Origin of the sequence: Acidovorax sp. DW039, from assembly GCF_037101375.1 — a bacterium.
GTDB lineage: Bacteria > Pseudomonadota > Gammaproteobacteria > Burkholderiales > Burkholderiaceae_C > Acidovorax.
The window spans coordinates 2,895,001-2,951,394 of record NZ_AP029019.1 but is presented as its reverse complement, the minus strand read 5'-3'; the positions used below and the strand labels follow the sequence as shown (position 1 = coordinate 2,951,394).

At 60.3% G+C, this 56,394-nt stretch carries 52 protein-coding genes, 2 tRNA genes and 1 pseudogene (2 of these 55 cut by a window edge); 28 read left to right on the top strand and 27 right to left on the bottom strand.

Going from position 1 to position 56,394, the window contains the following annotated elements; translation table 11 throughout:
• Window positions 1–535, bottom strand: partial view of a transcription-repair coupling factor gene (gene mfd / locus AACH87_RS13135; protein WP_338794905.1) — the 5' portion only. 2,951 nt of this gene lie to the left of the window's left edge; only the first 535 of its 3,486 coding nucleotides appear in the window; it begins with the start codon at window positions 533–535; its stop codon lies off the left edge, out of view.
• Window positions 536–631: 96 nt separating this feature from the next.
• Here mfd and AACH87_RS13130 point away from each other — a divergent pair, with 96 nt between their 5' ends.
• Entirely contained in the window at window positions 632–1,450 is an 819-nt protein-coding gene (locus tag AACH87_RS13130; RefSeq protein WP_338794904.1) for a 2-C-methyl-D-erythritol 4-phosphate cytidylyltransferase, read from the top strand.
• 96 nt (window positions 1,451–1,546) lie between these two features.
• The gene (ispF, locus tag AACH87_RS13125; protein WP_338794902.1) at window positions 1,547–2,026 is read left to right on the top strand and encodes a 2-C-methyl-D-erythritol 2,4-cyclodiphosphate synthase; all 480 of its coding nucleotides are present in this window, start codon (window positions 1,547–1,549) and stop codon (window positions 2,024–2,026) included.
• A gap of 48 nt (window positions 2,027–2,074) precedes the next feature.
• On the opposite strand, the gene AACH87_RS13120 is transcribed toward ispF, so the two are convergent.
• Together AACH87_RS13120 and ompR are read right to left on the bottom strand one after the other, a co-directional pair.
• Window positions 2,075–3,604 carry an ATP-binding protein gene (locus AACH87_RS13120; protein ID WP_338794901.1) on the bottom strand — a complete coding sequence of 510 codons (1,530 nt, stop codon included), beginning with the start codon at window positions 3,602–3,604 and terminating at the stop codon, window positions 2,075–2,077.
• Between the two features lie 6 nt (window positions 3,605–3,610).
• A complete protein-coding gene (ompR, locus tag AACH87_RS13115) occupies window positions 3,611–4,342 on the bottom strand; it encodes a two-component system response regulator OmpR (RefSeq protein ID WP_015014739.1) in 732 nt (243 codons plus the stop codon).
• A 228-nt stretch (window positions 4,343–4,570) separates the two neighbouring features.
• Between ompR and AACH87_RS13110 the strand changes: the two genes are divergently transcribed.
• On the top strand, window positions 4,571–5,299 hold the full coding sequence (locus AACH87_RS13110; protein ID WP_338794899.1) for an SIMPL domain-containing protein: 729 nt from the start codon (window positions 4,571–4,573) through the stop codon (window positions 5,297–5,299).
• Between the two features lie 54 nt (window positions 5,300–5,353).
• Here the strand turns inward: AACH87_RS13110 and AACH87_RS13105 are convergent, their stop codons facing one another.
• The 4 genes from AACH87_RS13105 to moaA form a co-directional block, all read right to left on the bottom strand.
• The gene (locus AACH87_RS13105) at window positions 5,354–5,680 is read right to left on the bottom strand and encodes a thioredoxin family protein (RefSeq protein ID WP_338794898.1); all 327 of its coding nucleotides are present in this window, start codon (window positions 5,678–5,680) and stop codon (window positions 5,354–5,356) included.
• Window positions 5,681–5,793: 113 nt separating this feature from the next.
• Window positions 5,794–7,143, bottom strand: coding sequence for a gephyrin-like molybdotransferase Glp (gene glp / locus AACH87_RS13100; protein WP_338794897.1), 1,350 nt, complete (start codon window positions 7,141–7,143; stop codon window positions 5,794–5,796).
• A 55-nt stretch (window positions 7,144–7,198) separates the two neighbouring features.
• Window positions 7,199–7,825, bottom strand: a complete 627-nt coding sequence (gene mobA / locus AACH87_RS13095) for a molybdenum cofactor guanylyltransferase MobA (protein WP_338794896.1) — start codon at window positions 7,823–7,825, stop codon at window positions 7,199–7,201.
• A 64-nt stretch (window positions 7,826–7,889) separates the two neighbouring features.
• Window positions 7,890–9,026: a GTP 3',8-cyclase MoaA gene (gene moaA / locus AACH87_RS13090; RefSeq protein WP_338794895.1), complete on the bottom strand. Its 1,137-nt coding sequence runs from the start codon at window positions 9,024–9,026 to the stop codon at window positions 7,890–7,892.
• A 243-nt stretch (window positions 9,027–9,269) separates the two neighbouring features.
• Between moaA and AACH87_RS13085 the strand changes: the two genes are divergently transcribed.
• The 12 genes from AACH87_RS13085 (at window position 9,270) to AACH87_RS13030 (ending at window position 22,841) form a co-directional block, all read left to right on the top strand.
• Window positions 9,270–10,124 carry a type IV pili methyl-accepting chemotaxis transducer N-terminal domain-containing protein gene (locus tag AACH87_RS13085; protein WP_338794894.1) on the top strand — a complete coding sequence of 285 codons (855 nt, stop codon included), beginning with the start codon at window positions 9,270–9,272 and terminating at the stop codon, window positions 10,122–10,124.
• Window positions 10,125–10,321: 197 nt separating this feature from the next.
• A complete protein-coding gene (locus AACH87_RS13080) occupies window positions 10,322–12,244 on the top strand; it encodes a methyl-accepting chemotaxis protein (RefSeq protein ID WP_338794893.1) in 1,923 nt (640 codons plus the stop codon).
• A gap of 33 nt (window positions 12,245–12,277) precedes the next feature.
• The gene (locus tag AACH87_RS13075; RefSeq protein ID WP_338794892.1) at window positions 12,278–13,906 is read left to right on the top strand and encodes a chemotaxis protein CheW; all 1,629 of its coding nucleotides are present in this window, start codon (window positions 12,278–12,280) and stop codon (window positions 13,904–13,906) included.
• Window positions 13,907–13,944: 38 nt separating this feature from the next.
• Window positions 13,945–15,075 carry a chemotaxis-specific protein-glutamate methyltransferase CheB gene (gene cheB / locus AACH87_RS13070; RefSeq protein ID WP_338794891.1) on the top strand — a complete coding sequence of 377 codons (1,131 nt, stop codon included), beginning with the start codon at window positions 13,945–13,947 and terminating at the stop codon, window positions 15,073–15,075.
• Between the two features lies 1 nt (window position 15,076).
• Window positions 15,077–15,718, top strand: a complete 642-nt coding sequence (locus AACH87_RS13065; protein WP_338794889.1) for a HEAT repeat domain-containing protein — start codon at window positions 15,077–15,079, stop codon at window positions 15,716–15,718.
• Complete coding sequence (locus AACH87_RS13060) at window positions 15,715–16,590, top strand: protein-glutamate O-methyltransferase CheR (protein WP_338794888.1); 876 nt, start codon at window positions 15,715–15,717, stop codon at window positions 16,588–16,590. Before AACH87_RS13065 ends, AACH87_RS13060 begins: the two co-directional genes overlap by 4 nt.
• A complete protein-coding gene (locus AACH87_RS13055; protein WP_338794886.1) occupies window positions 16,587–17,102 on the top strand; it encodes a response regulator in 516 nt (171 codons plus the stop codon). The genes AACH87_RS13060 and AACH87_RS13055 overlap by 4 nt, the downstream gene beginning before the upstream one ends.
• The gene (locus tag AACH87_RS13050; protein WP_338794885.1) at window positions 17,099–19,564 is read left to right on the top strand and encodes a chemotaxis protein CheA; all 2,466 of its coding nucleotides are present in this window, start codon (window positions 17,099–17,101) and stop codon (window positions 19,562–19,564) included. Before AACH87_RS13055 ends, AACH87_RS13050 begins: the two co-directional genes overlap by 4 nt.
• Window positions 19,564–19,872, top strand: a complete 309-nt coding sequence (locus tag AACH87_RS13045; protein ID WP_338794884.1) for a hypothetical protein — start codon at window positions 19,564–19,566, stop codon at window positions 19,870–19,872. Before AACH87_RS13050 ends, AACH87_RS13045 begins: the two co-directional genes overlap by 1 nt.
• Entirely contained in the window at window positions 19,869–20,234 is a 366-nt protein-coding gene (locus AACH87_RS13040) for a response regulator (RefSeq protein ID WP_338794883.1), read from the top strand. The genes AACH87_RS13045 and AACH87_RS13040 overlap by 4 nt, the downstream gene beginning before the upstream one ends.
• Before the next feature lie 7 nt (window positions 20,235–20,241).
• The gene (locus AACH87_RS13035) at window positions 20,242–21,540 is read left to right on the top strand and encodes a methyl-accepting chemotaxis protein (RefSeq protein ID WP_338794882.1); all 1,299 of its coding nucleotides are present in this window, start codon (window positions 20,242–20,244) and stop codon (window positions 21,538–21,540) included.
• Between the two features lie 11 nt (window positions 21,541–21,551).
• Window positions 21,552–22,841, top strand: a complete 1,290-nt coding sequence (locus AACH87_RS13030) for a patatin-like phospholipase family protein (RefSeq protein ID WP_338794881.1) — start codon at window positions 21,552–21,554, stop codon at window positions 22,839–22,841.
• An 11-nt stretch (window positions 22,842–22,852) separates the two neighbouring features.
• On the opposite strand, the gene AACH87_RS13025 is transcribed toward AACH87_RS13030, so the two are convergent.
• The 5 genes from AACH87_RS13025 to AACH87_RS13005 form a co-directional block, all read right to left on the bottom strand.
• Window positions 22,853–23,500 (bottom strand): class I SAM-dependent methyltransferase, encoded by a 648-nt coding sequence (locus AACH87_RS13025; protein WP_338794880.1) that lies wholly within the window; start codon window positions 23,498–23,500, stop codon window positions 22,853–22,855.
• Between the two features lie 13 nt (window positions 23,501–23,513).
• Window positions 23,514–24,275, bottom strand: coding sequence for an SDR family oxidoreductase (locus AACH87_RS13020; protein WP_338794879.1), 762 nt, complete (start codon window positions 24,273–24,275; stop codon window positions 23,514–23,516).
• A 66-nt stretch (window positions 24,276–24,341) separates the two neighbouring features.
• Window positions 24,342–24,935, bottom strand: a complete 594-nt coding sequence (locus AACH87_RS13015) for a DUF2889 domain-containing protein (protein WP_338794878.1) — start codon at window positions 24,933–24,935, stop codon at window positions 24,342–24,344.
• A 3-nt stretch (window positions 24,936–24,938) separates the two neighbouring features.
• Entirely contained in the window at window positions 24,939–26,372 is a 1,434-nt protein-coding gene (locus tag AACH87_RS13010) for an aldehyde dehydrogenase family protein (protein WP_338794877.1), read from the bottom strand.
• 127 nt (window positions 26,373–26,499) lie between these two features.
• Window positions 26,500–27,207, bottom strand: a complete 708-nt coding sequence (locus AACH87_RS13005) for a Crp/Fnr family transcriptional regulator (protein WP_338794875.1) — start codon at window positions 27,205–27,207, stop codon at window positions 26,500–26,502.
• A 256-nt stretch (window positions 27,208–27,463) separates the two neighbouring features.
• Between AACH87_RS13005 and AACH87_RS13000 the strand changes: the two genes are divergently transcribed.
• Window positions 27,464–27,988 carry an Mpo1-like protein gene (locus AACH87_RS13000; protein ID WP_338794874.1) on the top strand — a complete coding sequence of 175 codons (525 nt, stop codon included), beginning with the start codon at window positions 27,464–27,466 and terminating at the stop codon, window positions 27,986–27,988.
• Between the two features lie 126 nt (window positions 27,989–28,114).
• On the opposite strand, the gene AACH87_RS12995 is transcribed toward AACH87_RS13000, so the two are convergent.
• Together AACH87_RS12995 and AACH87_RS12990 are read right to left on the bottom strand one after the other, a co-directional pair.
• Window positions 28,115–28,939 (bottom strand): metal-dependent hydrolase, encoded by an 825-nt coding sequence (locus tag AACH87_RS12995; RefSeq protein ID WP_338794873.1) that lies wholly within the window; start codon window positions 28,937–28,939, stop codon window positions 28,115–28,117.
• Between the two features lie 206 nt (window positions 28,940–29,145).
• Window positions 29,146–31,227 carry a sodium-translocating pyrophosphatase gene (locus AACH87_RS12990; RefSeq protein ID WP_338794872.1) on the bottom strand — a complete coding sequence of 694 codons (2,082 nt, stop codon included), beginning with the start codon at window positions 31,225–31,227 and terminating at the stop codon, window positions 29,146–29,148.
• 242 nt (window positions 31,228–31,469) lie between these two features.
• Between AACH87_RS12990 and ppa the strand changes: the two genes are divergently transcribed.
• Complete coding sequence (gene ppa, locus AACH87_RS12985; RefSeq protein ID WP_338794871.1) at window positions 31,470–32,006, top strand: inorganic diphosphatase; 537 nt, start codon at window positions 31,470–31,472, stop codon at window positions 32,004–32,006.
• Window positions 32,007–32,396: 390 nt separating this feature from the next.
• The gene (locus AACH87_RS12980; protein ID WP_338794870.1) at window positions 32,397–34,535 is read left to right on the top strand and encodes a methyl-accepting chemotaxis protein; all 2,139 of its coding nucleotides are present in this window, start codon (window positions 32,397–32,399) and stop codon (window positions 34,533–34,535) included.
• Window positions 34,536–34,625: 90 nt separating this feature from the next.
• On the opposite strand, the gene AACH87_RS12975 is transcribed toward AACH87_RS12980, so the two are convergent.
• A complete protein-coding gene (locus AACH87_RS12975) occupies window positions 34,626–35,909 on the bottom strand; it encodes a GNAT family N-acetyltransferase (protein WP_338794869.1) in 1,284 nt (427 codons plus the stop codon).
• A 104-nt stretch (window positions 35,910–36,013) separates the two neighbouring features.
• On the opposite strand from AACH87_RS12975, the gene AACH87_RS12970 reads away from it, so the two are divergent.
• The gene (locus tag AACH87_RS12970) at window positions 36,014–37,672 is read left to right on the top strand and encodes an NAD+ synthase (RefSeq protein WP_338794868.1); all 1,659 of its coding nucleotides are present in this window, start codon (window positions 36,014–36,016) and stop codon (window positions 37,670–37,672) included.
• Between the two features lie 60 nt (window positions 37,673–37,732).
• Window positions 37,733–38,071 (top strand): P-II family nitrogen regulator, encoded by a 339-nt coding sequence (locus AACH87_RS12965; RefSeq protein ID WP_099655750.1) that lies wholly within the window; start codon window positions 37,733–37,735, stop codon window positions 38,069–38,071.
• Window positions 38,072–38,176: 105 nt separating this feature from the next.
• Here the strand turns inward: AACH87_RS12965 and AACH87_RS12960 are convergent, their stop codons facing one another.
• The 6 genes from AACH87_RS12960 to AACH87_RS12935 form a co-directional block, all read right to left on the bottom strand.
• Complete coding sequence (locus AACH87_RS12960) at window positions 38,177–38,770, bottom strand: TIGR00730 family Rossman fold protein (RefSeq protein ID WP_338794866.1); 594 nt, start codon at window positions 38,768–38,770, stop codon at window positions 38,177–38,179.
• Entirely contained in the window at window positions 38,763–39,170 is a 408-nt protein-coding gene (locus AACH87_RS12955) for a diacylglycerol kinase (protein WP_338794864.1), read from the bottom strand. The genes AACH87_RS12960 and AACH87_RS12955 overlap by 8 nt, the downstream gene beginning before the upstream one ends.
• A 36-nt stretch (window positions 39,171–39,206) precedes the next feature.
• A complete protein-coding gene (locus tag AACH87_RS12950; protein WP_338794863.1) occupies window positions 39,207–39,749 on the bottom strand; it encodes an RDD family protein in 543 nt (180 codons plus the stop codon).
• Between the two features lie 12 nt (window positions 39,750–39,761).
• The gene (locus AACH87_RS12945) at window positions 39,762–40,475 is read right to left on the bottom strand and encodes a DUF3106 domain-containing protein (protein ID WP_338794861.1); all 714 of its coding nucleotides are present in this window, start codon (window positions 40,473–40,475) and stop codon (window positions 39,762–39,764) included.
• A 194-nt stretch (window positions 40,476–40,669) separates the two neighbouring features.
• Window positions 40,670–41,110: a DUF3619 family protein gene (locus tag AACH87_RS12940; protein ID WP_338794860.1), complete on the bottom strand. Its 441-nt coding sequence runs from the start codon at window positions 41,108–41,110 to the stop codon at window positions 40,670–40,672.
• A complete protein-coding gene (locus AACH87_RS12935; protein ID WP_338798948.1) occupies window positions 41,107–41,676 on the bottom strand; it encodes an RNA polymerase sigma factor in 570 nt (189 codons plus the stop codon). The genes AACH87_RS12940 and AACH87_RS12935 overlap by 4 nt, the downstream gene beginning before the upstream one ends.
• A gap of 282 nt (window positions 41,677–41,958) precedes the next feature.
• On the opposite strand from AACH87_RS12935, the gene AACH87_RS12930 reads away from it, so the two are divergent.
• The 6 genes from AACH87_RS12930 to pbpG all read left to right on the top strand — a co-directional run bounded on the left by AACH87_RS12930 (window position 41,959) and on the right by pbpG (window position 49,455).
• Window positions 41,959–43,737: an acetolactate synthase 3 catalytic subunit gene (locus tag AACH87_RS12930; RefSeq protein WP_338794859.1), complete on the top strand. Its 1,779-nt coding sequence runs from the start codon at window positions 41,959–41,961 to the stop codon at window positions 43,735–43,737.
• Between the two features lie 140 nt (window positions 43,738–43,877).
• On the top strand, window positions 43,878–44,369 hold the full coding sequence (ilvN, locus tag AACH87_RS12925; protein ID WP_338794858.1) for an acetolactate synthase small subunit: 492 nt from the start codon (window positions 43,878–43,880) through the stop codon (window positions 44,367–44,369).
• Window positions 44,370–44,425: 56 nt separating this feature from the next.
• Window positions 44,426–45,442: a ketol-acid reductoisomerase gene (ilvC, locus tag AACH87_RS12920; protein ID WP_338794857.1), complete on the top strand. Its 1,017-nt coding sequence runs from the start codon at window positions 44,426–44,428 to the stop codon at window positions 45,440–45,442.
• 187 nt (window positions 45,443–45,629) lie between these two features.
• Window positions 45,630–46,463 carry a CDP-diacylglycerol--serine O-phosphatidyltransferase gene (gene pssA, locus AACH87_RS12915; RefSeq protein ID WP_338794856.1) on the top strand — a complete coding sequence of 278 codons (834 nt, stop codon included), beginning with the start codon at window positions 45,630–45,632 and terminating at the stop codon, window positions 46,461–46,463.
• A gap of 207 nt (window positions 46,464–46,670) precedes the next feature.
• Window positions 46,671–48,209 (top strand): 2-isopropylmalate synthase, encoded by a 1,539-nt coding sequence (locus tag AACH87_RS12910; protein WP_338794855.1) that lies wholly within the window; start codon window positions 46,671–46,673, stop codon window positions 48,207–48,209.
• A gap of 115 nt (window positions 48,210–48,324) precedes the next feature.
• Entirely contained in the window at window positions 48,325–49,455 is a 1,131-nt protein-coding gene (gene pbpG, locus AACH87_RS12905) for a D-alanyl-D-alanine endopeptidase (RefSeq protein ID WP_338794854.1), read from the top strand.
• A 99-nt stretch (window positions 49,456–49,554) separates the two neighbouring features.
• On the opposite strand, the gene AACH87_RS12900 is transcribed toward pbpG, so the two are convergent.
• From AACH87_RS12900 to AACH87_RS12875, 6 genes are all read right to left on the bottom strand, one after another.
• Window positions 49,555–50,382: an IclR family transcriptional regulator gene (locus AACH87_RS12900; protein WP_338794853.1), complete on the bottom strand. Its 828-nt coding sequence runs from the start codon at window positions 50,380–50,382 to the stop codon at window positions 49,555–49,557.
• Between the two features lie 55 nt (window positions 50,383–50,437).
• Complete coding sequence (locus AACH87_RS12895) at window positions 50,438–51,181, bottom strand: arginyltransferase (protein WP_338794852.1); 744 nt, start codon at window positions 51,179–51,181, stop codon at window positions 50,438–50,440.
• The gene (gene aat, locus AACH87_RS12890) at window positions 51,178–51,951 is read right to left on the bottom strand and encodes a leucyl/phenylalanyl-tRNA--protein transferase (RefSeq protein ID WP_338794851.1); all 774 of its coding nucleotides are present in this window, start codon (window positions 51,949–51,951) and stop codon (window positions 51,178–51,180) included. The genes AACH87_RS12895 and aat overlap by 4 nt, the downstream gene beginning before the upstream one ends.
• Window positions 51,952–52,119: 168 nt before the next feature.
• Window positions 52,120–52,195: transfer RNA gene (locus tag AACH87_RS12885), tRNA-Asn, on the bottom strand.
• Between the two features lie 49 nt (window positions 52,196–52,244).
• Window positions 52,245–52,320, bottom strand: a tRNA-Asn gene (locus tag AACH87_RS12880).
• Between the two features lie 101 nt (window positions 52,321–52,421).
• Window positions 52,422–54,431, bottom strand: coding sequence for a U32 family peptidase (locus AACH87_RS12875; RefSeq protein WP_338794850.1), 2,010 nt, complete (start codon window positions 54,429–54,431; stop codon window positions 52,422–52,424).
• 97 nt (window positions 54,432–54,528) lie between these two features.
• On the opposite strand from AACH87_RS12875, the pseudogene AACH87_RS12870 reads away from it, so the two are divergent.
• Window positions 54,529–55,666, top strand: a pseudogene (locus tag AACH87_RS12870) (IS3 family transposase).
• Between the two features lie 200 nt (window positions 55,667–55,866).
• Window positions 55,867–56,394, top strand: the 5' portion of a protein-coding gene (locus AACH87_RS12865) for a branched-chain amino acid ABC transporter substrate-binding protein (protein ID WP_338798946.1). The gene runs 588 nt beyond the window's last position; the window shows 528 of its 1,116 coding nt (coding positions 1–528); it begins with the start codon at window positions 55,867–55,869; the stop codon falls past the right edge of the window.

The window sequence follows — 56,394 nt, the reverse complement described above, 5'->3', positions numbered from 1 at the left end:
AACCCATCGGAAACAGGTCAATCAACCCACCGCGCACCGCGTATTCGCCAGGGCTGACCACCTGCGATACGTGAGCGTAGCCCGCCAGAGTGAGCTGGGCCTTGAACTTGGCTTCGTCCAGCTTTTGCTTGACCTTGAAATGAAAGGTGTAGCCCGCCAGGAACGAGGGAGGTGCCAGCCGGTAGAGCGCTGTGGTGGCAGGGACCACCACCACGTCTGCCCCCGTGTCCTTGTCTTTCTGGCTGATGCGCCACAAAGTGGCCAGGCGTTCGCTGATCAGGTCCTGGTGGGGCGAGAACGTGTCGTAGGGCAATGTCTCCCAATCAGGGAACAGTGCGCAGCGCAGGCCCGGTGCAAAAAAGGCCATCTCTTCGATCAGGCGCTGCGCATCCGTCGCGTCTGCCGTGACGATGGCTGTGGTGCGACCACCGGCCTTGTCGCGTTCGGCCAGGCGGGCCAGAAGCAGGGCATCTGCGCTGCCCACAGGGCGGGGCAGGGTGAAACGTTTACCGGGATTGAGTTTGGGGAGTTCCATGCGGGACAGTGTCTGCAGCCCCGGGGCACCCCCTGGGGCGCGGTGCGCGCACGGGCCGGGTGCAGCGGGGAAAGGAGATTCTAGAATGAGCCCCTCATGACTGCACCGCTCTTGCCCACAGCCCCTCTTCCCCTGTCAGCCCAAGGTCGTTTTTGGGCTCTGATTCCTTGTGCGGGCGTGGGGCTGCGTGCGGTGGCTGCCCCTGCGGCAGCTTCGGCGGCTGGTGCCCTCCCCAAGCAATACCACCTGGTGGCAGGGCAACCCATGGTGTTGCACACCCTGGCGGCTTTTGCAGGGGTCAGCCGCTTGCTGGGTACGTTGGTGGCGGTGGCTGCGGGTGATCAATTTCTGGATGCGTATCCCCATCCGTCTTTCTTTACGGTGCCCTGCGGTGGTCCCACGCGTGCCGATACGGTGCTGGGGGGGCTCAAAGCCTTGCTTGCAAGGGGGGCGCAGCCACAGGACTGGGTGCTAGTGCATGATGCAGCGCGTTGCCTCATCACATCCACGCTGATCGACAGCCTGATTGACACCTGTGCCAACGATGGTGTGGGAGGGCTGCTTGCGCATAAGTTGCCTGATACGCTCAAAACCTCCATCGACGGGCCTGGTGGAGTGCGTGTGGCCAGTACCGTGGATCGGAGCGACAAGTGGCTGGCGCAGACCCCGCAGATGTTTCGCATCGGCCCATTGATGGACGCCATCGAACGCATTGGCCCCGCTGTGACGGATGAAGCGAGCGCCATGGAAGCCGTGGGGCTGCATCCGCGGCTGGTACCCGGCGGGGCGCAGAACTTCAAGGTTACCTACCCGGATGATTTTGCTCTGGCCAGTGCGGTGTTGGCACAACGGGGCCATGGCACGACGCTGGAGCGCTTTGGCGGTGCATGGGGCGCGGCTGCACCCCGCTCCTGATTGCGACGTGGTAGGCGGTGGGTCGCCGCAGGTGAGCGGTAAGATTTTCAAGCGTAGAACACGCGCGTTGAGGCCCTAAGGGCAGGAAGTGGATCAATGAATTTCAGGATTGGCGAAGGCTGGGATGTGCACGCTTTGGTGCCTGGGCGTCCTTTGGTGATTGGTGGTGTGACGATTCCTCACGCCATGGGGCTGCTGGGGCATTCAGACGCAGATGTATTGCTGCATGCCATCACCGACGCCATCCTGGGAGCCGCTGCGTTAGGCGATATCGGAACCCATTTTCCTGACACCGATGCGAAATTCCGCGGTGCAGATTCAGCCGTCTTGCTGACCGAGGCGGCCCGCCGGGTGCGCGCTGCCGGTTTTGAAATTGGTAATGTTGACAGCACGGTGGTGGCCCAGGCTCCCCGCCTCGCTACCCATATCCCCGCCATGCGCACCTGCATTGCACAGGCACTGGGTATTGAGGTGGACCGGGTGAACGTCAAAGCCAAAACAGCAGAGCGCCTCGGGCCGGTGGGGCAGCAGCTGGCCATGGAGGCGCGGGCGGCTGCGCTCATTTACCGGCCCTGAACATCTCTTCGTCCCCTGGCCCCGAGGGAGCACAGAGGATGGATCGGTTCAGGCCTGCTCTTGAGCGCGCTTTCGTGGCAAATGCCGTTTGACCGCTGGGCGCTGGAGGCGCTGCTTGGGGTCTACCCCCGCAGGTAGCTCAGTGGCGCGCTGCAACTGGATATGTGCAACCAACCCACCTGTACTGGAGTTGGCCAACGCAAAAATGCCGCCCATGCGCTGAACGGTCTTGTCAACAATCGACAGTCCCAGTCCAGCACCCGCGGCTGCCGTGCGGGCGGAGTCGCCACGGAAGAAGGGCTTGGTGAGATTGGACAGTTGCTCGGGCGGTACCCCTTCGCCATGGTCGCGCAGCTTGAGTAAAACCCAGCTCTCCCGCCCCTTGGCTGCAATGTCCACGCTGGTCACGCCTGTCACCGGATTCTTGCCATAGCGGCGTGCGTTCTCCAGCAGGTTGGAGATCACCCGCGCCAGTTCCACCTCATCCGCCAGCACGTTCAGGTCTTCGGGCACCTGCATCGTGATCTGTAGTTCCCGATGGTCCTGTACGGCATACACGCAGGACGACACCACGGCGTGCAGGTTCACGGGTGTGAGGGTGACGTGGTCAGGGCGCGCGTAGTCCAGAAACTTGTCGATGGTGGCGTCCAGCTGAACAATATCGGCCACCATGTGTTCGCGGGCGATGTCATCGGTCACGCTCATTTCGGTTTCGAGCCGCAGGCGTGCCAGGGGTGTGCGCAGGTCGTGTGAGATACCCGCCAGCATCACAGCCCGGTCTTGCTCGAGCTTGGCAAGCTTTTGTGCCATGCGGTTGAAGCCAATATTGACCTCGCGGATCTCGCTGGTGACCACCTCTTCATCCAGATGGCTGGCTGCAAAGTCCCCATCGCGCACGCGATTGGCGGCATAGGAGAGCTGCTTGAGCGGCCGATTGATCAGGCGGGCAATAGCTGCTGCACCGGCTAGAGACAACGCCCCCGCCGTAATCAGCCAGATGAGCCAAGTGCGCCCTCCCGCAGGACTGAAGCGGGAGCGGTCCATCAACAGCCAGTTGGGGTCTCCGTTGATGTTGAAGCCCACCCACAGCCCGTTTTCGCCGTTCACGTTCTGCGCCACGATGGTGTCTGGGCCAAGCCGTGTGGTGAGTTCTTCCGTGAGGCGATTCCCCAGCGCACTGCCATCCAGCAGGGTGTACTTGTCATTGGGCTCGCGGGGCAGGATGCGCACGCCTTCCTGGTCGGCCATCGTTTTGATCAGAGAGACCCGAGCGATGGCGTCGGAGTGCACCAGCGCCGCGCGGCTGAGATTGACCAGCGAGGCGATCTGCTGCGCAGTCTGCAGGGTGCGGGGCTCGAACTCAAGCGCCCGCAGCGTCTGCAGCCACGCCAGAATGCTGCCCACCAGCAGCAGAGCCAGCAAGAAGAAGGTGCGCCAGAAGAGGTTCAGACCCACGCGGGCACGTTGCTCGCGGGAAATGCGCAGAGACGACTCCAGCGGTGCGGGGCTGGTGGCGTCTGCTGGCGATCCTTCCGATGTGCGCCTGCGTGGCCGGGTATTGCCGTCAGGCTTGTTCATTGTGAATTAGCTCGTTCCGTCCGGTACAAACACATAGCCCACACCCCACACGGTCTGGATGTAGCGGGGCGCTGCTGCGTCCACTTCTACCAGCTTGCGCAGGCGCGAAACCTGGACATCCAGGCTGCGGTCAAAGGGCTCGAATTCGCGGCCACGCGCCAGCAGGGCCAGCTTCTCACGCGACAGCGGCTGGCGCGGGTGGCGCACCAGAGCCTTGAGCATAGCGAATTCGCCGGTGGTCAAAGGCAACTCTTCACCGTTGCGCTGCAGGGCGCGGGTACCCAGGTCAAAGGTGAAGGGGCCGAAGGTGACCACTTCGTTGTCGCCGGAGGGTGCGCCGGGCGCCTCTTGGGCTGGGCGGCGGCGCAGCACGGCGTGGATACGGGCCAGGAGTTCTCGGGGATTGAAAGGCTTGCCCAGGTAGTCGTCGGCACCTACTTCCAGGCCCACGATGCGGTCTACATCCTCACCCTTGGCGGTGAGCATGATGATGGGAGTGCGGTCATTGGCAGCGCGCAGGCGGCGGCAGATCGACAGGCCATCTTCGCCGGGCATCATCAGGTCCAGCACGATGATGTCCACAGTTTCGCGCAGCAGCAGCCGGTTGAGGGCTTTGCCGTCTTCCGCCACCATGACTTCGAAGCCTTCCTGGGTCAGATAGCGGCGCAGCAAGTCGCGGATGCGGGCGTCGTCATCCACCACAAGAACTTTGTCGGTACGGTTGGGTGTTGTGGCCATATTGATCTCAGTCCAATTTGTAACAGAGCGGATTCTGACCAAGTTGGACGCCAAAGTTCGTGTTTTGCCCTCGGGTTTGACCAACTGTTACAAGTTTTGCCCAACAGTCTGCCTTGTCCGACTCGGCTTTGCGGCCAGCGCCTACACACTGCACTGTATGGGTCGGATATGAATGGTTGGGAAGGGTGCCTGACTGTGGAGTCTTGCCCAATTCAAAGGAACTGATGGATGAAAAATGCTATTTATTTGGTAGCTGCCTGCGCTTTTTTGGCGGGCGGTAATGCCGCTTTTGCGCAATCAGCCGTTGCACCGGTATCGGTGGCGGCCGAGCCGCGCAATGTGATGCAGTTGTCTGCCACAGGCATGGTGGAAGTGCAGCAGGACTTGCTGGTCATCACCCTGACGGCGACCAAGGATGCCAACACACTGGCTGCGGCACAGACCCAGCTCAAGCAGATTCTGGATGCCGCTCTGGCAGAGGCCAAGGCATCTGCCCAGCCAGGGCAGATGGATGTGTCTACCGGCAATTTCAGCCTGTCGCCCCGCTATGGCAAAGACGAGAAGGTGATGGGTTGGCATGGTCAGGCCGAGTTGCGTCTACAGGGGAGGGACTTTGCCCGCATCACCGCGATGGCGGGAAAGCTTTCGTCCATGGCGGTCAGCGATGTGACTTTTGCCCTGTCGCGCGAGGCCAGGGCCAAAGCTGAAAGCGAGGCCCAGGTGCAGGCGATTGAGCAGTTCAAGGTGCGCGCTGCCGAGCTGACCCAAGCCTTTGGCTTTGGCGGCTATGGGTTGCGGGAAGTGAGTGTCTCGGGCTCCGGCATGAGCACGGTCACGCTGATGGGCGCTGCACCCATGCGCGAGAAGATGGCTTCCTTTGCGGCAGCGCCCGTGCCTGTGCAGCCTGGACGTGAACAGGTGCAGATCAGCGTGTCTGGCTCGGTGCAGATGCGCTGATGGCGGGTCCGCTGCGCAATTCTTGAAGCTGGCGGGAGCTGTCGTTCGCGACGTCTATCCCGCCAGACTTGCTAGAGCCTCGTCGACCTCAGCCTGCGTGGTGGGGCGCACCACGCGGGCTATCTCCAGCCCATCCTTCAGCACCACCAGCGTGGGCCACAGCTTGACCTTAAAGCTGCGCCCCAGCCTTTTGCCGGGCCCGTCTTCCACTTTGATGTGCTGCATTTGGGGCAGGCGCAGCAAGGCCTGCTCGATGAACGGCTGGGCCCGCAGGCAGTGCGGACACCAAGGCGTGCCAAATTCAATGACGGCCGTTCCCTGCAAGGCGTCTACCGCTTCGCGTGTGGGTGGCTCTGCGAGGTGCTGCGATGTATAGGGCATGAGGCTTCCTTGATGAGGCGAATCTCTTATTCATACCGCTGAACGACACTGTGCGGTGTCGGATGCCGCCTCACGACAAGACGGAACAAGAAACCTAAGGGCCGTTGGCGGGTCTAGATCACGCCATCAAAAAGCATCACGTCCACCGTATCCCCCGCGGCCACATTGCCCTGGTGGTGGTGCAACACGATCAGACCATTGGCCTGCACCATGGAGCTGAGCACGCCCGAGCCCTGGTTGCCGGTGGTGCGAACCTGCAGGCTGCCATCTGCCGCGGTGGTGACGGTGCCACGCTGGTATTCGGTGCGTCCCGGCTTTTTGCGCATGGCTTCGGTACTGGCGGCCCGCAGCAGCGGTGGGGCCGGGCGTGTGCTGCCCATCATGCGCAGCAGGGCGGGGCGCACAAAGGCCAGGAAGGTCACCATCACCGCCACCGGGTTTCCAGGCAAGCCGAACAGGATGGCTTCCGCGGTTTGGTTGTTATCATTTTGATAGCTGCCTGCGCTTGATTTATCAGCGCTGGAGGCCGTTTTTGCCTGCGCTGGCGCTGCAGCAATCTGCCCCACCGCCATGGGGCGACCGGGCCGCATGGCGATGCGCCAGAAGGCCACGTCGCCCAGCTTTTTCATCATCGCGCGGGTGTGGTCTGCTTCGCCCACACTCACCCCGCCGCTGGTGATGATGGCGTCGGCGCATTGCGCTGCGGTGGTGAAGGCGGTTTCCAACAGGGCAGGGTCGTCGCGCACCACGCCCATGTCGATCACCTCCACTCCTAGCCGGGTGAGCAGGCCAAACACGGTGTAGCGGTTGCTGTCGTACACCGCGCCTTCGCGCGGGGGCTCGCCCAGGCTCAGGATTTCGTCACCGGTAGAAAAATAGGCCACCCGCAAGCGGCGTGATACGCGCACCGTTTTGAGGCCCAGGCTGGCGATGAGGCCGAGGGCCGCTGGGGTCAGCAGCTCCCCACGGGCCAGTGCCACGCTGCCTTCCATCAGGTCTTCGCCCTTGAAGCGGCGGTTGTCGCCCAGGCGCAATATGTCAGGGGCGATGGTGATCTGGTCACCCTGTGCGGTGGTGAACTCCTGGGGGACCACGGTGTCCAGACCGGTGGGCATGATGGCTCCGGTCATGATCTTCACGCACTCACCGGGTTGCAGGCTGCCCACCCACGCCTTGCCTGCCAGCGCAGTGCCCACGCTGCGCAGCGTGAGCGGCTGGCCCGCCACCAGCTGGCTGCCCGCAAACGCATAGCCATCCATGGCCGAGTTGTCGTGTGGGGGCACGCTGATGGGGGAGATCACATCTTGCGCCAGCACCCGGCCCAGGGCTTCAAAAACGCCCACTTCCTCGGCTTCAGCCACCGGCTGAACCAGCTTGTGCAAGAAGGCGTTGACTTGATCGGCATGCAAAGCCTGGGGGTCATAGCCTTCCAGTTCAGCGGCAATCTGGGCAATGGTTTTCATGGAAATGCAGGAATGCAGTCAGTGCGTAGGGCTCTGGAGGTGGGGCGGGGCGGGGTCAGGCGTCCTTTTCCAGCGCCTGCAGCTCGGCCAGGGTGTTGGCATTGAAAAACGCCTTGGGGTCGTCGCCGGGCTGATCGAACGGCACGGTCACGCAATGGTGCTGGGCCGTCCATGCATCAATCTTGCGCCCACCGGCCTGGGTAAAGCGCACCAGACTATCCAGCAGATTCACCCGCAGCAGGCAGAACACGGGCTGTGTGCGTACCGTGGTGTGGCCGCTGCCATCGTCTTCTGGCGCTGCGGCCATGGCAATGTCGGCCTGCTGCTCGTCTGCCGCCTGCGCCATGCGGGTGGCCAGGTCCAGTGGGAATAGCGGGGTATCACAGGGCACCGTCAGCAGCCACGGCGTCTCGCAACGTTCCAGCCCGGTCAGAAAGCCCGCCAGCGGGCCTGCGTAATCGCTGGTGGCATCTGGCCACACCGGGGCGCCAAACGATTCATATGCAGCCAGATTGCGGTTGGCATTGATCAGCGTCGCGCCCACCTGCAGTTGCAGCCGCATCAGCGTGTGCAAAGCCAGTGGCAAGCCCCGAAAGGTCTGCAGGCCTTTGTCCACGCCCCCCATGCGGGAGCCACGGCCTCCGGCGAGAACCAGGCCGGTGATGTCTTGGGTATCAATCATGCAGGGAGTGCTTTTTAAATCTTCAAAAGAAAACTGGGCGGGCGGTGCCCACGGATCGGGCGCATCATCCACCGATGTAGCTCATTTCCACACGCCGACCACCCGATGACATTTCAGGCGGCAGGGTGCCACGCAGCTCAGAGTAGCGGTCCTTGCGCTGCTGCCAGATGGGGGCAAGTGCTGCGGCAATCTCTGCGTCGTTGGCACCGCCGCGCAGCAGGCTGCGCAGGTCGTAGCCCTGTGACGCGAACAGGCACAAGTAGAGCTTGCCTTCGGTGGAGAGGCGGGCGCGATTGCAGTCGCGGCAGAAAGCCTGGGTCACGCTGCTGATGACGCCCACCTCGCCCAGCGCCGGGTCATGCTGGCCTGCCGCATCGGCATAGCCCCAGCGTTCCGCGGTTTCTCCTGCGCTGCTGGGGGCCAGGGGGATCAGGGGCAGTTCGGCTTGCAGGCGTTGGATGAGTTCAACCGAGGGCAGGACTTCGTCCATGCGCCAGCCGTTGGTTGCGCCTACGTCCATGTACTCGATGAACCGCAGGGTCGTGCCCGTGCCACGAAAATGCCGGGCCATGGGCAGGATTTCGTGGTCGTTGGTGCCGCGCTTGACCACCATGTTGACCTTGATGTGCGACAGGCCTGCAGCGTGCGCGGCCTCAATGCCTTCCAGCACGTCTGCCACCGGAAAGTCCACGTCGTTCATGCGGCGGAACACCGCGTCGTCCAGTCCGTCCAGGCTCACCGTCACCCGGTTCAGGCCCGCTTCCTTCAGAGCGCGTGCCTTGCGCGCCAGCAGCGATCCGTTGGTCGTCAGTGTGAGGTCCGGGGGCTTGCCGTCCACCGTGCGCAACTGGGCCAGCTGGGTGATCAACGCCTCCACGTTTTTGCGCAGCAGGGGCTCGCCGCCGGTCAGGCGGATTTTTCGCACGCCGTGGGCAAGGAACAGGCTGGCCAGGCGGGTGATTTCCTCAAAGCTCAGCAGCGCGCTGTGTGGAAGGTAGGGGTAGTCCTTGTCAAAAACTTCCTTGGGCATGCAGTAGTTGCAGCGGAAGTTGCAGCGGTCCGTCACGCTGATGCGCAGGTCACGCAGCGGGCGCCCCAGCGTGTCCACCAGCAGACCGGTGGCCTGTGAGGGATGCAAAGGAACCTGGGCTGGCAAGTCAGCGCGGCGCAGGTCCACCAGGGGAATGACACGTTCAGCCATGCCCGAATTGTGCCCGAAGGCCTGTTTCCGACGCGCCGCAAGTTCTTCATTGTCTTGATGCGCGTCAAGGTTTCAGGCCTGCATCCATTCCGGAGTCATCTTCGCTGCCAGCTGCGATGTGCGCATTGATCTGGCGCAAGGCCGGGTGTTCGCCTTGTTTACACAATTTATGCATCTGGGATGAATGTTTTTTGCCTTTCATCCTGTCTTTTCACCTGTTTACCCGAAAGGCTGAGTCTGGCCATGGCATGTCACAACACACACTCCACGCACACCGCAGTTTCCTGGTCTCGCCAACGTCGCCGCATGGTGCAATGGGTCACTGCGGGGGTTGTGCTTCCCAGCTGGGCCGTCACGGTGCAGGCACAGATGGCCCTTTCGGCGGCGATCAATGTGTCGGGTTCTTTTCGGGCGCTGTCGCAACGGATGGCCAAAGCCTATTGCCAGCAGCATTTGCAGGTCATGCCTGAAGTGGCGCAGGACGTTCTGGCCAAGGTGCGCAAGCAGGCGCAGGCTGGTGCTGCGGACCTGGGCAAGGGATCGCAGGCCGGGGCATGGCCTGCCGAGCTGAACCGCCAGCTGGAGGAAATCCAGAAGCAATACGCCATTCTGAACACCCTGACGGCGGTGGCCCCTTCCAAGGCTGCAGCCGCTGCCGTAGGGGAACAGGCAGACCGCATGATGGCCGCAGCACAGACTGCAACCGAATCACTGGAGAAACTGGCCCGTGCACCCAGCGCCAAGCTGGTGAACATGGCGGGCCGCCAGCGCATGCTGTCGCAGCGCATGGCCAAGAACTATTTCATGCTGGCTGCAGGCATGGATGCAAAGGCCCAGGCCCAGGCGCAGATCACCGCAGACGCCCAGGAGTTCAAGCAGGCACTGCAGGTGTTGGCATCGGCTCCCGTGTCCACCCCCGCCATTCGTACAGAGCTGGAGCTGGGGCAATCGCAATGGCTGTTCTTTGAACCTGCGATACGCCGCAACCCCGACGCGCAGGGCCTGGCCGCCGTGGCCACCACCAGCGAGCGCCTGCTGGAAGTGATGGACCGCCTGACGACGTTGTACGACGCGGCACTCAGGGAGGTGCTGGGCTGATCCTCCCTCGTGGATCAAGGTGCCAAGACAAATGGTTAACAAATTTATCAAATTAAGAAAATCTATGCAGCTTTAAAACCGCGTGAATTTAATTTTTGCTCCTTTGTTTGTTATCAGATTGACCATATTATTCAAATATGGCAAATTTGCGTTGCAATTTGAAACCTATCGCGCAACGCGAACCAAAGGAGCTACTCATGTCACTGGTCATGCGCCAAACCGATGCCAAGGCCGTCGTGCCCGGGCAGGGCAGTCACGGAATCGGTCGGCAGGTCAGCAAGGATGCTGAACTGCAACGCAAGCGGGCGCGAACGCTGGCCAAGCAGCAGCAGGCTTCCGAGCGCGTTGCCAGTGCCGCCACGCAACTTGCGTCGGGTGTGAATGAGGCGGCTTCTGCTGCCGAGGAACTCAAGCGCGCCAGCGACCAGATTGCCAGCGGCGCTGAAGAGGCCTCCGGTGCGGCGCAGCAGTCATTGGCTGCCATCACCCAGATCGGCGATGCCATTACGCGGCAGCTCGATGCGGCTCAGCTGGCCCAGAAGCGTGCCGAAGGCATGCAGAAGCTGGTGACTGGCATGAATGACGATGTGCGCGCCACCATCTCCAATGTGAACGTAGCCGCCCAGCGGCAGGCAGAGTCCGTGAAGATGGTGGGCGAGCTGGAGCGCCAGGCGTCGAGCATCGGCGACATCGTGAAGGCGGTGGCGCGCATTGCCGACCAGACCAATCTGCTCGCACTCAACGCTGCCATCGAGGCAGCCCGCGCCGGGCAGCACGGCAAAGGTTTTGCCGTGGTGGCCGATGAGGTGCGCACCCTGGCCGAAACCAGCGAAAAAAGTGCCAAGCAGATCCAGGAACTGGTGGCGCAGATCCAGTCGGATGTGAACGACATCTCCCAGGGCATCAACTCGGCCGCCGTGGCAGTGCAGGCCGAAGTGGACAAGAGTGGTGCGATCCTCGACCAGCTCCAGCGCATCGGCACCGATGCCGCGCAGATCGTGGCAGGGGCGACGGAGATTGCTACATCGGCTTCGCAGTCAGATGTCGCTTCCAAGGAAGCGCTCAGAGGGGCCGAGACCATTGCCGCTGCAGCCACCGAGCAAAGCTCCGCCTGCGAAGAGGCCGCCAAGACCGTGCAGGAGCAAAGCGCCGCGCTGTCCGAGTGTGAGCAAACCGCTCAAAACCTGTCTGAGCTGGCCGACGAACTCAAGACCAGCACCGATATTGGCAAGAGCGCGGAAGAGGTCGCTTCTGCCGCCGAAGAGCTGGCCAGCGTGGTGCAGGAAATCAACCGCTCTGCCTCGCAAATCATGGTGGCGCTGGACCAGATTCGCAAAGGGGCCCAGGCCCAATCGCTAGCTACTTCCCGATCCGCTGCATCCATCACCCAGATCGAAAAGGGCGCTCAGCTGGCATCCTCTCGCGCAGGGGTAGGCCGTGAGCGGGCCGAGACCATCCAGACCCTGATGGGCGAGAGCAAGTCGTTGATTGATGGCTTGATTGCCAGCATCTCTGCGGGCGTCGAGTCCACCCGGGCCAGCACGCAGCAGGTCAAGGCGCTGGAGCTGGTGAGCCGCAAGATCGACAAGATCGTGGACGCCATCACCCAGGTGTCGATCCAGACCAACATGCTGGCTGTGAACGGCAGCATTGAAGCAGCCCGCGCGGGAGAGTACGGCAAGGGCTTTGTGGTGGTGGCCACCGATATACGCAACCTCGCCCATGACTCGGCAGAGAACGCCGACCGCATCAAGGACTTGGTCAAGAGCATCCAGGACCAGATTTCTCTCGTGGGCCGTGATCTGTCCGAAATCATGGGCGCGGCGCAGGTAGAAGCGGAAAAAGCGCGTGGCATCACCACCGGCCTGCAGACGATGGAAGGCGATGTGGCCGCGCTCGTCTCTGGTAACGAGGCGGCGGTGCAGGCTTCCGACGAAATCCTGACCGCCCTCACACAGGTCAAGGTGGGAGTGGACCAGGTCTCTGCCGCTGCCGCGCAGGCAGAAAAGGCCGCAGAGCAGGCCGCCGCAGCGGCCAAACAGCAGTCGCAAGGGGCGGAAGAGCTTTCTGCCGCGATTGAGGAGATCGCTTCGTTGGCCGATGAGCTGCAAAGCTCCTGAAGGCTGCCTGTTCCCTAGCGCGAGGAAGCTGCCATGCGCCCCAGCGACGAAACCGTGACCGATACGGGCTGTGCTGAAGGTCAGTTTGTGACCTTCAGCGTGGCTGAAGAAGTGTTTGCCGTGCCCTTGGCACCCGTGCAGGAGATCATCCGTGCGCCCGATGTGGCGCGCCTGCCCTTGGCCCCCCGCGCCCTGGATGGCCTGGCCAACCTGCGCGGGCGCATCCTGCCCGTGCTCAACCTACGGCTGATTTTTGGGCTGGAAGAGCGCGAAAGCGACGATGCCACCCGCGCTGTGGTGATCGAAAGCGGGCAGTTGTTCGGCTTTCTGGTGGACCAGGTTCGCAGCGTGATCCATGTCCAGCCCCACGAGGTGGTGCCCGCCCGGCAGTTTCGTTCGCTGGCCCATGGCGACTACCTCACCGGCGTGATCCAGCGCCAGGGCGCGCAGGGGACCGAGCTGGTGCTGGTGCTCGATTTGGCCAAGGTGGTGCAAGACCAGTTTGCTCGGCTCAACCAGACGCTGGCGGCGGCTGCAGCCCATGGCGCTGCAGCCGGAGCTGCGCCCGCGGTGGGTGGGCTACCCGATGCAGCGGCCTCGCAGGATGGTCTGGACGGCGAACAGCGTCTGGTGAGCTTTACGGTGGCAGGGCAGGAATACGGCGTGGATATCGCCGATGTGCGTGAAATCGTCCAGTGCCCCACTGCCATCACCGAATTGCCGCATGCGGCGCCCCATGTGCTGGGCCTGATCTCGCTGCGCCAGCGTCTGCTGCCGTTGGTGGGGTTGCGGCGCCTGTTTGGCTTGCCAGAAGTGGACCATGACGAGCGCCAGCGCGTGGTGGTGGTGGGGCTGTCAGACGGCGCGGCCATCGGGCTGGTGACTGATACGGTCAAGGAAGTCATCACCGTACCTGCAGATGCCTCTGAGCCCTTGCCGTCCCTGCTGGCGCAAGACGGCTCCATGCAGGAGTTTTCTTCCATCTGCCGCCTGGACGATGGCCGCCGCCTGGTGTCTGTGCTGTCCATCGCCAGCCTGCCCGGCGTGCAGGAGCTGCTGCTGGGCGACGAAGTGAATGCGCAGCTGCTCGATCAAGGCAATGCCAGCCCCCATTCAGAGGAGATACACATGACCGGTTTCAGCATCACGGATTCGGCCACAGCCAGTAGTGCCGGGGCCGATGAAGACCTGCAGGTGGTGGTGTTCCGGCTCGCGGGCGAGGAATACGGCGTGCCCATCATGAGCGTGCAGGAGATCGTGCGCGTTCCCGAAACCCTGACCCGCGTGCCCCGCACGCCCGTCTATGCCGAAGGCGTCATCAACCTGCGCGGCACGGTGCTTCCGGTCATTGACCAGCGCAGCCGCATGGGCCTCTCGCGCTGTGATCGCAATGATCGCCAGCGCATCATGGTCTACCACATTGGCCAGCGGCGCACCGGCTTCATCGTGGACTCCGTAGCCGAGGTGCTGCGCATTGCTGCCAGTGCCATCGAGCCAGCCCCCGAGCTGTCGGAAGAACAGTCACGGCTGATCCGCCGGGTCGCCAAGCTGGACGGGGATCGCCGCCTGGTGATGCTGGTTGAGCCTGAGCAGCTCATGGCAGGCCTCGCCCCGGCTTCTTCTGCCCACAGCACGCCCCAACCCGTGGCCCTGGCGGCCTGAGCGGGTGGAATGACAGAGATGAGCGAGGAGAGGGCGCCATGACCAAAGTGCTTGTAGTGGATGACTCCGCACTCATGCGCCGCACCCTGGGCCAGCTGCTGCAGGGTGCAGGCATGGCGGTAGAGACCGCACGCAATGGCCGCGAGGCCGTAGAGCGGTTGGTGGAATGCGAGCCCGACGTGGTGACGCTGGATGTGAACATGCCCGACATGGACGGCCTGACTTCGTTGTCGCTCATGATGCAGGTGCGCCCCACGCCCGTGGTCATGGTCAGCTCGCTGACCGAGCAAGGCGCTTTGGCCACACTGGAGGCCATGGCCTTGGGCGCGGTGGATTGTGTGGCCAAGCCTGGCGGCACCATCTCGCTCAATCTCGAGCAGGTGGCCCATGAACTGATTGCCAAGGTGTGCGCCGCTGCAGGCGCTCGTGTGGGCCGGGCCGCGCGGTCTTGTCGAGAGCGCACTTCCTCTGCGCGCAGTGCTCAGACCCGGCAGCGCAGCGAAGCCTTGGGAGCCCATGCACGCGCCCCGGCTGCCAAAGTCCATACGCTGGCACCGCAGAGCCATAAAGGCCTGCCCGAGGGCCTGGTGGTCATCGGCGTATCCACGGGCGGCCCCCGCACGCTGGAAGATGTTTTGCCCCAGCTTCCAGCGCACTTCCCGTGGCCGGTTTTGCTGGCCCAGCACATGCCCGCCAACTTCACGGGGGTGCTGGCGCGCCGCATGGACGCCATGTGCCCACTGAATGTAGTGGAGGTTGACCGCCCCATGCGCGTGCAGGCGGGCACCGTGTACGTGGCCCGTGGAGGCTCCGACATGGTGGTCGCACCGCTGGGCGCTGAGCTGTGCGTGCGCCCAACGCCTGAATCGGGAACATACCCGTGGCACCCATCTGTGTCGCGGCTGATGGAGTCCGCCCTGCAGCACATGGATGCCACCCGCCTGGTGGGGGTGCTGCTCACCGGCATGGGGGACGACGGTGCCAAGCCAATGGCCGATTTGCGCCGCAAGGGTGGGCGCACCATTGCCGAATCGGCCGATACCGCCGTGGTGTTTGGCATGCCCCACGAACTGATCGCGCAAGGCGGTGCATCCGCCGTGCTTCCCTGTCAGCAGGTCGCCGCGCAGCTGCGCGACTGGCTGCTGGCCGACCGTCTTCAAGGAGCCTGAGATGGCCTTGCAACGTGCCACCCAGCGCAGTCCTGACCACGGCTTTGCGCACATTCCCGGGCCAGGTGTCTCGGCGCCTCCCACACCTGCGGCACTGGCCAGCCAGCTCACCCAGCCCGACGCACAGGCTCGGCGCTGGGCCGCCATTGGCTTGCGGGGGCACCTGCAGCGTGCTCCCGATCTGTTGCGCGCCTTGCAGGTCGAGACCGATGCAATGGTGCGTTCAGCCCTGCTGGCGTCTTTGTCCACCATGCCGTGTGATGCGGTGGTGCACGGGCTGATGCCTTTGCTGCAAAGCGATGACGCGAGTTTGCGCAACGGTGCCATGGACGTGCTGGCCCAAATGCCGCAGGTGCTGGCCCCCTATGTGCAAGGCCTGCTGGCTGACCCTGACCCTGATGTGCGGTTGCTGACCCTGCAGTTGCTGTCAGAACTGGCGCACCCCGAGGTGCGCGACTGGCTGTGCCGTGTGCTGGAGCGGGACCACAACCTCAATGTAGTGGCCTCTGCGGTGGAGGTCATGGCCGAGGTGGGGCAGGCGCAAGACGTGCCCTTGCTGGAGGCAACGCTGGCGCGGTTTGGGGGGGATTCCTTCCTGGCGTTCACCATCGACATCGCCATCTCCCGCATGGAGGCCACATGAGAGCGCCCGTGCGTGCACCGCAGGCGTCGGTGTCCATCACCGATGCAGACTTTCTGAAGTTCCGCGAGTTCTTCTATCGCAAGACGGGCATCCACTTTGACGAGAGCAAGCGCTACTTTGTGGACAAGCGCCTGGTGGAGCGTATCCAGGTCACCGGTGCAGACGACTTTCGCAGCTACTTCATTGCCCTGAGGTTTGAGCGCTCCAGCGACGAACTGCAGCATTTGGTCAACGCCATGACCGTGAACGAAACCTACTTCTTTCGCGAGTCGTACCAGTTTGACTGCATGGTCAACCACATGCTGGACGAGTGCGCCCGCCGCAAGCCTGCGGGCGAGCGGCTGCGCATCTGGTCCATCCCGTCTTCCACCGGCGAAGAGCCGTACTCGATTGCCATCTACCTGCTCGAGCGCTGGCCCGGTATTCATGAGCACGATGTGGAGATTTTTTCCTCGGACATCGACACCTCGGTGCTGGAGGCTGCGCAGCGCGGCGTGTATTCGCCCCGCTCGGTGTCCAACCTGCCTGCCCAGTACCTGGACCGGTACTTCAGCAAGCGCCCGGACGGCACCTACGCCATTTCCCGTGATCTGGTGTCTGCGGTGGAGTTCTCGCGCCTGAACCTGTCCGACGCTGCGGACTGCCGCCGTTTTCGTGACATTGACATCATCTTCTGCCGCAACCTCCTCATCTATTTCGACGACGTATCGCGGCGGCTGGCTGCCGAGAACCTGTTTGAAAGCTTGCGGCCCGGCGGCTTTCTGTGCCTGGGGCATTCCGAATCCATGAGCCGTATCTCCACCCTCTACACCGTGCGCCGCTTTCCGGATGCGCTGGTGTACCAGCGCCCCGTGCAGGGAGGCAAACCATGAGTACCCTGAACCTTCGTACCAAGCACATTCTGGTGGTGGACGATGCAGCCACCGTGCGCATGTACCACCGCAAGATGCTGGGCGATGCTGGCTGGCAGATCGAGGAGGCCGTCAACGGCATGGAGGCGCTGGAGAAGATTGCCCAGCGCGGCACCAAGCCCAGCTTTGATCTGTTTGTGAGCGACATCAACATGCCGCGCATGGATGGCTACGCGTTTGTGCGGGCTTTGCGGGCCTTAGGCTCGCAAAGCAGTGCTGCGGGGCGGGATGACACCGTGCTGCAGGCCCCGGTACTCATGGTCTCCACCGAGGCGCAGGCCCACGATGCCGATGCAGCGTTTGCCGCAGGGGCCAATGCCTACCTGGTCAAGCCTGCCCGCCCGGCCGAGCTGGTGCTGACGGTGGCCCTGATGCTGGGCGACCACGAGGCCGCCCTGCGCGCTGCGCGTGACATGGCCAAGGGTGGCAACCGCCGTATTTCCGCACCAACCCCTGGCGGGAGGCAGCAATGAGCGTGAATCCGAACGAGCTGATCGAGCAGTTTGCGCAAGAAGCGCGTGATCTGCTGGAGACCATTGGCGAGCGGCTGATGGCGATTGAACGTGCCCCGCAGGACCAGGAGTTGCTCAACGATCTGTTCCGGCAGGTGCACACCTTCAAGGGCAACTGCGGCCTGTTTGAGTTCCAGGCTCTGGAGCGGGTTGTGCATGCCGCTGAAGATGTGCTGGACCGCGTGCGCAGCCAGAAGCTGAACTACAGCACCGAACTGGCCGACGCCATTCTGGACGCCATGGACTATGCCGGCAGCCTGGTGGACGTGATTGCCGCCACGGGTACTCTGGGTGCGCAGGACGGGGCCGGAGGGCAGCCGCACGTGGATGCATTGCGCGCCTTTTTGGCGCAGCACACGGAGGCTGATGAAACGCCTGCGGCTGCTGCGGTGGCGGTGGTCGCCCCTGCCGCTCCATTGCCAGAGTGGGTAGAGGATGCGCAAGCAGAGCTGGGCGCAGGGGAGGGCGGCTCAAGCGCCACTGTGCTGACGGTGGTGGAGTACCGCCCTGAAGAGGGTTGCTTCTTCAAAGGTGAAGACCCCTGGCGCATGGCCCGCGCCGTGCCGGGCCTGGTGTGGCTGGATGTGGCCCCGGTGACCCGTCCGGCAGTGAATGCCGGGTGGGACTGCTATGTGTGCACGCTGGTGTTTCGCATACTCACCACGGCCCCCAAGGCTTACGTGGAAGAGCACTTTCGCTTTGTGCCCGAGCAGATGACTGCATGGAGCCTGGACGATGAAGCGCCTGTGCTTGGGGCCTCACCAGCGGCTTCCGAGCCCGCCGTGGCGGCCGGTGTAAGCGTGGCGAGCCAAGGCGTGGTGCCTTCATCTGCGCCTGCCCCAGCGCCAGTTTCTTTGACGGCAGAGGACGCCCAGGCCTACGGCGTGCTCACCCGCCGCATCGTGCAACTCTGGGCGGACCAACTGGCGCTGCTGGGCCGTGCCGATCTGGCCGATGGCAGCCTGCAGGCGGTGCGCAACACCTTGGCGGCCCTGCATGCGGGCAGCACCCTGTGTGCGACGGGCGTGCCAGAGTCCGACGCGGACCTGCCCTACCAGCGCAACGAGTTACTGCAATGGGCGCAAGCCCACGCACCGCAGCCCGTGGAACCTGTGGCTGTAGCTGCAGCCGGGCAGGTGCAGCCTAAGGAGGCGGAAGCCACTGCCGCTGCTGCGGAGCTTCGCACCGCCTCTGCCACCTCCACGAGTACGGTGGCATCAGGCCCTGCAGCCGGAGCAGAAGACAACGGCCATCGCGTCCTCAAGGTGTCGCAGGAAAAGATTGACCGCCTGATGGACCTGATCGGTGAAATGGTGGTGGCCAAGAACGCGCTGCCCTATCTGGCTGCACGGGCCGAGAGCGTGCATGAGAACCGCGAGCTGGCCCGTGAGATCAAGGCGCAATACGCCGTCATCAACCGCATTGCCGAAGACATGCAGCACGCCATCATGCAGGTGCGCATGCTGCCGGTGGGCACGGTGTTCCAGCGCTTTGGCCGCCTGGTGCGCGACATATCGCGCAAGCTGAGCAAGGAGGTGCGCCTGGTCATGTCGGGCGAAGACACCGAAGCCGACAAGACTGTGATCGAAGCCCTGGCAGAGCCCTTGGTCCACATCCTGCGCAACAGCCTGGACCATGGCATTGAATTGCCCGGCGTGCGTCAGATGGCGGGCAAGGGCCCCCAGGGCACCATCGAAGTGGGCGCACGGCAGGAAGGCGACCGCGTGTTCATTGAGATCCGCGACGATGGCGCGGGCATTGATGTGGCCCGCGTCAAGGCCAAGGCCGTGGAGCGTGGGCTGCTTACCCCCGAGCGTGCCGAGGCGCTGTCAGACCAGGAGGCGCAATACCTGATTTTTGCCCCCGGCTTTTCTACCGCCGAGACGGTGACGGATCTGAGCGGGCGCGGCGTGGGCATGGATGTGGTGCGCTCCACCATCGAGCGCATCAACGGCTCGGTCACGCTGCGCAGCGAGGCGACCAAGGGCACCTGCATCACGCTGTCTCTGCCGCTGTCCATGGCCGTGACCAACGTCATGGTCATCGAAACCGGCCAGCGACGCTTTGGCGTGCCCATGGACATGATCGTGGAGACCGTGCGCGTGCATGGTGAAGACATCCACACCTTCAAGCAGGCCCGCACGGCGGTGCTGCGCGGGCGCATCGTGCCCCTGCGCGCCATGAACGATCTGCTGGCGATGGGCGAACCCCAGCAGCTCAACGAAGATGGCGAGCATGCGGTGCTGGTGGTGCGCAGCGGTGGCGAGGCCGTGGGCCTCATCGTGGACAACTTTCACGGCACCTGCGACATCATCCTCAAGCCCCTGGAGGGCGTTCTGGCCGGCATCACCGGCTTTGCCGGAACAGCCCTGATGGGCGACGGGAGCGTGTTGCTGGTCCTCAACCCCAAGGAGCTTGTCTGATGCCAGTCCGCTACCTCAAGACCCACGCTGCGCTCGAAGGCATCGTCACCGTGGAAGACGCTGAAGCGCTGACCCAGTGGCTGCAAGCGCGCAAGAACCCCAAAGTGCACCTGGCGCGCTGCGAGCACATGCACACCGCCGTGCTGCAGGCCCTGGTGTACTGGAAGCCCCAGGTCATGCTCAATGCACAAGACCCGGTGCTTGCACGCCTGCTGGCAAGGCATCTCACCATTCAAGCGACTCAAGCCACTCAAGCTGTTCAAGAGGCCCGTCGGGCCAAAGCCTCGCGGGAGGGGGCAACACCATGAAAACCATCTTTCTTGTCGATGACTCCAGCACCATGCTGATGAGCCTGAAAAGCACGCTAGAGATTGGCGGCTTCAAGGTGGAGATTGCCAATGACGGGCTGGCCGCGCTGGAGAAGGTGCAGCAGGGCCTGCGGCCCGACCTCATCATCACCGACGTGAACATGCCGCGCCTGGATGGGCTGGGCCTGATCTCCGAGGTGCGCAAGCTGCTGCGCTTCACGCCCATCCTCACCCTGACCACCGAGAGCCAGCAGGCCAAGCGGGACGAGGCCAAGCGCCTGGGCGCCACGGGCTGGCTGGTCAAGCCGGTGGGGGGGCAAGACCTGCTCCAGGTCATTCGCCAGGTTCTGCCGGGCACGTGAGGTCATCATGCAAATACCCCGTTTTACCCCTGAGTTGCGGCGCGTTCGAACGGCCTTGTACGCACTCACCCATTCGACTGTCTCCCAATACGGTGCCCTGCTGGCGGGCGCGCTGCTGGTGGTGGCATGGACCATGCCAGACGCCCTGAGCCTGTCCTCTGCCCTATGGGCCATTCTGGGGCTGGCCGTGGGGGCCGTCTTGCCCCACTACCTGCACCGCCATCGCGCGGTGGAGAGCGCAGGCAACCCGGTAGGGGCCTTGCTGGCGCAGGACATCAGCACCTCGCAGCAGGCGTTTTCGGTCCTGCAGCAGCAGGTGGGGGCCACCATCCAGACCTCGGAGACCGCAGTGTTCGCGATGATGGAGCGTGTCAATCGCATCCACCGCGTATCGCACGAGATGAGCCAGCGCGTCACGCAGGCCATTGAGCACTCGGCCCGCATGTCCGAGGTGTCGCAAGCCCAGGCCGCAGAGCATGCCGAAACCATGCAGCGCCTGGCCGCCCACCAGCGCAACTACGAGTCTCTGCGTTCACAGAGCATGGAGCGCGTGCACGATGTGGCAGGGCAGGTGCGGGAGCTGATGCCCGTGGCCGAGCAGATCACGGACATTGCGCGCAAGATCCAGATCATCTCCCTGAACGCCACGATTGAGGCGGCCCGTGCGGGTCAGGCCGGGGCGGGTTTCAAGGTGGTGGCCGATGAGGTGCGCCGCCTGTCGGGCGAGACCACGGCGGCAGCGCGCCAAGTGCACGATGGCATCGTGCATGCGGCAGCGTCCATCGACACCGAGTTTGACCGCCTGCGCGAAACACTGGGCGTGCAGTCGTCCGACCAGATTGCCGACATTGCGCGCCATGTGGAGACGGTGGGCGTCACGCTGTCAGAACTGGTGCCTTACCTGAGCGAGTTGTCTGCCACCATGCAGACCGACGTACGCAGCGTGACCGAGGATGTGCTGGAGACGCTGAGCCAGATGCAGTTCCAGGACATCAACCGCCAGTTGCTAGAGCAGATCAACCGTGCGCTGGGCAGCCTGTCCGACCACTTTTCGCAGCTTTACCTGCTGATTGACGGCAAGGCACCGCCCCCACCGCAGTTGCTGGAGGAGCTGCTGCAGCGCTGGACGAACGACTACGTGATGTACGCCCAGCGGGTGGCGCACTCGCTGGCCACGGCTTCTGAAAGCGTGTTGTCGCTGGGCTCTGGCGCAGGCGCATCGGCTGACCCAGCGGTGGATGAGCCTGCACACACCCCGGCCTTGCAGATGGCGCCGAGCAGCGGCCCCAGGATTGAACTGTTCTAAGGCGGGCCACCATGCGCCAGCGCGCTACCACCGCACTCATCCTCAGCGGTGGCGGCGCGCGTGCGGCCTACCAAGTGGGGGTGCTGCGGGCTGTGGCGCGCATGAAGGCGCAGTGGGAGGCTTCGGTAGATGTTCAGGCGTCGAATGCCCCTGGATCACACCCCGGCTCCTTTGCGCTGGGAGCAGACCGCGCCGTCAGCCCCTTTGGCATTGTGGTGGGCACCTCTGCAGGAGCCATCAACAGTGCCGCCTTGGCTTGCAAAGCCGATGACTTTGATCGTGCGGTGGATGAGCTGTGTGCCGTGTGGAGCGGGTTCCACGCGCATCAGGTGTATTCCACCGATGCGTGGAATGTGCTGCGCACTGGGGCGAGCTGGCTCACGGCCTTGTCGCTGGGCTGGGCAGTGGCCCGCTGGCGCAGGCTCAAACCCCGCAGCCTGCTCGACAACGCGCCCCTGGCCGGGCTGCTGCGCGAGCTGGTGCCCATGGAGCGGCTGCCTACCATGCTGGGCCGCCGCTGCCTTAGTGCGCTGGCGGTCACAGCGTCGTGCTACGGCACGGGGCGGCACATCACGTTTTACTGCAGCGGTCAGCCTGTGGCACCCTGGGAGCGGCCCCAGCGCCGCGCCGTGCAGGGCTACCTCACGCACGACCATCTGCTGGCTTCCTCGGCCATTCCGTTCATCTTTCCGGCCCGCAGGCTGCTGCACGATGGGGCCTCCACCTGGTTTGGCGATGGCAGCATGCGCCAGACCGCGCCGCTGTCACCCGCACTGCATCTGGGGGCCGAGCGCCTGATGGTGATTGGCGCAGGCCGGGCGCTGGACGGGCCTGCCCAGAACCAGGAACTGCCCGAGCGGCGCTACCCTAGCCTGGCCCAGGTGGCGGGGCACGCCATGGCCAGCATTTTTCTGGACACGCTGGCCTCTGACGTGGAGAAGCTGGAGCGCATCAACCGCGCGCTGGCCCAGGTGCCCGAAGCAGCCCGCAACAGCATGCCCTGGAAGCCCATCCGCTGTCTGGTCATCTCGCCCACGCAGCGCATTGATGACATTGCCGCCGCCCACCTGGGCGACCTGCCCAACCCCGTGCGCGCCCTGCTGGCGGGCATGGGCGTGCGGCGCGACGGCAGCCGCACGCAAGGCTCTGCCCTGGCCAGCTATCTGTTGTTTGAGGCGTCATTCACGCAGGCCTTGATGGACCTGGGCGAGCGTGATGCCTGGGCCAAGCAGGCGGAGATTGCGGAGTTCATGGACTGGCGGCTGCCTGTGCAGCCGTCTGTGGCCCAGGCGGTGGCTTGAACAGCACAGCGCTACAGCCCGTTCAACGGGGCCGCAAGGTGTATCAGAGCCCAGAAGTAGTCCCATTCGGTGACCTGGGCATTGGCTGAGTCGTCTGCCACGCAAGCCAGCAGTTCTTCGCGCGACGGAAAGTTTTTCAGCACGCGGTGCGTAGAGCCATCGCGCAGTGGGCGTTGCTGGTAGGTATCGCCATCAGCATCGGGCTCTGAAATCGGAGTGCTGCTGCCTGGCACATACCGGTTGTCCATGAAGACGACCTTGGCCCCCGGCTGCAAGACCGAGTGCAAGCCCTGCAGGAATGCAGAGATGCGCGTGCGCGGAATGTGTGACCACCAGAACCCTGCAAACGCCGCATCCCAAGGACGCTGCTCCAGCGCGGCCAGCTGATAGGCATCGCCCTGCGCCAGCGTGACATTGGCGGGCACGCGGGTGCGGGCAATCTCCAGTGTTTGCGGGGCGCCGTCCATGGCCAGCACCGCCTGTGCCTGGGGGGCGTAAAACTGCGTCCAGTAGCCGGTACCGCAGGCAATTTCCAGCACGTTGCGCCCGGCCAATGCGCTGGGCAGCCAGGCTTCCATTTGGCGCAGATCGGCCTGCCGCTCGGGCTTGGCGTAGATCTGGTCGTATTCCTTGGCGCGGGCGGCGTAGTAGTCCTGCATGGTCATTCGCCACTTACACGCAGCGCGCGCCGTCCACCTCAATGCACACGCCGCTGATGAAGGCCGCCTCATCGCTGGCCAGGTACAGCGCGGCGTTGGCCACGTCTTGCGCGGTCGAAAAGCGCCCGAGCGGAATGGTGGCCAGGAATTTTGCGCGGCGGGCTTCGTCTACCGGGCCGCCAGCAAACTCGGCCGCCAGCCCGGTGTCGGGGTTGAAGACGGGGTTCAGGCAATTGACGCGGATGTTGTCGGGCCCCAGCTCGGCCGCCATCGACTTGCTGATGGTGATGACCGCGCCTTTGGACCCGTTGTACCAGGTCAGGCCCGGGCGGGGGCGCAGCCCGGCGGTGGAGGCAACGTTGATGAGGCTGCCGCCGCCTGCGCGGCGCAGTGCGGGCACGGCGTGGATGGCGCTGAGGTAGATGCTTTTGACGTTGATGGCGAAGACCTTGTCGAACTCTTCTTCGCTCACCTCCAGCATGGGGCGGTTGCGGTGCGTCCAGCCCGCGTTGTTCACCATGGCATCCAGCTTGCCGAACAGGCGCTCGGCCTCGGCCACCAGGGCCTGGACCTGTGCCGACTGCGTGACATCGGCCTGGAAAAACGCGGCCTTGCCACCTGCGGCCGTGATCTCGGCCACCACGCGCTGGCCGCCTGCGGTGTTGATGTCATTGACCAGCACGCTGGCACCTTCTTCGGCCAGGCGCTTGGCAATGCCCTCGCCAATGCCGTTGCCAGCGCCGGTGACGATGATGGATTTGTTCTGCACGCGCATGCGGTATCTCCTGTATGAGTTGGATTGCTCTGTTTTTGATAGCTACTTGCGCTTGATGGATAAGCACTAGAGGCTCTTTTTGCTTGAAGAATGCGATGGGCTGGAGGGTTGCACATTGGCTGACCCGCGCCCATAGAACTGCGGGAAATACTCTTTGACCCCGCTGCCCTCAAAGTCCCAGCCCTTGCACTGGCCCAGATGGCGGGGTGGGGTGGCCGTGTCGCCACCGCCAAAGGCGGCAGGCAGGGTCTGGAAGGCGGCCGTGGCCATGTTGAACAGCAGCTCGCGCAGGTGGGTGCAACTGGCCACGCCGCCCAGGTGCTGCGCAATGGCCTGCCGCCAGCCACGTGCCATGCAGGTGCCCACCATGCCTTGCAGCGCGGGGCGGGCCTCTGGGCAGTCTTGCAGCGGGTGGGCATCCATGGCGGCTTCGATGGCGTGCACCACCAGTTGCCGGTCGACGGTGACGCGCAGCCACATGTGGTGAATGGGGTCGCCCGCCAGGCGAACGCCCTCGCGCCGGAAGGAGGGCATGTCATGCGCCTTGCTGTCGTGCAGCTCGGCCTCAATGTCCCACAACCCGTCTTCGCGCTCGTAGCCCTGGTACGTCACGCGGCGGATGTGGCTGGCCTTGCGGGCGGCGGGGGCGCTCAGGGGCATGGCTCAGCCGTGCTTGATGGCCACGGTTTTCAGGGTGGTGAAGCCGTACAGCGCCTCAAACCCCTTCTCACGCCCGTAGCCGCTGGATTTGACGCCGCCAAACGGCAGCTCCACACCGCCGCCCGCGCCATAGTTGTTGATGAACACTTGCCCGCTGTGCACCCGCTTGGCCATGCGGAACTGGCGTGCGCCGTCGCGCGTCCAGATGCCTGCCACCAGCCCGAACTGCGTGGCGTTGGCCAGCTCGACCGCGTGGTCCTCGTCCTGGAAGGCCATGGCCGAGAGCACGGGGCCAAACACCTCTTCCTGCGCCAGGCGGTGCTGCACCGGCACATCTCGCAGCAGTGTGGGTGCTTGGTAGAAGCCGCCTTCAGGGGCTTCGTCGACCACCACGCCTTGCGCCACCATGGGGATGCCAGCCACTTGCGCGTCCGACAAAAAGTCCCACACGCGCTGCTGCTGGCTTTGGCGAATCAGTGGGCCCACGTCCAGGTCCATGGCGGCGGGGCCTACGCGCAGCTTTTCAAAGGCGTGGCCCAGGCGCTCCAGCAGGGGCTCGTAGATGAGCGAGTCGATCAGCAACCGCGAGCCTGCCGAGCAGGTTTGCCCGGCGTTTTGCACGATGGCGTTGAGCACCACGGGCACGGCGGCGTCCAGGTCGGCATCGGCAAAGATGATTTGGGGGCTCTTGCCGCCCAGCTCCAGCGTCACGGGGCAGTGGCGCTCAGCAGCCACCTGCTGAATGATGGTGCCCACCTTGGGGCTGCCGGTGAAGCTGATGTGGTCAATGCCCGGGTGGCGTGCCAGCGCATCGCCCACCTCGTGCCCGTAGCCCGTCACGATGTTGATGGCGCCGGGTGGAAAGCCCACCTCGGCCGCCAACTGCGCCACGCGGATCAGCGACAGGCAGGCGTCTTCAGCAGGCTTGACCACGCACACATTGCCCGCCGCCAGTGCCCCGCCCACGCTGCGGCCAAAAATCTGCATGGGGTAGTTCCACGGAATGATGTGGCCGGTGACGCCATGCGGCTCGCGCCAGGTGAGCACGCTGTAGCCGTCCAGGTAGGGAATGGTTTCGCCGTGCAGCTTGTCGCAGGCCCCGGCATAGAACTCAAAGTAACGCGCCAGCGCCACCGCATCGGCCCGGGCCTGTTTGGTGGGTTTGCCGCAGTCGCGCTGCTCCAGCGCTGTCAGCTCGTCGGCATGCTCCAGCACCTTGGCCGACAGCTTCTGCAAAAGCCGCCCCCGCTCGGCAGGTGCCAGCCGCTGCCACACCGCCTGATAGCACTGGCGCGCGGCGTGTACGGCGGCGTCAATGTCGTCCGCGTTGCTGCGCTGGATCTCGTCAAAAGGCTGGCCGTCAGACGGGTCGATCACCGCAAGAGTGCGGCCGGACGTGGACGGAACGGATGCGTTGGCGATGTAGTTCAGTTGCATGCTGCCATTCTGCACAGAAATCGAATGTGTGCTTACTATGTAGCGCAACTGGGCTTTACCGCTTGTAAAACCAGCGACAGCAGCTCTCTTTTTGATAGCGTCCGGCGCTCCTGCAATGAGCCCAACTTCAGGTGTATACCCGCCGCAGCCCCGGCAAATCGGTGATTTCCACCTCTCCGCGCTGCACCCGCACAAGCTGGCGGGCTTCCAGGTCTTTCAGGATCTGGTTGGTGGTCTGGCGAGAGATGGACAGCATCTGCGAGAGCTGCTCTTGTGACAGCGCAATCACCCGGCGTGTCAGCCCATCTGCATTCCATTGGCCGTAGCCCTCGGCCATCATCACCAGGCGGCGTGCTAGTCGCTGGGGGGCGGGCAGCAGGGCGGCGTCTTCCAGCGCAATGAAGGCGGTGCGCAACTTGTCTGCCATGAGCAAGGCTAGGGCATGCCAGTGCTCGGGGTGGATGCGCAGCCAGTCCAGCAGGGCATCGTGCGGCACATGCAGCAGGGTGCAGGCTTCGGCCACCACAGCGTCATGACTGCGTACGTTGCCGTCAAAAACAGAAATCTCGCCAAACCACTGCGGCGGCTCCAGCCGCGTGAGCAGGGCCGAGCGTGCATCGTCCGCCCGCCCGCCGGTGCCTGAGACGCTCAGAGCACCGCGCAGCACGGCGTACAGGCCGCAGGGCGGATCGCCCCGCAAAAAAAGCGATTGGCCCGCTGCCAACTGGCGGACGCGACCCATGCGGATGAGTGCTTCAGAAAAGTCGGGAGGCAACTGGGCAAACCATCGGCCGGACTGGAGTGCGGAAAGGTGGGCGAGGGCTTCGGTGGTCATGCAGGCAAAAAATCAACAAGGGCGGTGCTGGGGCGTGTCCCCATGCATTTTTCAAGGTGGCAGTTCGGCGTTGGTTACGGGTGCACCCATTGCTTGCACGCAGGCCAGCGGGCAGGTGTGCCGAGCAGTCTGCATTGCGGTAGGGGTCCCAGAGTGGGTGTGCCGCGCAGCGCGGCTTTTGTCGGCTGTCCGACAGACTTTGCAGCCAATCGCGCCAACTATTCGATCCTGCGCAAAACAACGAAAGGAGACACCCATGAAAACCCTGATCGACCACCTCTCTCAGTATGCGGACTACCACCGCGATCCTCGCAATATTCACACCCATTTTGTGGGGGTGCCCATGATCATGTTTGCCGTGGTGCTGCTGCTGTCCCGCCCGGTGTGGTGGCTGGCGGGCGTGCCGCTGAGCCCGGCGCTGGTGGGGGCGGTGGCGGCTGCCGTGTTTTATGTGCGGCTGGACTTGCGGTTGGGGCTAGTGATGTCTGCGCTGCTGGCTGCCATGCTGGCCGCTACCACGGGAATGGACGCGCTAGCCACCACCCCATGGTTGGCCTGGGGCGTGGGCATGTTTGCCGTGGGCTGGGTCATCCAGTTTGTGGGGCACTACTACGAAGGGCGCAAACCCGCGTTTGTGGACGATGTGATGGGCCTGCTGGTAGGCCCGCTTTTCGTCGTAGCCGAGTGGAGCTTTGCGCTGGGGTTGCGCAAGGAAGTTCAGCATGCCATTGAGCAGCGCAGCGGCCCGGTGCGTGAGCGTGTGCTGGAGCGTGCACACTGAAGTGTGAAGCAGGGCGCAGAAGGAAATTCGGCTTCTGCGCCCGCCAATAATGCGCAGGAAGCTATTAAATCAATAGCGAATACTACTGGATGACACCCTGGGAAGTGTCACGGGCGCTGAGCCATTTCAGGCCCGTTCTCCCACCGGAATAAAGCGGTTGCGGTTGTGCTGCAGCCACTGCAGGGAAAGGACGTTGGTGCGCTGGCTGGGGTGAAAGTCGCGACGGAAGTAGTCCTTCCACGGCCGCCAGGTCTGCCGCACCAGCCCGTTGGCTCCCAACAGCGTGCGCCATGCACTGGCCCAGGTAGACGGGCGATACAGACTGCCGTCGCGGCGCAGGTTGCTCAGAATCTGGCGTGTCACATCCAGCAGAAACATCATGGTGGTGCGGCGGAACCAGACGATGCGCCAGTGATGATCGCCCCCCAGCGCGTGGTACAGGTCAAAGGCCGTGTTCTTGTGTTCTGCCTCTTCTGCGCTGTGCCACAGCCACAGGGTTTGCAGCCGTTCTTCGCTGCCGTTCAGCACTTCGGGGTGGCTGAGCAGCCATTCGGCCAGCACCGCGGTGAAGTGCTCGTTGGCGGCAGTCACCGCCAGGGCATGGCGTGGGTCCAGCCCTTCGAACATCTTGCGCTGCTTCTCAATGGACATTGCCCACAGGTTGCGCAGCCCGCGTTGCTCCAGGTGGTTGTTGAACAGCGAGTGCAGGCGGCGGTGGGTGGCCTCTTGCCCGATGAACCCGCGTACCTCTGCGGCAAAGGCAGCCTGCTTGTCGGGGGGCAATGTCTTGTGGCCGTCTCGTACGGAGTCGATGAAGAATTGCTCACCCATCGGAAAGCTCATCGACAGCGCGTTGAACAGCGCCGTGCGAAATGCGTCGCCCCCGCACCAGTGCCTGGGCATGGGCGCTTCCAGGTCAATCAACAGTCGGCGGACGACCAGTTCGGTCATGGCTTGTCTCCTTCAGATAACGCTTGGGATGTCCTGCGTGCGCTTCGCGAGGTGATGCTGTCACCTTCCGCAGCGACTGATGCAGGACATCCCTCTGCCCCGATGGTGGAGATGGGGGGCAAGGGTGTCAAGAAAGTTTTGCGCAAAGGCCTTGGCAGAATTGACTTGGCTCAAGATAGGCGAAGTTGGTGCGTTTTGTGCCAAATTTAACTGGCGTGAAACTTCACCACCAGGGGCACGATGAGCAGCGCCACGATATTGATGATCTTGATCAGCGGATTGATGGCGGGGCCTGCGGTGTCCTTGTAGGGGTCGCCCACGGTGTCGCCTGTCACGGCAGCCTTGTGCGCTTCAGAGCCCTTGCCGCCGTGGTGTCCATCCTCGATGTACTTTTTGGCGTTGTCCCACGCGCCGCCGCCAGTGCACATGCTGATGGCCACGAAAAGCCCGGTCACGATGGTGCCCATCAGCAGCCCCCCCAATGCCTTGGGCCCCAGCGCCAGGCCCACCACCAGCGGCACCACCACGGGCAGCAGGCTGGGGATGACCATTTCCTTGATGGCTGCAGAGGTCAGCATGTCTACCGCCTTGCCATATTCGGGCTTGCCGGTGCCATCCATGATGCCGGCAATGGTGCTGAACTGGCGGCGCACTTCCACCACCACCGCCCCGGCCGCACGGCCCACGGCTTCCATGGCCATGGCGCCGAACAGGTAAGGGATCAACCCCCCGATGAAGAGGCCGATGATGACCAGCGGGTCTGACAGATCGAAGCTGATGGCGCGGCCATAGGTTTCGAGCTTGTGGGTGTAGTCTGCAAACAGCACCAGTGCCGCCAGGCCTGCCGAGCCAATCGCATAGCCCTTGGTGACGGCCTTGGTGGTGTTGCCCACCGCGTCGAGCGGGTCAGTGATGTCGCGCACGCTGCTGGGCAGATCGGCCATTTCGGCAATGCCGCCCGCGTTGTCGGTGATGGGACCATACGCATCGAGTGCCACCACGATGCCCGCCATGCTGAGCATGGACATTGCCGCCACGGCGATACCGTACAGCCCTGCAAGGTGGTAGGCGGCCAGGATGGCCAGACACACAAAGATCACCGGCCACGCGGTGGACCGCATGGAAACGCCCAGCCCTGCAATGATGTTGGTGCCGTGGCCTGTGGTGGATGCCTGAGCAATATGCCGCACGGGGGAATACTGGGTGCCTGTGTAGAACTCGGTGATCCACACCAGCGCAGCGGTGAGCACCAGCCCCACCGTGCACGCGCCAAACAGCTTCATCTGGCTGCCTGTGGCGGTCAGGGCGTTGTCGGGAATGATCCAGACGGTGACGAAGTAGAACGCCACCAGAGACAGCAACCCTGCGATGGCCAGGCCCTTGTAGAGGGCGGGCATCACGTTCTTCATGCCGGGCGAGGCCTTTACGAAGAAGCAGCCGATGATCGACGCAATGATCGACACCGCGCCGAGCGCCAGCGGGTAGACGACCGCGCTGACTGGGGCTGCCCCCACCATCAGTGCGCCCAACACCATGGTGGCAATCAGGGTGACGGCATAGGTCTCAAACAGGTCAGCCGCCATGCCAGCGCAGTCGCCCACGTTGTCACCCACGTTGTCGGCAATCACGGCGGGGTTGCGCGGGTCGTCTTCGGGAATGCCTGCCTCCACCTTGCCCACCAGGTCAGCCCCCACGTCGGCCCCTTTGGTGAAGATGCCACCGCCCAGGCGTGCAAAGATGGAAATGAGCGAAGAGCCGAAGGCAAATCCGATCAGCGGATTGAGCAACGTGGCCAGATGGGCGGTGGGCTTGAGGTTGCCGTTGCCCGCCAGAAACCAGAAAAAGCCCGTAACCCCCAGCAGGCCCAGCCCCACCACCAGCATGCCGGTGATGGCCCCGCCGCGAAAGGCCACGTCCAGCGCGGGCCCAATGCCCTGTGTGGCCGCCTGGGCCGTGCGCACATTGGCCCGCACCGAAACATTCATGCCAATAAAGCCGCATGCCCCGGAGAGCACCGCCCCCACAACGAAACCGATGGCGGTTGCCCCATCCAGAAACACGCCAATCAATACCGCCAGCACGATGCCCACCATGGCAATCGTCTTGTACTGCCGCGCCAGATAGGCGGCAGCACCTGCCTGGATGGCGGCTGCAATTTCCTGCATGCGTGGGTTGCCAGGGTCTTTGGCCAGGATCCAGCCCCGCGCCCAGATGCCGTAGGCCACCGCCACCAGTCCACAGACCAGGGCGAGAAGGAGGGGAGGGGTCATTGCTGTGCTTTCAGCCATTCGGTGCTCCTTGAGAATTCGGTTGCACGGATGGAAACACGACGCATCGGTGGTGCTTCCGCTGCGTTGCTTCCTCGGGCCCCGCGCAGCGGAGCCGATTGGCCAACGGGCCCAATTTACAGCCAAAGCCCCAAATGCAAGCGGGTAGAAAGGGGCCTGCCCCTAAAATCAGGGTTAATCCCGACGCAATATGGCATGCCATGCTTCGCGGGTTACCGTTGCTAACCACTATTTTTAAAGACATGTCTCTCAACAACGTTACCCCTGGCAAGAACGTCCCCGAGTCGTTCAATGTGGTCATCGAAATCCCGATGAACTCCGACCCCATCAAGTACGAAGTGGACAAAGAGTCTGGTGCCATCTTCGTGGATCGCTTCATGACCACGGCCATGCACTACCCCACCAACTACGGTTACGTGCCCCAGACGCTGTCGGGTGATGGCGATCCGGTGGACGTGCTGGTGATCACGCCTTATCCCCTGCACCCTGGCGTGGTGGTGCCTTGCCGTCCCCTGGGTATCCTGATGATGGAAGACGAGGCAGGCGTGGACGGCAAGGTCATTGCCGTGCCCACCTCCAAGATTCTTCCCATGTATGACCACTGGCAGAACATTGACGACGTGAACGCGATGCGTCGCAACGCCATTGCCCACTTCTTTGAGCACTACAAGGATCTGGAAAAGGGCAAGTGGGTCAAGGTGATTGGCTGGGAAGGCATCGATGCCGCCAAGAAGGAAATCACTGACGGCGTGGCCAACTACCAAAAGAGCCAAGCCTGAGTTGTGCCGTTGGCGGTGGAGGGCATTGCGCTCCCCGCTGCTGACTGCCTTTGAACAGGGCGGTAAGCAAAAACAGAAAGCGGACTGGTGCTAATACCAGTCCGCTTTTCTTTTGGGCGCTCCATCATGGGCTCCACTGCGCAGAGTATTTTCTCGGTAAATGAGAATAGATATTTTTATCAAAATTACATGGAAGATCCCTTGACTTTGCTCAAGGTAAAAGCATATTCATGGTTAACAATATTTAATTCGATAAATATGATGCAAATGATGAAAATTTGATGGATAATCTATTCCAGCTTGTGTCCTCATGCGCGCAGGGCGCAAGCTTCAGGAATGGACGCCGTGCAGGCATGTGCACAGGCTCCGCACTTATTGCAGAGGATCACCATGAACAACCTCAAGATCGGGACCCGGCTTGGCATAGCTTTCGGTCTTGTACTTTTGATCACCGCCTTGATTGCTACGGTAGGCATCTGGCGGCTGGCTGACTTGAAAGATGCCACCGCCCGCATTTCCAGCGTGGAAATTGAGCGCAACGAACTGGCATTGCAGTGGAAAGCCGCCATCAACTTGAACTGGGTGCGCGCATCTGCTGCCTTGAAAACTTCTGATGCTGCCTACATCGCATCGCTGGGCGCAGAAATGACCGCCACCACCAATGCGGTGACGGAAGGGCAGAAGCGCCTGGAAACCTTGATGGACAGCCCTCGCAGCAAGGAGCTTCTGGGCAAAGTTGCGGCGACCCGCAAGACTTACATCGACGCGCGTGCCAAGTTGTTGGAGCGCAAGAAGGCCGGTGAGGATGTGTTTGCATTGGTGGACAGCGACCTGCGTCCACTGGCACAGGCCTATTTGCAGGCACTCGATGACGTCACCAAGTTCACGCATGACGAGCTCAACGCATACGAGAAATCCGTCATGAGCGCAGCCGCAACCAGCCAATGGGTGCTGGGCGTGGGTGCTGGCGCTTCGTTGGCGCTGGGGTTGGTTTTTGCGCTTTGGGCAACGCGTTCGATTACCACGCCTGTGCAGCAGGCTGTGGAGGCTGCAGAGGCCATCAGCCAAGGCAATCTTTCGGTGCCGATCAATGCCAGCGGCAAGGATGAAGCTGCGCGGCTGCTGCGTGCTTTGGCGGACATGCAGCAAAGTCTGTCGCGCATCGTGGGCCATGTGCGGCAAGGCTCTGAAAACGTGGCGACCGCCTCTTCAGAAATCGCCCAAGGCAACAATGACCTGAGTGCTCGCACAGAACAGCAGGCCAGCGCTTTGCAGCAGACGGCGGCGTCTATGGAGGAATTGAACTCTACCGTGCGCCAGAACGCCGAAAACGCCCGCCAGGCCAATCAGCTGGCGATGAGCGCATCAACTGTCGCAGTGCGGGGTGGCGATGTGGTGGGCGAAGTGGTGGAGACCATGAAGGGCATCAATGACAGCTCGCGCAAGATTTCCGACATCATCGGCGTGATCGACAGCATTGCCTTCCAGACCAACATTCTTGCTTTGAACGCTGCCGTGGAAGCCGCTCGTGCCGGTGAGCAGGGACGTGGCTTCGCGGTGGTGGCCAGCGAGGTGCGCAGCCTTGCCAGCCGTTCGGCCGATGCTGCCAAGCAGATCAAGACCTTGATCAACGACAGTGTGGAGCGCGTTGAGCAGGGCACCACCCTGGTGGACCAAGCGGGCAGCACCATGGCGGAGGTGGTCAGTGCCATCAAGCGCGTGACGGACCTGATGGGTGAAATCAGCGCTGCCAGCAACGAGCAAAGCCAAGGCGTCAATCAGGTGGGTGAAGCCGTCACGCAGATGGACCAGGTCACGCAGCAGAACGCAGCCTTGGTGGAAGAGATGGCCGCTGCCGCCAGCAGCCTGAACAATCAGGCACATGAGCTGGTGAACACCGTGGCGTTCTTCAAGCTGTCTGCAAGCGAAGAACACGCCGCCCGAGCTGCAATTGCCAACTCTGCAGGTACGTCCGTGGGCAGGGTCGCTGCCCCCAAGGCTTTCTCACCGCCAGCGTCCCGGTCGATAGAGCGTGATGCAACCGCATCCCTCGGTATCAATCTGGACACAGCGATACAGGCCCATGCCAATTGGCGGTCTAAGTTGCGTACGGCATTGACTCAGAAGGAGCAACTGGACGAGGCCACGGTGTCTCGTGACGATTGTTGTGATTTGGGCAAGTGGCTTCACGGCGCTGGTGGTTCGCAATACGGCGGCAAACCTTCGTTTGTGAATCTGGTCGATTCGCACCGGCAGTTCCATCAGGAAGCAGGGAAGGTGGCCCGGTTGATCAACCAAGGGGCTTACGACGAAGCGAAAAAGCAGCTGGAGAACAACACGGCGTTCTCCAACGCATCCCAAAAAGTGGGCGCTGCGGTCATCCAACTGGCAAAAGAGCTGAAAGTAAAAATGGCAGGCGCTGCTGCTGCCAAAACCCCGCCGCTTGCCCCAGCCAAGCAAGTAGGGCACAGCCATCAAGCCCCACGGACGTCCTCCGCCGCCGACGATGGTGACTGGGAGTCTTTTTGAGGTAGGTGGGCTTCTGAGCTCCGATGCGAATCTGTCTTGGAGACAGAATTCGCCAAAAAAAGCCGACGCCCTGGAGGGCTCGGCTTTTTTTTATGCTTCCGGGTCAGGTTGGATCGGTGCTTTGCTGCTGCGCAAGGGCGATCGCTGTTGCAGGGACTGCAAGTACTGCTCGACACCTTCGCCCTCCCGGTCCAGAAAACGCTCCACCGCATCCGCAAAAGCCGGATGGGCGAGCCAGTGTGCGCTGGTAGCCTGGACTGGAAGCAGCGCCCGGGCCATTTTGTGCTCTCCTTGCGCCCCACCTTCAAAGCGGCTGATGCCGTGCTCTATGCACCATGCGATGGGCTGGTAGTAGCACGCTTCAAAGTGAAGACAATCCACACGCTCCAGTGCGCCCCAGTAGCGGCCATAGGCAATGGCCTCTTCGGCTTGGGGTGTCGGCGCATCTTTTGAGTGTTTTTGGGTGCCACCGCCCGTAGATAGAGCGCGGACAGCTATCAAACTGCTAGCAATGGGGCGTCCGTTCCGCTCTGCGACGAACAAGACCCACGCCTCGGGCAGGTGTTGCTCCATCTCTGTGAAAAAGGCCCGGGTCAGATAGGGTGGGTTGCCGTGCTCCAGGTAGGTGCGTTCGTAGCAGCGGTAGAAAAAATCCCAGTCGGCTGTCGAAATATCCCGTCCGCGGGACCAGCGGAAGGTCACTCCAGCTTCGGCTACGCGGCGGCGCTCCTGGCGGATTTTCTTGCGCTTTTCCTGTGTGAGCTGGCCAAGAAAATCGTCGAAGCTGGAGTACTTGCTAGCGGCGGTGTTCGCTGCTTGTGGCTCAGCCTTGGCGTTGCGCTGGTTTTGCCAGTGAAATTGCACGGTGTGGCGGGGCATAAGCTCGGCCTGGGCACTGGCTTGTTGATCCTGCTCACTGGCAAAAAGGATGTGCAGGGAGGAAATGTCTTCATCCAGGCAGTACTGCCGGGCAGCTTCCACCAGCAGGGTTCGTGCGGCCGCATCACGGGCCAGCAAGCGTGCGCCCGGCACCGGTGTGAACGGCACGGCAATCACTGCCTTCGGGTAGTAAGGAACGCCATGCTGCTCATAGGCACTGGCCCAGGCCCAGTCGAATACGTACTCGCCGTACGAGTGGGATTTGAGGTACAGCGGACAAGCGCCTATCAGGCTTTGTCCGTCCCACAGCGAGATGAACCGTGCCGCCCAGCCCGTGCGTGGTGTGGCGCTATCGCTTCTCTCCAATGCCGCGAGGTATTCATGGCGCATGAATGGGGTGGCGTGTTGTTCTTGGGCAAGCAGTGCGTTCCATGCGTTCGCATCCACTTCGAGCACGGAGGCATGCACGCGGGCGATAATGCGAGGATCAGCCACGGTGTGTTTTCCTGAGGGGTGTGTCGACAAAGTGCTCGTGCATCTCACTTTGGGGCGCGGCGTGGATGTCGTTCTCACTGGCACCCCAAGCCCTTAACAGTTCCATGACGCTCTCCATTTGCACTGCGCAGCTCAACTTTGTGGTGGGCGATATGCCCGGCAATGCGCAAAAGATCATTGCCGCCGCCCGCGAAGCCCATGCGCAGGGAGTGCAGTTGCTGTTGACACCCGAGCTGGCTATCTGTGGCTACGCGGCGGAAGACCTGTTTTTGCGCCCCGCCTTTCTGGCGGCCTGTGATGATGCCGTGAAAACCGTGGCCCGCGAGACTGCGGGGTTACAGGGGCTGGTCATCCTGCTGGGGCATCCGCAGGCGATCTCGGCGGACAACGAGGCTCCGAGTGTGTGCCGCAATGCGGCCAGCGTGCTGCGTGATGGCCGCATCGAGCAGACCTATTTCAAGCGCGAGCTTCCCAACTACCAGGTTTTTGATGAGCGCCGTTACTTCCTGCCGGGCCACAAACCCTGCGTGTTTGAGGTGGCTGGGCTGAAGGTGGGCGTTCTGATTTGCGAAGACGCATGGTTTGCCTCTGCCGCTCGGGATGCCGCAGCGGCGGGAGCGCAATTGCTGGCCGTGATCAATGCTTCTCCCTTTCACTTGGGCAAGAGCGCCGAGCGTGAACAGACCATGCGTGAGCGGGTCGTTGAGACCGGCCTTCCGCTGATCTATGCCCACTTGGTGGGCGGGCAGGACGAGGTCGTGTTTGAGGGCCGTTCGTTTGCCTTGGGTGCTGACGGCACCGTAGCTGCCCGCGCCCCAGGGTTCAAAGAAAATCTGTTCCATATCGGCGTGGAAAGAGCGCAGGGTGCTATTGTTTTGGGAGCAGATATCCATCCTGTCCCCTCCGCCGAAGCGGACCTGTGGGACGCGCTGGTGATGGGTGTGCGTGACTACGTGGGCAAGAACGGATTTCCGGGTGCGCTACTGGGCTTGTCTGGCGGCATCGACTCTGCTTTGGTGCTCGCCGTGGCGGTGGACGCTTTGGGACCCAGCAAGGTGCGAGCGGTGATGATGCCGTCTCCTTACACCGCTGACATCAGCTGGATTGATGCGCGCGACATGGCCCAGCGGCTGAACGTGCGCTACGACGAGATTTCCATCAAGCCCCAGTTTGAGGCCTTCAAGTCGGCGTTGGCCGATGAGTTTGCAGGCTTGCCCGAGGACACCACTGAAGAGAATTTGCAGGCCCGCATTCGAGGCACGCTGCTGATGGCGCTGTCCAACAAATTTGGCTCTGTGGTGCTGACCACGGGCAACAAGAGCGAGATGGCCACGGGCTACTGCACGCTGTATGGCGACATGGCAGGCGGGTTTGCCGTGATCAAGGATGTGGTCAAGACCCGTGTTTTTGCCCTGGCGCGATGGCGCAATGCCAATGATCCGTATGGCACGGGGAGCAACCCCATTCCAGAGCGCATCATCACCCGCCCACCCAGTGCGGAGCTGCGGCCTGACCAGAAAGACCAGGACAGCCTCCCGCCCTATGATGTGCTGGACGCCATTGTCGAGCGCTATATGGAAAATGACGAACCCATCGAGTCCATCATTTCCGCAGGGTTTGCGCGTGCCGATGTGGAGCGAGTGACGCGCCTCATCAAGCTCAACGAATACAAGCGCCGACAGGCCCCCGTGGGTATTCGTGTCACCCGCCGCAGTTTTGGCAAGGACTGGCGTTACCCTATCACCAGCAAGTTCAGAGCTTGAGGGCGGGAAGCCCTCCAGCTCTCACACCGTCATTGTTTCAACAATCCCAGGAGACCCCTCATGAAGATGATCACCGCCGTTATCAAGCCATTCAAGCTGGAGGAAGTACGCGAAGCCTTGGCCGAATGCGGTGTGACGGGTTTGACCGTAACCGAAGTGAAGGGTTTTGGCCGTCAAAAAGGACACACGGAGCTGTACCGCGGTGCAGAGTACGTCGTGGACTTTCTGCCCAAGGTCAAGGTGGAAGTCGCCGTCAAGACGGAAGACGTGGACCGCTGCGTGGATGCCATCGTGAACGTGGCGCGCACTGGCAAGATCGGTGACGGGAAAATTTTTGTCACCCCGGTGGAGCGGGTAGTGCGTATCCGTACCGGTGATCTGGACGACTCCGCTATTTGATCAAAGTTTGGGGGGGCTCATGCCCCTTTTTACTTTTAGCCCCTCAGTGAGGGGCAGTCTCTGCGGGTGCTGGTCTGTACGTGGGCAGCCTTGAGCGCCGCGGAGTCAGATGACTGAGCGCAATGCAACCGAGCCTTGGTCTGGATGGGCTGCGTTCACGAGACTTTTTAGCAGATCGGCAGCTTCTGTACCGTTGCTGAGCAAATCCATCTGCCAGTCGCTCATCAGGCCGTTCTGCACGCTGGTATGCAGGAAGGACAGTAAACCATCGTAGTAGCCCTCTACGTTCAGCAGTCCCAAGGGCTTTCCGTGGTATCCCAGTTGGCGCCACGTCCAGACTTCAAACAGCTCTTCAAACGTGCCGATGCCTCCCGGCAAGGCCAGGAACGCATCGCTGCGCTCTGCCATCATGGCTTTGCGTTCGTGCATGGTCTGGACCACATGCAACTCGTCGCAGGCCTGGTTGGCCAGTTCCTTGTCGACCAGTGCCTGGGGGATGACACCCACCACCCGGCCGCCGGCCACGCGCGTTGCCTCTGCCACAGTCCCCATCAGACCGCTGCGTCCCCCACCGTAGACCAGTTGACCGCCCTGTGAGCCTATCCACCGGCCCACTGCCTCGGCCGCCTGAGCGTAAGCGGGATTACTCCCTGGACGGGAGCCGCAATACACGCAGACGGAGAAAGCTGGTTCAGCCATGAAAAAACCTCTGAAAAATTGCTGCCGCCCAGATGCCACCGCACAGCACGAGTGCCAAAAGTACAGCGGCACTGCCCATGTCTTTTGCCCGTTTGGACAGGTCATGCCACTCGGGCCCGATTCTGTCTATGGCGGTTTCGATGCCTGTATTCAGCAGTTCGACAATCATGACCATGATCACGGAGCCTGCGAGCAAGGCAATTTCCACCCACGATGTACCCAGCCAGCATGCCACGGGCACCAGCACCATGGCGGCGATAGCTTCCTGTCTGAAGGCTGTCTCATGCCAGCCAGCCTTCAGTCCCTCCAGTGAATAGCCCGCGGCATGCCAGACTCGATTGAGGCCTGTTCGAGTTTTTTGCAGGTTGGCCGGGGAGTGCGTTGGCGGAGGCGTAGACATGTAGAAGCGGATAAGCGTAATGAATGCCGAAGGGGATCACTTTTTCCCGGCATCGAAATGCACCAGCCGTGTGCCAGCAAGCGCATCGTGCCAAAACTGCTGAGTCGGGTGAAAACGGCTCAGAATCGCCCAGACGGCAACCCAGCCTCCCAACAGGACCAGCACCTGTGTCGCAGGAACTCCCAGCGAATAGGCTGCCAGTGGGGGGATGAACCAGACCCAGCTCAGTACATAGCGCAACAGCGCTTGGCTTTGAGAAATGGAAGTTCCTGTTTTGCTGGTGACCTTGATATGCCACGTCTTCTGCGCCAGTGTCTGGCCTTTGGCCCAGAACCAAGCAAAGTAAATGCCGAAAACCATGAACAGGAACGCCATGCGCAGGTGCCGATTGTCCAGTGCATGTCTTGACTGGCTGAGCGTATCGAACAGATAAGACGCAATGAAGACAACCCCGAACATTAGGATGCCTTCATACAGCCAGCATGCCATGCGTCGGCGAATGCTGGGAGTCACAAGAGATGGGGATGCGTTGGGAGGGGCTGGGTGAGTAGGCCCCTGTGATTCAGTCGACACTGTCATACCGCGAGGTTATCACTGCGGCTGATACCCAAGGTCTTCAGGACGAGCTGGCTGTTGTTCCGTGGGGGCAGATCCGGCCGTTAGGGGAGGGAGTGAGGCGGGGGTGGCCGAAGGGACTGATATTGGAGTAGCTTCCACTGCCATGGGCGCCGACGCTGGTGGGCTGGGCTCGGTAGGAACCGGGGCGGGGATCACTGGCACCACGATAGTGCGAGGTGCGTGCAGATCCACCGGAGGAATTTTGGGTGGGTTGGCCCTTGCAGGGCCTGCAAGGGCCGCTGCGGGGACCTGAACCAGCTTTTGAGGAGCGACAGGGCGCAATGCGGGGGCGGCACCCAACGGTTTCGCTGGGGCGTCCGCAGCCAGCATTCGTTTTTCTTCTTCGCTCAGGGCCTGGTACGCCTCCCACTGGGCCAGCCTCTCGCTGGTAGGCAGACGCTTGGCGTCTGCGTAGTTCAACCGTGCCTGACTGCGCTGGCGCGCGCTCAGGCTTGCCCACTCTGTCATCCGATCGTGCAATTTGGTCTGCTCTTCCACTGGCAGAGAGGCAAATGTTGGCGCCAGGGCAAGCCAGCGCCTTTTCTGGCTTTCACTCAGTACGGTCCAGCGTTCTTCCAGAGGGCTGAGGGCACGCTTTTGAACACTTGTGAGACTTTCCCAGGTCGGGCCTGACGCGATATCTGTATCGACTTCCTTCGCTGCGGTAGCCTTTGGCTGACCAAGCATGGGGGGCTTAGGGTTGGCAGGAGGAGGAAGGAGGGTGCTCGGTGCCATCAGCACCTTTTGACCCACTGTGATGCCACCGAGCGTGATAGCGCCCAGAAGCACCAAAGCCAGCACGATGGCTGGCATATTGGCGGTTGGCTCAACGGTTCTGTCGATACGCATGCAAACGGCGCGCAGGGGCCTTGGTGTAGTTTTCAGTTGCGGGGCGCTGCGGTTTTCAAGAACTGCATGAAGCCTGGATCAGCGTAGGCCTGAGGAGGCAAATCATCTGTCAAAAGTGCGGCATCCACTTCCGCTACTTCGTTCAGACCTTTTTCATCTTGGGCGATGTTAATGGCAAACAAGCCCACCACCAACGCCATCAGCGGGACCGCCGATACCAGGGCGTTCCACCAGCTGCCGCCCTCACTGCCGCGGCTCAAAATTGCGCTGGACCCCGCAGTCAAAACGACTGGAGCTGTCTTGCGCACCTGAACTTCCACCTTGCGTTTGGCGAGTGCTTGGACGCGCGCTGCACGCAGGCGCTCCGTGATGTCATAGGGAAGGTCGTTGGTTCCTTCGGACATGCGCGCTGTCACGCGGCGGGCAAATTGGTCTGCGGCTGCTTCGGTAGAGTGATTCATTGTGTTGTTCATAACTCGATTCCTTTGGCCTTCAGTGCTTTGCTCAGTGTCTGTATGGCTCTGAAACAGTGTGTTTTGACGCTGCCTTCTGAGCAACCCATCGCAGCAGCTGTTTCTGCAACATCCATTTCTTCCCAGTAACGCATGAGGAACGCTTCTCGTTGACGCGCTGGCAGCTCTTTTATTTCGGCTTCAATTTCCCTGAAAGTCTGTGCTCTGGTGGTCTCGTCTTCTGCGCTTGCTGATCCCTCTGCACCATCCGGGTTCGAATAGGCTTCGAGTAAATCAAAATCCATGCCATCCTCATCGGGGCCTTCAAAGTCGCTCATGTTCGAAAACAGGGCATTGCGCGTCTTTTGTCGACGGAACCAGTCGAGGGTGCAATTGGACAGAATGCGCTGAAACAGCATCGGCAGTTCAGACGCGGGCTTGTCCCCATAGTGCTCTGACAGCTTGAGCATGCTGTCTTGCACGATGTCCAGGGCTGCTTCCTCGTTGCGGACGTGATAGAGCGAGCGCTTGAATGCGCGTTTCTCTACGCTTTTGAGGAAGTCTGAAAGTTCTTGTTCAGTTGCCAAGACGAGTGGGCCCGGAAATGGTGCAAAGCATTTGGCGCGAGGCGCTTGCATTGCAAAACAGCTTTCGATTATTGCATTTTTGATGTTTTTTTGAAATGTGCTGTTCGCTTTGGCATGTTGCAGTGCGATAATGCCAACGCAATTCAAAAGGCAAACGGGTCACGGTCCGGCGCGGCAATCATCCCGCCCATGTCCTTGGCCTTAAGTTCCAAGCTGGCTTCACAAGAGCACACGCAAGGAGCACCCAAGGTTTTTCGTCAGAGAAATTCGCAAAGGTTGATCATGGAAATTTCCAAAGCTGAACTCAATGTGGCCGCTGCAGCGCAAGCCGCCGCAAACTCCCAAGAGTTGATGGGGGCTGAGATCCTCGTCAAATCGCTCCAGGCCGAGAATGTCCAGTTCATCTGGGGATACCCAGGCGGTGCTGTTCTCTATATCTACGACGCGCTCTACAAGCAAGACACCATTCAGCATGTCTTGGTGCGTCATGAGCAGGCTGCTGTACACGCTGCTGATGGATACGCCCGCGCCACTGGCGAAGTAGGGGTCGCCCTTGTTACCTCAGGCCCTGGTCTGACTAATGCTGTCACTGGTATCGCGACTGCCTACATGGACAGCATCCCGATGGTGATCATTTCGGGGCAGGTGCCTACGCCAGCCATTGGTTTGGATGCTTTCCAGGAATGTGACACGGTTGGTATCACCCGCCCCATCGTCAAACATAATTTTTTGGTCAAAGACGCCCGCGACTTGGCGATGACCCTGAAAAAGGCGTTCCACATCGCACGCACGGGTCGCCCTGGTCCCGTGGTGGTGGATATTCCTAAGGACGTTTCTTTCAAGAAAGTCCCTTACACCGGCTATCCCCAGAGCGTGGAAATGCGCTCTTACAACCCGGTGCGCAAGGGCCACAGCGGGCAGATCCGCAAAGCCCTGCAGTTGCTGCTGACTGCCAAACGCCCCTACATCTACACCGGTGGTGGCGTGTTACTGGGCAATGCAACCCAGGAGTTGCGTACGCTGGTGGACATGCTGGGCTATCCGGTCACCAACACCTTGATGGGGCTGGGCGCTTACCCGGCTTCTGACCGCAAGTTTCTCGGCATGCTGGGCATGCACGGCACGATTGAAGCCAACAATGCCATGCAGAACTGCGATGTTCTTCTGGCCGTGGGCGCGCGCTTTGACGACCGGGTGATTGGTAACCCCAAGCATTTTGCCCAGAACGATCGCAAGATCATCCACATTGATATTGATCCCTCCAGCATCTCCAAGCGCGTGAAGGTGGATGTGCCTATCGTTGGTGATGTCAAGGATGTTCTGACCGAGCTGATCTCCATGATCCGCGAAAGCAGCACCCGTCCTGACGCCGGAGCGCTTGCTGCATGGTGGGACACCATCGAAGCCTGGCGCAGCCGTCAGTGCCTCAAGTACGACATGGGCTCCCCAGATGTCATCAAGCCCCAGTATGTGGTGGAAACGCTGTGGAACATGACCCGTGATGCCGACGCCTACATCACGTCGGACGTGGGGCAGCACCAGATGTGGGCGGCGCAGTACTACCGCTTTGATGAGCCTCGCCGCTGGATCAACTCCGGTGGCCTGGGCACCATGGGTGTGGGCATTCCTTACGCCATGGGCATCAAGCTGGCCAAGCCGGATTCTGAAGTGTTCTGTATCACGGGCGAGGGCTCGGTTCAGATGAACATTCAGGAGCTGTCTACCTGCCTGCAGTACAACACGCCTATCAAGATTTGCGCGCTGAACAACCGGTATCTGGGCATGGTGCGCCAATGGCAAGAGATTGAATACTCTGGCCGTTACAGCCACAGCTACATGGACGCGTTGCCCAACTTCGTCAAATTGGCTGAAGCCTACGGGCACGTGGGGCTGTTGATTGAGCGTCCTCAGGATGTGGAGCCTGCCTTGCGCGAGGCCCGCAAACTCAAAGATCGCACTGTCTTCCTCGACTTCCGCACCGATCCCACGGAGAACGTGTTCCCCATGGTGCAAGCTGGCAAGGGCATCACCGAGATGTTGCTGGGGTCTGAAGACCTCTGAAGCAAATCGGCATCCAGCGCTTTCTGAATAAGCGCAAGCAGCTATCTTCTTGATAGCATCTTATTGACGAATCTATTGTCTGCCAAGCCTGCGCATTACCGTGCGCAGGGGAGGGCAGCGAAAAGAGGAATCGCATCATCATGAAACATATCATTGCCGTCTTGCTGGAGAACGAACCCGGTGCGCTGTCTCGCGTGGTGGGCCTGTTTTCTGCCCGTGGATACAACATCGAATCTCTGACCGTAGCGCCTACGGAAGATGCCTCCCTGTCTCGCATGACCATCCAGACCACGGGTTCGGATGACGTGATTGAACAAATCACCAAACACCTCAACCGCCTGATTGAAGTTGTCAAGGTTGTGGACCTCACAGAGGGCGCCTACACCGAGCGAGAACTCATGATGGTGAAGGTGCGTGCGGTGGGCAAAGAGCGCGAAGAGATGAAGCGCATGGCTGACATTTTCCGTGGTCGCATCATCGATGTGACCGAGAAAAGCTACACCATTGAGCTGACCGGCGACCAGTCCAAGAACGACGCCTTCCTGCAGGCCATTGACCGCGCTGCGATTCTCGAAACCGTCCGTACCGGGGCCAGTGGTATTGGCCGTGGCGAGCGCATCCTGCGGGTTTGAGGCTTTTCTCCATTCCCTATTTCATTTTTGACAACCTATTTCAACCGGAGCAACCCATGAAAGTTTTCTACGACAAAGACTGTGACCTGAGCCTGATCAAGGGCAAGACTGTTGCCATCATCGGCTACGGCTCGCAGGGCCACGCCCATGCACAAAACCTGAACGACAGCGGCGTGAAGGTCGTGGTGGGTCTGCGCAAGGGTGGCGCCTCGTGGGACAAGGTCGGCAAGGCTGGCCTGACTGTGATGGAGGTCAACGACGCAGTGAAGGCTGCTGACGTGGTCATGATTCTGCTGCCCGATGAGCAGATCGCTGAGGTCTACAAGAACAACGTTGAGCCCAACATCAAGCAAGGTGCCTCCTTGGCATTTGCTCACGGCTTCAACGTGCATTACAACCAAGTTGTGCCCCGCGCCGATCTGGACGTGTGGATGGTGGCTCCCAAGGCTCCCGGTCACACCGTGCGTAACACCTATACCCAAGGTGGTGGCGTGCCACACCTGGTGGCTGTGCACCAGGACAAGTCCGGCAAGGCCCGTGACTTGGCCCTGAGCTACGCCATGGCCAACGGTGGCGGCAAGGCCGGCATCATTGAGACCAACTTCAAGGAAGAAACCGAAACCGACCTGTTCGGCGAACAAGCCGTGCTGTGCGGCGGTGCCGTCGAGCTGATCAAGATGGGTTACGAAACCCTGGTTGAAGCTGGCTACGCTCCTGAAATGGCCTATTTCGAGTGCCTGCACGAGCTCAAGCTCATCGTAGACCTGATCTACGAAGGCGGTATCGCCAACATGAACTACTCGATCTCGAACAATGCCGAGTTCGGCGAGTACGTGACCGGCCCCGAAGTGATCAATGAGCAGTCCCGCGCCGCCATGCGCAATGCTCTGAAGCGTATCCAGAACGGCGACTACGCCAAGATGTTCATCCAGGAAGGCCGCCTGAACTACCCATCGATGACAGCCCGCCGCCGCAACACGGCCGACCACAGCATCGAACAGGTGGGCAGCCAGCTGCGCGCGATGATGCCCTGGATTGCCAAGAACAAGCTGGTCGACCAGACTCGCAACTGATCTTCGGCTGTTGCTTGCATAAAAGGGTCACTTCGGTGGCCCTTTTTGTTTTTGCAAGAGGTTCAGATAGAGGCGCTACACTGATTCCCTTCCAGCCGCTGCTGCGGAGAGGCGTGATGCATAGCGCATCACGCTACAAATATAATAGCTGCTTGCGCTTATGTAACGGGCGCTGGGGATATCTTTAATGCAAGAAGGCCACAAGCCCACCGACGCTGCAGGTGTGATCGTTCGCAAGCGGCGCAAGGGCATTTACATCCTGCCTAACCTCTTCACCCTTGCTGCCCTGTTTGGCGGCTTTTATGCCATCGTGATGGCCATGAATGGGCGTTTTGACATGGCGGCTGTGGGCGTTTTTTGTGCCATGGTCCTGGACAGTCTGGATGGCCGCGTCGCCCGCATGACCAATACCCAGAGTGCATTTGGCGAACAAATGGACTCGTTGTCGGATATGGTTTCCTTTGGTGCTGCACCAGCCCTGATAGCGTATGAATGGGCTTTGCATAGCCTTGGAAGATGGGGTTGGATTTCTGCCTTCGTTTACTGTGCCTGCGCGGCATTGCGGCTGGCACGTTTCAACGTCAACACGGGGGTTGTCGATAAGCGCTACTTTCAGGGGCTGCCCTCGCCAGCGGCTGCGGCTCTGGTTGCTGGTTTCATCTGGTTGATGACGGAGTTGGGAGTCCAGCCTGGCCAGGACAGCTGGCTCGAATGGTCGCAGATCACCTGGACCATGTTCGCTTTCACGCTGTATGCGGGACTCACGATGGTGACCAACGTGCCTTTCTACAGCTTCAAAGACATTCAGATGAAGAAGAGCGTGCCTTTCGCTGCCATCGTTCTGATTGCCTTGGCCATTGCCATCGTCAACATCCATCCCCCCATCGTGCTGTTTGGAGTGTTTGTGCTTTATGGCATCAGTGGATATGCCGTGTACGCATGGCGCAAGGCCAAGGGTCAGCACAGCAGCGTGATCAGCATCTCCACAGACGAGCCTGACGAGCGTGGGCTGCACAAATGATCAGGGCGGTCGTGCGTGACTTGTGCTACATTGCACCGCATGAATATGTTTGCACTGGCCCTACTGCTACCTCCCCACGGGCGGAGACGGTAGGCGCACGCGCACACTTTTCCACAAAGGCCCGTATGCACCCGCAACGGGCCTTTTTCATTGGTCGACAGTTTTTGAGCTTTGCGGGCTAACCCCACCAGTACCAGGAGAAACGACATGGCAGACAAACTCGTTATTTTTGACACGACCTTGCGTGATGGAGAGCAGTCTCCCGGCGCTTCCATGACCAAGGATGAAAAGCTGCGTATCGCACGTCAGCTTGAGCGCTTGAAGGTGGATGTCATCGAAGCGGGTTTTGCAGCCAGCTCCAATGGAGATTTTGAGGCAGTGCAGGCGATTGCGAACGCCATCAAGGACTCCACCATCTGCTCCCTGTCCCGGGCAAACGACCGCGACATTTCTCGCGCAGCGGAAGCGCTCAAGGGTGCCAACTCTGCCCGCATCCACACGTTCATTGCGACCTCTCCGTTGCACATGGAGAAGAAGCTGCGCATGACACCCGAGCAGGTGCTGGAACAGGCCAAGCAGTCTGTGCGTTTTGCGCGCAACCTGGTAGGTGATATTGAATTCAGTCCGGAAGACGGTTACCGCAGCGAACCTGATTTCCTCTGCCGAGTGCTGGAGGCCGTGATTGCCGAGGGCGCAACGACCATCAACGTGCCTGATACGGTGGGCTACGCAGTCCCCGAGCTGTATGGCAATTTCATCAAAACCCTGCGTGAGCGCATTCCCAATAGCGATAAAGCGATCTGGTCTGTGCACTGCCACAACGATTTGGGTATGGCTGTGGCCAACTCATTGGCGGGAGTGAAGATTGGTGGCGCACGTCAGGTGGAATGCACCATCAACGGCCTGGGGGAGCGTGCGGGCAACTGTTCTCTTGAAGAAGTGGTCATGGCGATCAAGACGCGCAAAGACTATTTCAACCTTGATCTTGGCATAGACACCAAGCACATCGTGGCGGCCAGTCGCATGGTGAGCCAGACCACCGGTTTTGTCGTGCAGCCAAACAAGGCAGTGGTAGGTGCCAACGCTTTTGCTCACGCTTCGGGCATCCACCAGGATGGTGTGCTCAAGGCGCGCGATACCTACGAAATCATGCGGGCGGAGGATGTGGGCTGGACTGCCAACAAGATCGTGCTCGGCAAGCTCAGTGGTCGCAACGCTTTCAAGCAGCGGCTGCAGGAGTTGGGTGTCAGCCTCGAGAGCGAAACGGAAATCAACACTGCGTTCACGCGATTCAAGGAACTCGCAGATCGCAAGAGCGAAATTTTTGACGAGGACATCCTTGCCTTGGTCAGCGACGAGAGTGTGACCAGTGAGCGGGAGCAATACGGGTTTGTATCGCTTTTCCAGCAAAGCGAAACAGGTGAGCAACCCCGGGCACGTGTAGTGTTCACGGTAGATGGCGTGGAGGTCCATGGCGAATCTGTGGGCAATGGACCTGTGGATGCATCTCTGAAAGCCATTGAATCGCACGTGAAGAGTGGGGCAGAGATGGTTCTTTATTCCGTGAATGCGATCAGTGGCTCCACTGAAAGCCAAGGCGAGGTCACTGTACGGCTGCAAAACAGTGGCCGGGTTGTCAACGGCGTTGGTTCCGACCCGGATATCGTGGTTGCTTCTGCCAAGGCCTATCTCAGTGCGTTGAACAAATTACAAAGTAAAGCAGACAGAGTCGCTGCTCAGGGCTGAGCAAGCCTCCTATAATTGAAGCAATTTCATTAAAAGTCGTGCAAGGTGTTGATCTTGCGCGACTTTTTTTGGTTCTGTACACTGCACTACATTTACTAACGTTTGGAGCACACCGATGCACCATCGCCTTCGCGCAGCAGTGAGCCAGGTTGTTTCAGTCCTGGGTTTCGTCGTCATCAGCTCTGCGCTGCTTGTGCCCTCTGCGCATTCTTCAGAACGCAAGCGTGCTCCCACTAAAAAGGTGGCCACTTCCGCCACAACGTCGACAAAAAAGGCGGCTGACTCTCGCCGGGTAGCGACTTCATCCAAAGTCATTGATCGAAGTGCCAAATCTCGAACGCGTGTCACTTTGGCTGCGGTAGAGCCGCGAGCAACCAAGGCAGCTCTTGCGAAGGCTGCTATCGTTCCTGCAAAGCTTTCTTTTGGCCAGATGGCGGGCCTGCATGAAGTCTCTGATCCGCTGGATCTCAAATCCAGCGTAGCCTTGGTAGTTGATCAAGACACCCACGAGGTTTTGCTCAGCAAGAACGACCATGCAGTTCTGCCGATCGCGTCGTTGACCAAACTGATGACTGGGCTGCTGATCAGTCAGGCTCACCTCCCGATGGACGAGCCCATCACGATTACCCAAGACGATGTTGATACGGAGAAGGGAAGCCGGTCCAGGCTGAGTGTCGGCACCACATTGACACGAGGGGAGTTATTGCACTTGGCTTTGATGTCCAGCGAGAACAGGGCTGCACATGCTCTGGGTCGTACCTATCCGGGTGGTCTGAGTGCTTTCGTCGCTTTGATGAATGCGAAAGCCAAGATGATTGGAATGACGGACACCCGTTATGTAGAGCCCACAGGGCTTTCAAGCCAGAACCAGTCAAGTGCCCGGGATCTGGCGACGCTGGTCAACGTGGCGCATGGAGACCCTCTGTTGCGTGAGCTTTCGACTTCACCCAGTTACGAGGTGGCCGTAGGACGCAAGACGTTGCAATTCAATAATACGAACGGCTTGGTAAAGAATCCGACCTGGGATATCGGTCTGCAAAAGACGGGCTATATCTCTGAAGCTGGTCGCTGCCTTGTCATGCAGGCCGAGATTGCAGGCCGAAAACTGATCATGGTGTTCTTGGACTCTGCCGGCAAGTTCAGTCGATTGGCTGACGCAGAGCGCGTGCGGCATTGGGTCGAATCTGCTTCTTCCCTTGGTTCGGGCAAAAAGATGCTCGCTAAGGGTGGCAGTACCAATGGCTGATACGTTGCGTCGCTTTTCTTTAAAGTCCCATTAATAAAAGCCCTGGTTCGGAGCCATCCTTACCAGGGCTTTTTGTTGTTCGGGCGTTTCTACAGGGGATTAATTTCTCACCCTGACGACTGGCGTGTTATCGCTGTTTGCAAGCGATGTATCTGGAGAGTAGCCCAGTGCAGAGGAAATCTCCTGGGCAGTGGCTTGGAGTTTTGCAAGCCACCCTTCATCCAATCTGTCCGCTGGCGCTGAGATGGACAGCCCTGCCACGAGCTTGCCTTGGTCATCGTAGACGCCAGCAGCCATGCATCGCACGCCCAGTTCCAACTCTTCATTGTCTCTGGCTATCCCATATTGCCGGGCCTTGGCCAACTCGCGCTCAAGTATCGGAAGTTGGGTAATGCTGTTTCTGGTGTGTCCAGCCAGGCCGGTACGGGTAGCATAGGCTCTTACTCTTTGGGGGTCATCCAAAGCAAGGAAGAGCTTTCCGGTCGATGTCAGATGCAACGGAGCCCTGCCACCAATGGCTCTAACCACCTGCATGCCAGATCGTTCACTGTAGGCACGTTCGATATAAACAATTTCGTCCCCTTGCCGCATGCTCAAGTTCACTGGCTGCTGTATCAGCTTGTGCAAGTTGCGCATGGGAGCCAACGCGGCGTCTCGCACGCTCAGTCTTGCTTTCACCAAGTTTCCCAACTCCAGCAGGCGCATCCCCAATCGGTAGCTTCCCGATTCCGGCCTGTCTACAAATCGGCCAATCGTCAGGTCATTCAGAATGCGATGGGTGGTGGACGGATGAAGCCCAGTTTTCTCACTGATTTCTTTCAAAGAAATCGCTTCCTCACGGGATGCCAAGACATCAATCAAGGTGAACATCCGCTCGAGCACCTGAACGCTCGGCTTGGCGGGAAGATCAGAGTCAGATTTTTTCATGTGCAACTAAGCCGCAAAACTCATTGCATCTTACCTTGTGAAATGAGCGGTCCGCTCAGCTGGACTCTGTGCGATGCCAAGCACCTTCAACAAGAACCTCATGCGGGAGAAAGCGCGATTTGTAGGCCATCTTTTGGCTCTCTTTGATCCAGTAGCCTAAGTACACGTAGTCGAGCCCAAGTGTCCGTGCCTGTTCAATTTGCCACAGGACGTTGTATGTGCCGTAGCTGCAATGTGCGTCGGGTTCATAAAACGTATAAACCGCAGAAATTCCATCAGCCAGAACATCCAGGATGGAAACCATCTTGAGATCACCTTCGCCATCGTCCGCTGTCGGCTCTCGGAACTCCACCAGGCGTGAGTTGACTCGGCTCTGCAGCAAGAATTGGGTGTACTGATCTACGTTGTCCTGGTCCATACCCCCGCCCGCATGGCGTCCTTTTTGGTAGCGTTGATAAAGACGGTAGTGTTCTTGCGAAAAGTAAAGCCTTGAGATGTATGCCTTCAGACCGCTGTGTTGGGTCAAAGCACGTCGTTGACTTCGATCTGCCTTGAACTCTTTAGCAAGTACCCTGAGAGGCTGGCATGCTTGGCAACCGTCACAGTAGGGGCGATAAGTGAACATCCCGCTTCGCCGAAAGCCTTTACCAACCAACTCGGAGTAAAGCTCGTTCTGTATCAAGTGGCTAGGGGTGGCTACTTGGGAGCGGGCTAGCCTGTCAGGTAGGTAGCTACAGGGGTAGGGGGCTGTTGCGTAGTACTGCAGCGCTCGCAGAGGGAGATCGTTGAGCTGTGTCATGCTGAACTGGTGCGGTCGATCAAGAGTTCAGACCAGTATACGGACTCAAATTTCCAGGTGAAGCTATCTTGCTGCCGCTGTTGTTGCACTCTGTCCAAGAAGATGTCCCGTGGAATTTCTCGGGCACCTAAGGACGCAAGGTGACGAGTGTTTTGCTGGCAGTCGATCCAAGGGACTTGGTTACGCCGTGCAATACAGACAAGCGCTGCTAAAGCAATTTTGGATGCATCTGTCTGTCTGGAGAACATGGATTCACCGAATACCGCTTTTCCTGATGCCACGCAGTACAAGCCGCCTGCGAGTTCGCCGTTGATCCACGTTTCGATACTGTGGGCATATCCTTTGCGATGCAGTTCGCCGTATGCCATTCGCATCTCTGGGACTATCCAAGTGCCACGCTGACCTGGGCGTTGAGTAGAGGCGCAGGAGTGAATCACTTCATCGAAAGCGAAATCAACCCTGATGCAGCAATTTGGGTCTCTACGGAACTTGACCAATGTTTTTTTCAAAGAAGGATGCAACTTAAATGCATCCACGTCCAGAACCATCCGAGGGTCTGGAGCCCACCACAGTATGGGTTGCCCTTCACTGAACCACGGAAAGGTGCCCTGTGCATAAGCCTTCAACAACGATGTTGCTTCTAGTGATCCCCCCGCTGCCAGCAATCCTGGTGCAGGTGTGTCAGGCCCCCATGCCTCACCGGGAGGCGGAAATTCAGGATCTTCAGGTAGCCATAGAAGTGGCGGGGGATCTGACTCGTGAACTGGCATATGGCTCTGACTGAGTGAGCAAATCTTTGAAGCACCTGTGCAAGGGTATCAGTGATGCAGTGGAATCTAATGTACCGTCTGCACAAGTTGCTCCTATGAAGATAGGATGATGCTGGCTAGTAACGGACAGGTAAAAAAAAACCCCACATCTGAGATGTGGGGTTTATGTGGCTCCTCGACCTGGGCTCGAACCAGGGACCTACGGATTAACAGTCCGGCGCTCTACCGACTGAGCTATCGAGGAATAATCGGTAAAAAATGCCTTGCTAAGATTTGCAAGTGCTTCAAATTTTTGGCTCCTCGACCTGGGCTCGAACCAGGGACCTACGGATTAACAGTCCGGCGCTCTACCGACTGAGCTATCGAGGAACAAGACTTAGATTATATACACAAAAATTCGAACCCCTCAACAGTTGCCCAAAAAATCTGACGTTCTGTCCATCAAGTTGATTTGTATGTACCCGAGTGGATCAGGTGGAAGAGGGCCTAGAGGTCGGCCGTGTCTTGTAGAACTGCAGTGGCGCTTCTTTGTACTGATTCAGCACACTTCGCTTGATTTTGCCTACCACGTGCATCTCGCAGGGCTTGCAGTCAAAGCGCAATGTCAATTTCTCTTTTCCATTGATCAGCATCAGTGGTTCAGCCTTCACGGTACCTTGTACGCCAGTGACACCCTTGGCTTGCTTCGGACAGAGACTCATGGAAAACCGCACACAATGCTTGGTGATCATGAGGCTTACTTCCCCTTCTTCCTCATGGGCCTCGTAGGCGGCATCGATCACTTTCACGCCATGTCGCGCATAGAACTGATGTGCATTGTGGTTGAACACATTGCCCAGAAAGCTGAGGGTTTCTTCGGGATAAGGTACCGGTGGTTCTATGGGCCGAGCCCTTGGCAATCGTTCGAACTTTGCCGATCGCGCTAACTCAAGCTGGGCCAGTGCCTCTCTACGCATAGCGTTGATGACGGAAGCTGGCACAAACCAAGGGTGAGAAAACGTGATGGCTATCTCGATTGCCTGGAAGATAGTCGCTCCAAACCGCCCTGCATTTTCGCGCAATGTCGTCTCAGCCTTTGCTGGATCATCAGCTGTCTGATGGGGATGGCGCGCTTCTGCTGCGCCTACATTGCCGTCCTCGTCGGTAAGCACTAGACGAAAGCCGTCGTTGGTCTCTAGAAGTTGCGCCCATAGAGCGATCCGGCGGTCACTGGACTTCTTCTCCAGAGTACGAACCCAAGCCATGTCTCTATTGCGATTGATCTCGGTTCCTTTACGAAGATCCTTGAAGCCACTCATATCGTCTTTGGGATAGACACGCCACTGGCCAATACTGTGGCCTGATAGAGGCTCCGCGATGTTGATCGCCATGCCCACAAGCTCTTTGTGAAGGTCGTAATAGCAAAGGCCATCGCCGTTGTGCAGAACGGTAGATGGATCGTTCAATTCCAGTTCCACGTAGTCCGCACTTATCTTGGTCACCCAGCCTATTGCTTGCCCCGGGTTCTTGGGACTATCAAAGGCGCCGATATCCTGCTTGCGCCCGGTCACAAAATAGTCGGTGAATTCTCTGTTGAAGTTTTGGAGCGGATCGGGCGTGAATGTGAATGTCGTACGCCCGCTGGACGCTCGTGCCAGCGGTTGGCCTGTCTCACGCTCTTCAATGATTTCGTCGAGAAGCTTGCGGTAATGGGCCGTAATGTTCTTGACGTAACCCATGTCCTTATAACGGCCCTCAATCTTGAAGCTACGTACTCCGGCATCGATCAGCGCCCGCAGGTTGTCCGACTGATTGTTGTCTTTCATGGAGAGCACATGCTTGTCATGTGCTATGAAGCGGCCTTGTGCATCCGTGACTTGGTAGGGGAGACGGCACGCTTGGCTGCAATCTCCCCTGTTTGCGCTGCGACCGGTTTGAGCGTGACTGATGTTGCACTGCCCGCTGTAAGCAACACATAACGCTCCATGGATGAAGAATTCAATCGTAGCTCTTTGGGGTGAGTCCACAGGGCCAAGTGAGCGGTGGATTTCTGCAATCTGTTGAACAGTTAATTCTCGTGCGAGCACGATCTGTGACAGGCCAACATCCTGAAGAAAGCGTGCCTTTTCTGGGGTGCGGATGTCAGTTTGCGTACTGGCGTGCAACTGTATAGGAGGCAAGTCGAGTTCTAGCAGCCCCATGTCTTGAATGATCAGTGCATCGGCGCCTGCCTCATAGACTTGCCAAGCCATCTGCCGTGCGGACTCAAGCTCATCGTCCCGCAAAATTGTATTCAGTGTAATGAAAATACGGCTATTGAACTTGTGGGCATGGCTCACCAAGCGTTCAATGTCGCGTATGTCATTGCCTGCACTTGCTCTGGCGCCAAATGCAGGGCCACCGATGTAAACGGCGTCAGCTCCATGGTTGATCGCCTCAATGCCGATTTCTGAGTTGCGCGCAGGAGAGAGTAATTCGAGTTGATGGGGCAGAAGTGACATTCCTCGATTATCCCTCGTACCCACGTTTTCGCCCGTCTGGACTTCACCCGGTTCAATAGACACCTATCAAGGTCGAAATTGAACTGGAGAGTGAGAAATGAAGAGAGTGCGATACCCGGCGGAGTTCAAGGCAGAAGCCGTCAAACAGGTGACTGAGCGTGGTTATGGGGTAGTGGATGTAGCCAAGCGATTGGGCGTGTCGGACAAAAGCCTGTACCTGTGGGTGCGGCTTGCCAAAGAGCAATCGAGCGCAGGGGGCGCAGAAACAAGCCAGCTCAAGGCAGAGGTATTCCGGCTCAAAGCGGAACTCAAAAGGGCTAATGAGGAGCGTGACATCCTAAAAAAGGCCGCAACGTACTTTGCCAAGCTGGCCGGGTGAAGTGCGCATTCATGGCCTAGCACAAAGGCCAGTTCCGGCTCAGCAGCATGTGCCGCGTTCAGCGCGTACAGCGCAATGGCTATTACGCTTGGAAGGCCAATCCAAAGTCCAAACGCGCTTTAGCCGACGATATCTTGCTGGCAAGAATTCGGCAATCCTTTGACGACAGCCATGGGATTTGTGAAAGCCCACGCATTCTGCGGGACTCGCGAGAGGACGGTATGGCGTACGGCCAAAACGTGTAGCACGCCTGATGTGCCAGGCCCAACTGCGCTCAGTGCGTGGATACAAGCGACCTCGCTACCGAGTCGGCCTTCCTGCGACTGCAGTACCGAACCGTTTGCGACGTGAGTTCACGGTCACGCTGCCGAACCAAGTGTGGGTCATCGACATTACCTATATCCGAACCCATGAGGATTGGTTGTACCTAACGGCCGTAATTGACCTGTACTCGCGCATGGTGGTCGGCTGGGCAATGAACGCCAGCATGGTTACAGAGTTGGTGTTGGATGCGCTCACGATGGCTATGTGGCGCAGGCGCCCAACGGGCCCGGTGATGATCTATTCCTATCAAGGAAGTCAGTTTGGCAGTGACGACTTCGCCCGCTGGTGCAAGGACAACAAATTGGTGCCAAGCATGAGCCGACGTGGAAACTGTTGGGACAACGCGGTGGCAGAGTACTTCTTCAGCAGCTTGAAGAAGGAGAGAGTCAAACGCCATATCGATGCCACCAGGCAAGACGCCAAGTCAGATGTGTTTGACTACATCGAAGGTTTTTACAATCGAATCCGTCGGCACAGTCACCTAGACCAACTGAGTCCGCTGGTATTCGAACAACTCCGAAACGGAAGTTGAAATATGTCTACGAAACCGGGTGAAGTCCACCTCCTCAGTTTTAAGTGGGGCATAAGTGAAGCTTATGCTGCTGTGTGCCCTTGATTGGTGCAAAGTGCTGGCATGATGTGCTGCCGTTGCACCCATCTGGTACGGCTTTTCTTTTCTTGGAGATTTTGATCGTGTTGCGTGCTACTTCCGTTTCTCATTTTCCTGTTGCTGTGCTGGTTGGTCTGGTGACGAGTGCTTGGTCTGTAGGTGCTAGCGCTCAAGACGCTCAGGTGGTAAAGATCGCTCATGCGGGTCCTGTGTCTGGCGGAATTGCTCATATTGGCAAAGACACAGAGAATGGAGTTCGTCTCGCAATTGAAGATCTCAATGCTCAGAGCCTTGTGATCGGCGGCAAGAAGATCAAGTTTGAAATTGCGGCAGAAGATGATGCCGGTGACCCTCGGCAGGCAACAGCGGTAGCGCAGAAGCTCTGCGATCAAAAAGTCGCTGGAGTCGTTGGTCATCTGCAGTCTGGCACTTCTATTCCAGCTTCTGCCATCTACGCGAAGTGTGATCTGCCCCATATCACTGCTTCTGCCTCCAATCCTGATTTGACCAAGCCAGGGCACAAGACCACTTTCCGTTTGATTGCCAATGACAACGCTTTAGGTGCTGCTCTGGCTTTGTTTGGAGCTGATCACTTGAAAGTCAAATCTGTAGCCATCATTGATGATCGGACCGCCTACGGGCAGGGCGTA

Bases quoted from the DNA above. Each gene is read 5' to 3' on its own strand.
- AACH87_RS13130 (WP_338794904.1), top strand. From the start codon at position 632: ATGACTGCACCGCTCTTGCCCACAGCCCCTCTTCCCCTGTCAGCCCAA.
- ispF (WP_338794902.1), top strand. From the start codon at position 1,547: ATGAATTTCAGGATTGGCGAAGGCTGGGATGTGCACGCTTTGGTGCCT.
- AACH87_RS13120 (WP_338794901.1), bottom strand. From the start codon at position 3,604: ATGAACAAGCCTGACGGCAATACCCGGCCACGCAGGCGCACATCGGAA.
- ompR (WP_015014739.1), bottom strand. From the start codon at position 4,342: ATGGCCACAACACCCAACCGTACCGACAAAGTTCTTGTGGTGGATGAC.
- AACH87_RS13110 (WP_338794899.1), top strand. From the start codon at position 4,571: ATGAAAAATGCTATTTATTTGGTAGCTGCCTGCGCTTTTTTGGCGGGC.
- AACH87_RS13105 (WP_338794898.1), bottom strand. From the start codon at position 5,680: ATGCCCTATACATCGCAGCACCTCGCAGAGCCACCCACACGCGAAGCG.
- glp (WP_338794897.1), bottom strand. From the start codon at position 7,143: ATGAAAACCATTGCCCAGATTGCCGCTGAACTGGAAGGCTATGACCCC.
- mobA (WP_338794896.1), bottom strand. From the start codon at position 7,825: ATGATTGATACCCAAGACATCACCGGCCTGGTTCTCGCCGGAGGCCGT.
- moaA (WP_338794895.1), bottom strand. From the start codon at position 9,026: ATGGCTGAACGTGTCATTCCCCTGGTGGACCTGCGCCGCGCTGACTTG.
- AACH87_RS13085 (WP_338794894.1), top strand. From the start codon at position 9,270: ATGGCATGTCACAACACACACTCCACGCACACCGCAGTTTCCTGGTCT.
- AACH87_RS13080 (WP_338794893.1), top strand. From the start codon at position 10,322: ATGTCACTGGTCATGCGCCAAACCGATGCCAAGGCCGTCGTGCCCGGG.
- AACH87_RS13075 (WP_338794892.1), top strand. From the start codon at position 12,278: ATGCGCCCCAGCGACGAAACCGTGACCGATACGGGCTGTGCTGAAGGT.
- cheB (WP_338794891.1), top strand. From the start codon at position 13,945: ATGACCAAAGTGCTTGTAGTGGATGACTCCGCACTCATGCGCCGCACC.
- AACH87_RS13065 (WP_338794889.1), top strand. From the start codon at position 15,077: ATGGCCTTGCAACGTGCCACCCAGCGCAGTCCTGACCACGGCTTTGCG.
- AACH87_RS13060 (WP_338794888.1), top strand. From the start codon at position 15,715: ATGAGAGCGCCCGTGCGTGCACCGCAGGCGTCGGTGTCCATCACCGAT.
- AACH87_RS13055 (WP_338794886.1), top strand. From the start codon at position 16,587: ATGAGTACCCTGAACCTTCGTACCAAGCACATTCTGGTGGTGGACGAT.
- AACH87_RS13050 (WP_338794885.1), top strand. From the start codon at position 17,099: ATGAGCGTGAATCCGAACGAGCTGATCGAGCAGTTTGCGCAAGAAGCG.
- AACH87_RS13045 (WP_338794884.1), top strand. From the start codon at position 19,564: ATGCCAGTCCGCTACCTCAAGACCCACGCTGCGCTCGAAGGCATCGTC.
- AACH87_RS13040 (WP_338794883.1), top strand. From the start codon at position 19,869: ATGAAAACCATCTTTCTTGTCGATGACTCCAGCACCATGCTGATGAGC.
- AACH87_RS13035 (WP_338794882.1), top strand. From the start codon at position 20,242: ATGCAAATACCCCGTTTTACCCCTGAGTTGCGGCGCGTTCGAACGGCC.
- AACH87_RS13030 (WP_338794881.1), top strand. From the start codon at position 21,552: ATGCGCCAGCGCGCTACCACCGCACTCATCCTCAGCGGTGGCGGCGCG.
- AACH87_RS13025 (WP_338794880.1), bottom strand. From the start codon at position 23,500: ATGCAGGACTACTACGCCGCCCGCGCCAAGGAATACGACCAGATCTAC.
- AACH87_RS13020 (WP_338794879.1), bottom strand. From the start codon at position 24,275: ATGCGCGTGCAGAACAAATCCATCATCGTCACCGGCGCTGGCAACGGC.
- AACH87_RS13015 (WP_338794878.1), bottom strand. From the start codon at position 24,935: ATGCCCCTGAGCGCCCCCGCCGCCCGCAAGGCCAGCCACATCCGCCGC.
- AACH87_RS13010 (WP_338794877.1), bottom strand. From the start codon at position 26,372: ATGCAACTGAACTACATCGCCAACGCATCCGTTCCGTCCACGTCCGGC.
- AACH87_RS13005 (WP_338794875.1), bottom strand. From the start codon at position 27,207: ATGACCACCGAAGCCCTCGCCCACCTTTCCGCACTCCAGTCCGGCCGA.
- AACH87_RS13000 (WP_338794874.1), top strand. From the start codon at position 27,464: ATGAAAACCCTGATCGACCACCTCTCTCAGTATGCGGACTACCACCGC.
- AACH87_RS12995 (WP_338794873.1), bottom strand. From the start codon at position 28,939: ATGACCGAACTGGTCGTCCGCCGACTGTTGATTGACCTGGAAGCGCCC.
- AACH87_RS12990 (WP_338794872.1), bottom strand. From the start codon at position 31,227: ATGGCTGAAAGCACAGCAATGACCCCTCCCCTCCTTCTCGCCCTGGTC.
- ppa (WP_338794871.1), top strand. From the start codon at position 31,470: ATGTCTCTCAACAACGTTACCCCTGGCAAGAACGTCCCCGAGTCGTTC.
- AACH87_RS12980 (WP_338794870.1), top strand. From the start codon at position 32,397: ATGAACAACCTCAAGATCGGGACCCGGCTTGGCATAGCTTTCGGTCTT.
- AACH87_RS12970 (WP_338794868.1), top strand. From the start codon at position 36,014: ATGACGCTCTCCATTTGCACTGCGCAGCTCAACTTTGTGGTGGGCGAT.
- AACH87_RS12965 (WP_099655750.1), top strand. From the start codon at position 37,733: ATGAAGATGATCACCGCCGTTATCAAGCCATTCAAGCTGGAGGAAGTA.
- AACH87_RS12960 (WP_338794866.1), bottom strand. From the start codon at position 38,770: ATGGCTGAACCAGCTTTCTCCGTCTGCGTGTATTGCGGCTCCCGTCCA.
- AACH87_RS12955 (WP_338794864.1), bottom strand. From the start codon at position 39,170: ATGTCTACGCCTCCGCCAACGCACTCCCCGGCCAACCTGCAAAAAACT.
- AACH87_RS12950 (WP_338794863.1), bottom strand. From the start codon at position 39,749: ATGACAGTGTCGACTGAATCACAGGGGCCTACTCACCCAGCCCCTCCC.
- AACH87_RS12945 (WP_338794861.1), bottom strand. From the start codon at position 40,475: ATGCTTGGTCAGCCAAAGGCTACCGCAGCGAAGGAAGTCGATACAGAT.
- AACH87_RS12940 (WP_338794860.1), bottom strand. From the start codon at position 41,110: ATGAACAACACAATGAATCACTCTACCGAAGCAGCCGCAGACCAATTT.
- AACH87_RS12930 (WP_338794859.1), top strand. From the start codon at position 41,959: ATGGAAATTTCCAAAGCTGAACTCAATGTGGCCGCTGCAGCGCAAGCC.
- ilvN (WP_338794858.1), top strand. From the start codon at position 43,878: ATGAAACATATCATTGCCGTCTTGCTGGAGAACGAACCCGGTGCGCTG.
- ilvC (WP_338794857.1), top strand. From the start codon at position 44,426: ATGAAAGTTTTCTACGACAAAGACTGTGACCTGAGCCTGATCAAGGGC.
- pssA (WP_338794856.1), top strand. From the start codon at position 45,630: ATGCAAGAAGGCCACAAGCCCACCGACGCTGCAGGTGTGATCGTTCGC.
- AACH87_RS12910 (WP_338794855.1), top strand. From the start codon at position 46,671: ATGGCAGACAAACTCGTTATTTTTGACACGACCTTGCGTGATGGAGAG.
- pbpG (WP_338794854.1), top strand. From the start codon at position 48,325: ATGCACCATCGCCTTCGCGCAGCAGTGAGCCAGGTTGTTTCAGTCCTG.
- AACH87_RS12900 (WP_338794853.1), bottom strand. From the start codon at position 50,382: ATGAAAAAATCTGACTCTGATCTTCCCGCCAAGCCGAGCGTTCAGGTG.
- AACH87_RS12895 (WP_338794852.1), bottom strand. From the start codon at position 51,181: ATGACACAGCTCAACGATCTCCCTCTGCGAGCGCTGCAGTACTACGCA.
- aat (WP_338794851.1), bottom strand. From the start codon at position 51,951: ATGCCAGTTCACGAGTCAGATCCCCCGCCACTTCTATGGCTACCTGAA.
- AACH87_RS12875 (WP_338794850.1), bottom strand. From the start codon at position 54,431: ATGTCACTTCTGCCCCATCAACTCGAATTACTCTCTCCTGCGCGCAAC.